The organism is Mycobacterium sp. (assembly GCF_025965855.1).
Lineage (GTDB): Bacteria > Actinomycetota > Actinomycetes > Mycobacteriales > Mycobacteriaceae > Mycobacterium.
Genome location: NZ_JAOPWB010000112.1, coordinates 1 through 56,262, shown reverse-complemented (window position 1 = coordinate 56,262; position 56,262 = coordinate 1). Strand labels below are relative to the sequence as shown.

Here is a 56,262-nt window from a genome sequence, read left to right as displayed (position 1 = left end):
ACAAACGAGTCTTCGAAAGAGACGCCCCGGTCGTCGATTTCGGCCAACGGGACCAGCAGTTTGGTGACGGTCGGGTCGGCAGGAATCACGAATCCCACTTAACCCGCTCCCCGCTAATCGCTCGCACGCTCAGGCGGGGGTCTCCGCCAGTTCACGGCCGATCCGGCGCAGCTGCCCGGTGGCGCCGTGCAGTGCGAACTCGATTTCCTTGGCGGCCAGGAAGTAACGGTGCACCGGGTGATCGGTGTCGACGCCGACGCCCCCGTGCACGTGCACGATGGTGTGCGCCACCCGGTGCCCGGCATCGGCGGCCCAGAACGCCGCGCTGGCCACGTCGATCTCGGCGGGGACGTCCTCGGACACGCGCCAGGCCGCCTGGGTCAGCGTCAGCCGCAACCCCTTGACGTCGATGTAACCGTCGGCCAGCCGCTGTCCCACCGCCTGGAAGCTGCCGATCGGGCGGTCGAACTGCTCACGGGTGCGCGCGTATTCGGCCGTCATGTGCAATCCCCGCTCGAGGACCCCGAGCTGGAATGCGCTGCGCCCCAATGTGCTCAGCGTCTCGAGCCAAACCGCCACAACACCGTCGCCCACAATTCGCCCGCCGTCCACCTGCGTCCCATCCAGCCTCAGGTGCCCCACGCTGCCCAGGCCGGTGGTCTTCAGCGCCGTCACCGTGACCCCCGGATCGTCGGCGGTCACCAGGAAAACGGCTGCGCCGGAATCGGTTTCGGCCGGAACCAGGAAGGCGTCGGCGACGGGTCCGAAGCCGACCTGCGTGCGCGTCCCGGTCAGCCGGTGGCCCGCACCGGCGCTAACGGCCTGCACCGGCCCCTCACCCATCTCGCCGTCGAGCGCGACGGTGAGGATCTTCTCGCCCCGCACCGCCGGCACGCCCCAGCCCTCCTGCAGTTCCTCGGAGCCGAACCGGGCCAGCCCCCCGGCGCCCAGCACCACCGACTCCAGGTAGGGCACCGCGGCCAGCTGGTGGCCCAGCGCCACCAGAACGGCCACCTGCTCGAGCACGCCGAAGCCGTCGCCGCCCAATGACGACGGCGAAGCGCTGGTCAGGATGTCGGCCTCGACGAGCTTGCCCCACAGCGAGCGGTCGAATCGTTGCTCGAGCCCGTCCAGCTCGCGTTGGTGCTGCGGCGTGCACACCGCGTCCACGATGGTGTCGACCAAACCGCCGAGGTCGTGTGCGGCTTCTGTTGTCGTGAAGTCCATGAATTCTCGTCCTTATATATAGAAGCTCAGCGGTTGGCTCGGGGCAGTCCCAGCGCGACCATCCCGATGATGTCGCGCTGCACCTCGTTGGTGCCGCCGCCGAAGGTCAGGATCAGGCAGGCCCGGTGCATCCGCTCGACCCGGCCGCGCAGCAACGCGCCCGGCGAATCCTGCCGCACCGTCGCCGCGGTACCCAGCACCTCCATCAGCAGCCGGTAGGCCTCGGTGGCCAGCTCGGTGCCGAACACCTTGGCCGCCGACGCATCCGCCGGCCCCAGGGAGTCCCCCTTCGCCGACGCCAGCTCCCAGTTGATGAGTTTGAGAACCTCGGCCTTGGCGTGCACCCGGGCCAGGTTCAGCTGCACCCACTCCGAGTCGATCAGCCGGGCCCCGCCGGAGTCCTTGGTGTTCTGCGCCCACTCGCGAACCTCGCGCAGGGCCAGGAAGATCGGTTGCGGCGACACCAGGGCGACCCGCTCGTGGTTGAGCTGGTTGGTCACCAGCTTCCAGCCGCCGTTCTCCTCACCGATCAGGTTGGTCACGGGGACTCGCACGTCGGAGTAATAGGTGGCGCTGGTGTCCACGCCGGCCATGGTGTGCACCGGCGTCCAGGAGAAGCCCTCGGCCGTCGTCGGCACCGCGATCATCGAAATGCCGCGGTGCTTCTTGGCCTCCGGGTTGGTGCGCACCGCCAGCCACACCCAATCCGCATACGCGATCAGGCTGGTCCACATCTTCTGTCCATTGATCACGTAGTCGTCGCCGTCGCGCACGGCAGTGGTGCGCAGGGCAGCCAGGTCGGTGCCGGCGCCCGGCTCGGAGTAGCCGATGGAAAAGTGCAGCTCGCCGGCAGCGATCTTGGGCAGGAAGAATTTCTTCTGCTCGTCGGTGCCGAACGCCATCATGGTCGGCGCCACGCTGTTGATCGTCAGGAACGGTACCGGCACGCCGGCGATCGCGGCCTCGTCGGTGAAGATCAGAGAGTCCATCGGGGAGCGGTCCTGGCCGCCGTACTCCTTGGGCCAGTTCAGGGTCAGCCACCCGTCCTTGCCCATCTGCGCAACGGTGTCGCGATACGCAGTGCCGCTCCCGACCTCCCCCTGCGTCGAGGTGAGCGCCTCGCGACGTTCCGGGGTCATAAGCGTGGTGAAGTACGACCGCAGCTCGCGACGCAGCTCCTCCTGTTCAGGGGTGTAACTGATGCGCATTCCAAGCCGTCCTTGTCGTTAGGCGTCGGTTTCGATCAAATGCCACGTCACGCGCCGCAGCTCAACCAACGGCTACCCGTTCGTCTCCCCGGTTGTAACACGTTCTAGTCTGGGAATCCAGCGACCGTTTCGCCTGGCGCAGCGGGGCCCTATGGTGGACCTACCAACCGATGGGGCGTGTGCCCAGGTTTAAGGCCAGGTTCAAGGAGGGTGCCGTGCGGGTGATCGTGGATCGTGACCGGTGTGAAGGGAACGCAGTGTGCTTGGGAATCGCGCCCGACCTGTTCGACCTGGACGATGAGGACTACGCCGTCGTGAAGATCGATCCGATTCCGTCCGACCGGGAACAGCTGGCCGAGCAGGCGATCGCCGAGTGCCCGCGCGCCGCGCTGCTGCGTCAAGACTAACCACAGACTAGAGGTATTCATAAATTGACTAGCAGCACAAACGCGACCGATCTATCCGGGAAGGTCGCGGTGGTGACCGGTGCGGCCGCGGGACTGGGACGGGCCGAGGCCCTCGGCCTGGCCCGGCTCGGGGCCACCGTCGTCGTCAACGACATCGCCGCCGCGCTGGACGCCTCCGACGTCATCGACGGGATCAACTCGGCGGGCGCCAAGGCTGTCGCGGTGGCCGGCGACATTAGCCAACGCGCGACCGCCGACGAACTGGTTGCCACCGCCGACGGGCTGGGCGGCCTGGACATCGTCGTGAACAACGCCGGGATCACCCGCGACCGGATGCTGTTCAACATGTCCGACGAGGAATGGGACCTCGTCATTGCCGTGCATTTGCGCGGCCACTTCCTGCTGACCCGCAACGCGGCCACCTACTGGCGCGCCAAGGCCAAGGACGCGGGTGGGCAGGTTTTCGGCCGGATCGTCAACACCGCGTCGGAGGCCGGCCTGGTGGGGCCGGTGGGCCAGGCCAACTACGGCGCTGCCAAAGCGGGCATCATCTCGCTCACGCTCACGGCCGCTCGGGCGCTGGGCCGCTACGGGGTGTGCGCGAACGCGATCTGTCCGCGGGCCCGCACCGCGATGACGGCCGACGTCTTCGGCGAGGCCCCGGAGATCGAGCAGGGCGGCATCGACCCCCTCTCGCCCGAGCACGTGGTGAATCTGGTCAAGTTCTTGTCATCGCCGGCTGCCGCGGAAGTCAACGGGCAGGTGTTCATTGTTTACGGACCGCAGGTGACGCTGGTCTCCGCACCTACGGCGGAGCACAGATTCAACGCCGACGGGCCGGCGTGGGAGCCCGGCCGGCTCAGTAGCGCACTCCAGGAATACTTTGCTGGACGCGATCCGGAGCGGAACTTTTCCGCGGTCAACCTGATGGAGCAATGACCGTGTAAGGGCACTTTACGGGGGGGAATTGGCAAGTAGAACATGTGTCAGATTGAGTCAGCAGTATTACCTCTGACCTGGACTAATTAACGGTTCGGATGCGGAAATGCTGTTCATTGACAGCGTGCACTTCTTCTGGGTTAATATGATCCGGTTTACACCGAGCCGCATGCGACCGAAGACAACGTAAAGGCGATACACAGGCTTCGCCGCGAGCAGCAGAGGGGGGTGGCCAAGTTGATACAACAACTTACGGTTCCCGCCCGCGCTGTGGGCGGGTTCTTCGAGATGATGATCGAGACCGGCCGTGCCACTTTCCGCCGGCCGTTCCAACTCGGTGAGTTTCTCGAACAGACGTGGATGATCGCGCGCGTTTCGCTGGTTCCGACGCTGCTGGTGTCCATCCCGTTCACCGTCCTGGTCGCGTTCACCCTCAACATCCTGTTGCGCGAAATCGGCGCGGCCGACTTGTCAGGCGCCGGGACGGCATTCGGCACCATCACCCAGCTGGGCCCGGTGGTGACGGTGCTGGTCGTCGCCGGCGCCGGCGCCACGGCGATCTGCGCAGATCTGGGCGCACGCACCATCCGCGAAGAAATCGACGCGATGCGGGTGCTGGGCATCGACCCGATCCAAAGGCTCGTGGTGCCACGGGTTTTGGCGTCCACCGTGGTCGCACTGCTGCTCAACGGCCTGGTGTGCGCCATCGGCCTATCCGGTGGTTACGCGTTTTCCGTCTTCCTCCAGGGAGTCAACCCCGGTGCCTTCATCAACGGGTTGACCGTGCTCACCGGGCTGCGCGAGCTGGTTCTGGCCGAAGTCAAAGCGCTGCTGTTCGGCGTGATGGCCGGGCTGGTCGGGTGCTATCGCGGCCTGACCGTCAAGGGCGGCCCCAAGGGCGTCGGCAACGCGGTGAACGAAACCGTCGTCTATGCATTCATTTGCCTGTTCGTCATCAACGTGGTGATGACCGCCGTCGGCGTGAAGATTACGGCCAAGTGATGAGGCGAGTGAGCATCCGATGAGCTACGACCTCACCTACCGGATCCGCAATATCCTGTCGAGGCTGCAGGGGCCGGTTGACGACTTCGGCGAGCAAGCGCTGTTCTTCGGGCAAACCATTCGCTGGGTTCCCAACGCGATCACCCGGTACAGGAAAGAGACGATCCGCAACATTGCCGAAATGACGCTGGGCGCGGGGGCGCTCGTCATGATCGGCGGCACGGTCGGCGTGGCGGCCTTCCTGACGCTGGCCTCCGGCGGGGTCATCGCCGTGCAGGGCTACGCGTCGCTGGGCAACATCGGGATCGAGGCGCTGACCGGGTTCCTGTCGGCGTTCCTCAACGTCCGCGTCGTCGCGCCGGTGATCGCCGGTATCGCGCTGGCGGCCACGATCGGCGCCGGCGCCACCGCCCAACTGGGCGCCATGCGGGTGTCCGAGGAGATCGACGCTGTCGAATCCATGGCGGTGCACTCGGTGTCCTATCTGGTGTCCACCCGGCTGGTCGCCGGCCTGATCGCGATCATTCCGCTGTATTCGCTGTCGGTGCTCGCCGCGTTCTTCGCCGCGCGGTTCACCACGGTGTATATCAACGGGCAGTCAAAGGGCCTGTACGACCACTACTTCAACACCTTCCTCATACCCTCGGACCTGTTGTGGTCGTTTCTGCAGGCCATTGTGATGGCCATCGGGGTCATGCTGGTCCATACCTATTACGGCTACAACGCCAGCGGCGGCCCGGTCGGGGTCGGTATCGCGGTGGGCCAGGCCGTGCGGACCTCGCTGATCGTCGTGGTCGTCATTACTTTGTTCATCTCGCTGGCCGTGTACGGCGCGTCCGGCAACTTCAACCTCTCCGGGTAAAGGAGGCCCCAAAGCGACATGGCGGACGGCGGATCACGCACATCTGTTCGGCTGGCAGCGGCGCTGCTGGCCAGCTTGATCGTAGCCTTCGCCGCCGTGACTTACCTGTCGTACACAGCGGCTTTCGCCTCGACCGACACCGTCACCGTAGCGGCGCCGCGGGCGGGGCTGGTGATGGACAAGGGCGCCAAGGTCAAGTACCGCGGCATCCAGATCGGCAAGGTCACCCGCATCGACTACTCCGAGGACCAGGCGCGGCTCACGCTGGCCATCAAAAGCGACCAGATGCACTTCGTCCCCTCCAACGCGACGGTGCGCATCGCGGGCAACACAATTTTCGGCGCCAAGTCGGTGGAATTCCTTCCGCCCCAGGCGCCTTCGCCGACGTCGATGCGCCCGGATGCGCATGTGGAGGCCTCGGCGGTGGCGCTCGAGGTCAATACTTTGTTCCAGTCGCTCATCGACCTGCTGCACAAGATCGACCCGGTCGAATTGAACGGGACGCTGAGTGCCCTCTCCGAAGGCCTGCGTGGCCACGGCGACGACTTCGGCTCGCTGTTGGCGGGACTCAATACGCTGGCGCGCCAGGCGAACCCGAAGCTGCCCGCGCTGCAGGAGGACTTCCGCAAGACCGGGATCGTCACCAACACCTACGCCGACGCCGCCCCAGACCTGAACACCGTCTTCGACAACTTGCCGACGATCAACAGGACGGTCGTCGACCAACAGAAGAACCTCAACGACACGCTGCTGGCGACCATCGGCCTCGCCAACAACGCCTACGACACGTTGGAACCCGCCGAACAGAACTTCATCGACGCCATCAACAGGCTGCGCGCCCCGATCAAGGTGGCCCACGACTACTCGCCTGAATTCGGCTGCTTTTTCGCCGGTGTCGACCGCGGCATCAAAGAGTTCGCCCCGCTGATCGGTGTCCGCAAGGCGGGCCTGTTCACGTCGTCGAGTTTCGTCCTGGGCGCGCCCTCGTACACGTATCCGGAGTCCCTGCCGATCGTCAACGCGTCCGGAGGCCCGAACTGCCGCGGATTGCCCGACATCCCGACCAAGCAGACCGGCGGCTCGTTCTACCGAGCGCCCTTCCTGGTCACCGATAACGCCAACATCCCGTACGAGCCATTCACCGAGCTGCAGTTCGACGCGCCCTCGACGCTGCAGTTCCTCTTCCACGGCGCCTTCGCGGAACGGGACGACTTCTGATGGCGGCCGCGGGGATACCGTCGCACCGGTCGATGCTGATCAAGGTGAGCATCTTCGCGGTGGCCATGCTGCTGGTGAGTGCGGCGCTGGTGGTGGTGTTCGGGGACTTCCGGTTCGGGGCCGAAAGTAGTTACCACGCAACGTTTACCGACGTGTCGAAGTTGAAGGCCGGCCAGAAGGTTCGCATCGCCGGAGTGCCGGTCGGTGCGGTGTCGGGCGTGAAGCTCAACCCGGACAACACGATCGACGTGAAGTTCGGAGTGGATCGGCGCTACACGCTGTACTCGTCCACGCGCGCGGTGATCCGATACGAAAACCTGGTCGGCGACCGCTATTTGGAGATCACGTCGGGTCCGGGGGAGCTGCGTAAGCTGCCGGCGGGCGGCACGATCAACTCCCAGCACACCCAGCCCGCACTGGATCTGGATGCGCTGCTGGGCGGGCTGCGGCCGCTGGTCAAGGGCCTGGACGCCGACAAGGTCAACACCGTCAGCAGCGCGGTCATCCAGTTGTTGCAGGGTCAGGGTGGGGCGTTGTCCAACGTGCTGGCCGACACCAGTGCTTTCTCGTCGGCGCTGGGCCAGCGCGACCAGCTCATCGGTGACGCGATCACCAACCTCAACACGGTGCTGGGCACCGTCGACCAGAAGAGCGCCCAATTCTCGGCCAGCGTCGACCAGCTGCAGCAATTGATCACCGGGCTGGCCCAGAACAAGGACGCGATCGCGGGGGCCATCCCGCCGCTGGCGTCGACCACGACGGACTTGACTGAGCTGCTGAAGAATTCGCGCCGACCGCTGCAGGGCATCCTGGAAAACACCCGGCCGCTGGCCACCGAGCTGGACGACCGCAAGGCCGAGGTGAACAACGACGTCGAGCAACTGGGCGAGGACTACCTGCGGCTGTCGGCGCTCGGCTCCTACGGGTCGTTCTTCAACATCTACTTCTGCTCGGTCACGATCAAGATCAACGGACCGGCCGGCAGCGACATACTGCTGCCGCTTGGTGGCCAGGTAGATCCCAGCAAGGGGAGGTGCGCCTTTGCCAAATAAAGGAGTGGTGCCAAATAGCGGAGAGGCGCCGAATACGCCAAGGCGTGAGCGCGATCCGCTGCGTACCGGCGTCTTCGGTGTGGTGCTGGTGGTCTGCGTCGTGCTCATCGCGTTCGGGTACGCGGGCCTGCCGTTCTGGCCGCAGGGGAAGATTTACGACGCTTACTTCACCGACGCCGGCGGCATCACCCCCGGCAACGCCGTTTACGTGTCGGGCTACAAGGTCGGCAAGGTGGCGTCCGTCGGCTTGGCCGGGGACAGCGCCAAGGTGACCTTCAACGTCGATCGCCACGTCGTCGTCGGTGACCAGTCGATGGCCTCGATCCGCACCGACACCATCCTGGGTGAGCGCTCCATTGCGGTGACCCCAGCCGGCGGCGGCAGGGCGACCACCATTCCGCTGAGCCGGACTACGACGCCGTACACGCTGGCCGGCGCCCTCGAGGATCTGGGCAACAACGCCAACAACCTGAACAAGCCGCAGTTCGAGCAGGCTCTCAACGTGCTCACCGACACGCTGCACGACGCCACACCCGAATTGCGCGGCGCGTTGGACGGGGTCACATCGCTGTCTCGCACGCTGAACCGTCGTGACGAGGCGCTGCAAAGCCTGCTGGCGCACGCGAAGTCGGTGACGGCGGTGTTGTCGCAGCGCGCCAACCAGGTCAACAAGCTGGTCGACGATGGCAACGAGTTGTTCGCCGCGCTGGACGAGCGGCGCGCTGCGATCGGTCAGTTGATCTCGGGCATCGGCGGTCTCTCGACACAGATCTCCGGCTTCGTGGCCGACAACCGCAAAGAGTTCGGCCCGGCGCTGAGCAAGCTGAACCTGGTGCTGGCCAACCTCAACGAGCGCCGCGACTACATCACCGAGGCGCTCAAGCGGCTGCCCAGCTACGCCACCTCTTTGGGTGAGGTCGTCGGCTCAGGGCCCGGGTTCAATGTGAACGTGTTCAGCGTTTTGCCCGCGCCGATGGTGGCGATGGTGTTCGACTTCTTCTACCAGCCGGGCAAGCTACCGGCCAGCCTCTCCGACTACCTGCGCGGGCTGATCCAGGAACGCTGGGTGATCAGGCCGAAGTCGCCATGATGAAGCGGATCGCCGGCAGCAGGGGGCTGCGTTACGCCACCATCATCGCGCTGGTCGCGATGGTGGCGGGGGGCGTGTTCGTGCTGTCGTCGCAAGGCAATAACCGCACCGTCATCGGCTACTTCACGTCCGCCGTCGGTCTCTATCCCGGCGACCAGGTCCGCATCCTCGGGGTGCCGGTCGGTTCGATCGACACGATCGAGCCGCGTCCGTCCGACGTGAAGATCGTCATGTCGGTGTCCAAGGACGTGAAGATTCCGAAGGATGCCCGGGCCGTCATCATTTCGCCGAACCTGGTGTCGGCGCGGTTCATTCAACTCACCCCGGCGTACACCGGGGGGGCGGCGCTGCCCGACGACGGCACCATCGATCTGACCCGCACCGCGGTCCCGGTGGAATGGGACGAGGTCAAGGAGGCCCTGACCCAGCTGGCCGTTCAGCTGGGCCCGACGGGATCGGTTGGGGGGTCGATGCAGGGCCCGCTGGGCGCCGTGATCAACCAGGCCGCCGACACGCTCGACGGCAAGGGCGAGTCGTTCCACAACGCGCTGCGCGAGCTCTCGCAAGTCGCTGGGCGGCTGGGGGATTCGCGCAGCGACATCTTCGGCACGGTCAAGAACCTGCAAGTGCTGGTCGACGCGCTGTCGGCGAGCAACGAACAGATCGTGCAGTTCGCCGGAAACGTCGCGTCGGTGTCGCAGGTGCTCGCCGACAGCTCGCGGCACCTGGACAACACCCTGGGCACGCTCAACCAGGCGCTCTCGGACATCCGGGGATTCCTGCACGAGAACAACTCGACGATCATCGATACGGTCAACAACCTCAACGACTTCGCCCAGACGTTGAGCGACCAGAGCGACAACATCGAGCAGGTGTTGCATGTGGCCGGCCCCGGCATCGCCAACTTCTACAACATCTACGACCCGGCGCAGGGCACCCTGAACGGTTTGTTGTCGATACCCGAGTTCGCCAACCCCGTTCAGTTCATCTGCGGTGGCTCCTTCGAGACCGCCGCCGGACCGAGAGCGCCCGACTACTACCGGCGCGCCGAGCTCTGTCGTGAGCGGCTGGGCCCGGTGTTGCGCCGGCTCGCCGTGAATTACCCGCCGGTCATGTTCCACCCGCTCAACACGATCACCGCGTACAAAGGCCAGATCATCTACGACACCCCGGAGACCCAGGCCAAGGCGGCCACTCCGATACCGCAGCTGACCTGGATACCGGCTCAGGGTGCGCATATGGCGCCGCCCGCCGAGAACCCGGCGGATCTGCAGGCCCTGCTGGTCCCGACGGCACCGCAGACCGGCACCCCTCCGGGCCCGCCGCCGGCCGGCGCGGGCCCAGCTCCAGCGCCGGGCCCCGGGCCTCCGAACGCGTTCGGTCCGCTGCCCGGCCCCCCGCCCGGTCAGGCGCCTGCCATGGCGCCGGCCGACCAGGGCGGTGGCGGATGAACCGGATCTGGTTGCGGGGCAGCGTGTTAGCGGCGGGCAGCGCGCTGCTGGCCGGTTGCCAATTCAACGGGTTGAACTCCCTGGCGATGCCCGGCACCGCCGGCCACGGCAGTGGCGCTTATTCGATCACCGTCGAGATGCCCGACGTGGCGACGCTGCCGCAGAACTCGCCGGTCATGGTCGACGATGTCACCGTCGGCAGTGTCTCGGGCATTTCAGCCGAGCAGCGGGCCGACGGATCGTTCTATGCCGCGGTGAAGTTGGCGCTTAACAAGAACGTGGTGTTACCGGCCAACGCGACCGCGACGGTGGCCCAGACGTCGCTGCTGGGTTCGATGCACATCGACCTGGCGCGCCCCAAGGACAAGCCGGCGACCGGCAGGCTCAAGGACGGGTCCAGAATCGCCGAGGCCAATACGGGCCGCTACCCCACCACGGAAGAGGTGCTTTCGGCCCTGGGCGTCGTCGTCAACAAGGGCAATCTCGGTGCGCTGGAAGACATCACCGACGAGACCTACCAGGCCGTCGCCGGCCGCCAGGACCAGTTCGTCGACCTGATCCCCAGGCTGGCGGAATTGACGGCGGGACTCAACCGGCAGACCAACGACATCATCGACGCGGTCGACGGGCTGAACCGATTCTCGGCGACCCTGGCGCGCGACAAGGACAACCTGGGCCGGGCGCTGGACACACTGCCCGAGGCGCTTCGCGTGCTCAACAAGAACCGGGGACACATCGTCGACGCGTTCGCCGCGCTCAAAAAGCTGGCGACGGTGACCTCCCACATCCTGGCAAAAACGAAGGTGGACTTCGCGGAAGATCTCAAAGGCCTGTACTCGGTCGTCAAGGCCCTCAACGACAACCGCAAGAACTTCGTCACCTCGCTGCAGATCTTGCTGACGTTTCCCTTCCCTAACTTCGGCATCAAACAGGCGGTGCGTGGTGACTACCTCAACGTGTTCACCACCTTCGACCTCACCCTGCGCCGGCTCGGTGAAACGTTCTTCACCACCTCGTATGCACTTGACCCGAACATGATGCACATGGGCGAGGTCCTCAATCCGCCCGATTTCTTGACCGGTGAACTGGCCAACCTGTCCGGGCAGGCGGCCGATCCGTTCAAGATCCCGCCCGGCGCGGCTTCGGGTTCTGATGGGCAGTAGGGGCTGGCGCAGATGATCGACAAACTGACCAAGGTGCAGCTCGGCATCTTCGCGGTGCTCACCGCCATCACGCTGACCGTGATGGGCATCTTCTACCTGCGGCTGCCGGCCACGTTGGGCATCGGGACGTACGGCGTGCGCGCCGATTTCGTCGCCGGCGGCGGGCTGTACAAGAACGCCAACGTCACCTACCGCGGGGTCGCCGTCGGCCGGGTGGAGTCGGTGGGCCTGAACCCCGGTGGCGTTACCGCCGAAATGCGGCTCAACAGCGGGACTCCCATTCCGTCGAACGTCACCGCCACCGTGAAGAGCGTGTCGGCCGTCGGTGAGCAGTACATCGACCTGGTGCCGCCGGGCAAGCCGGCAGCGACCAAGTTGCACAACGGATCCCGCATCGATGTGCAGAACACCCGGATCGGCCAGGACGTCGCCGAACTGTTGAAGCGGGCCGAGGCGCTGGTCAATAGCCTGGGCGACACCCGGCTGCGCGAACTGCTGCACGAGACGTTCATCTCGGCCAACGGGTCGGGGCCCGAGCTGGCCCGGCTGATCGAATCCGCCCGGTTGCTGGTGGACGAGGCCAACACCAATTATCCGCAGGTCTCGCAGCTGATCGATCAGGCCGGCCCGTTCCTGCAGGCCCAGATTCGCGCCGGCGCCGACATCAAGTCGCTGTCCGACGGGTTGGCGCGGTTCACGTCCGAGGTGCGGCAGGCCGACCCGCAGCTCCGCTCGACGTTGGCCACCGCCCCGGGCGCGATCGACGAGGCCAGCACGGCGTTCTCCGGTATCCGCCCCTCCTTCCCGGCGCTGGCCGCGAGCCTGGCCAACCTGGGCCGGGTCGGCGTCATCTACCACAAGTCGATCGAGCAGCTGCTGGTCGTCTTGCCCGCCCTGTTCGCCGCGATCACCACGGCCGCGGGCGGCGCCCCGCAAGACGAGGGCGCCAAGCTGGACTTCAAGCTCGACCTCAACGACCCGCCGCCGTGCGCCGTCGGCTTCCTGCCCCCGCCGCTGATGCGCACGCCGGCCGACGAGACGCTGCGCGAGCTCCCGAGGGACATGTACTGCAAGGCCGCCCAGAACGATCCCAGCACCGTGCGCGGCGCCCGCAACTACCCGTGCCAGGAGTTCCCCGGTAAACGGGCGCCGACGATCCAGCTGTGCCGTGACCCGAACGGCTACGTGCCGGTCGGCCGCAACCCCTGGCGCGGACCGCCGGTGCCCTACAACACACCGGTGACAAACGGGCTGAACGTGTTGCCGCCCAACAAATTCCCGTACATCCCGCCGGGCGCCGAACCCGATCCGGGCACCCCCATCGTCGGGCCGCCGCCGCCCGGCGTCGTGCCCGGGCCCGGGCCGCTGCCGAACCACCAGCCGGCTTACGATCCGCCGCCCCCCAACGACAGCGGGCCGCCTCCGGGCAACCCGTCGTGGATGCCGCCGGGGGTCCCGCCGGTGCCGCCGATACTTCCGTACCCGAAGTGGCTCCCCCCGCCGGCACCGCCGGAGGGGATCAATCCTCCGCCGGCGGGCCCGGGACCGGAGAAGCCGTGGGGGCCGCCGCCCGGCCCCCAGCCGCAGGCCAGCGGCCCCGCCTACACCACCTATGACCAGCACACCGGAGCCTTTGTTGACCCGGCGGGCGGCAATGGTATTTTCGCGGCCGGCGCCGGCGCATCCAGTGCAGAGAATTGGGTGGACCTGATGCTTGATCCAAGGCCCCTTTGAAGGACCCAGTAGTGACTGATAACCAAACGACGACGCAGCGTGTCCGTCGCCGGGCGTCGCGCGCGGCGGGCCCGGCCAGGAACGAGTCGAGTGGTGCCGCGACGGTTCAGGTTGACGTTCCCGCCGCGGAGAAGCAGCCGGCGACGGCGAAGCCGGCCGCCAAGCGCGTGCAGGAGCTGAAACCGGTCAAGCCGCCGCCGCGGCGGCGGCCGCACCGGACCCTGGTGCTGTGGACCTCGTTCGCCGCCGCGCTGGTGGCGGTCGGCGCGCTGGCCGGCTGCCTGGTCGCGCTGGTCGTCCAGCAGCGGCACGCCGAGGCGACACAGGCGCGTGGCCAGCGCTTCGTCGACACCGCCACGCAGACGGTGGTCAACATGTTCAGCTACAAGCAGGACAACATCGACGAGAGCGTGAACCGGTTCTACAACGGCACCAGCGGCCCGCTGCGCGGAATGCTCGGTGCCAACAACAACATCGACAACCTCAAGGGCCTGTTCCGCTCCACCAACGCGACCTCGGAAGCCGTCGTCAACGGCGCTGCGTTGGAGGGCATCGATTCGGTCACCGACAACGCGTCGGTGCTGGTGTCGGTGCGGGTCACGGTCGCCGACATCGACGGAACGAACAAGCCGTCCATGCCGTATCGGCTGCGCGTGATCGTGCACGAGGACGAGCAGGGCCGGATGACCGGCTACGACCTGAAGTATCCCGACGGGGGTAACTGATGCGGTGGCTGATCGCCGTCGCGGGTTCCCTCCTGGTGGCGGGGTTCGTCGGCCTGTCCGCGGCGGGCGGCTGGTTCTACTGGGAGCGGGTGCAGACGCGCGGCGAGGCGGCGGCACGTGCGGTGTTGCCGGGGCTGGCCGCCAAGGAGATACCGGAGGTCTTCGCCTACGACTACCAGACCGTCGAACGCAGCCTGTCGGCCGCCTACCCGTTGCTGACGCCCAACTATCGCCAGGAGTTCCAGAAGAGCGCCAACACGCAGATCATCCCGGAGGCGAAGAAGCGCGAGGTGGTCGTGCAGGCCAATGTCGTTGGGGTAGGGGTCATGTCGGCCAAGCGCGATTCGGCGTCGGTGATCGTGTACTTGAACCGGACCGTGACCGACAAGTCACGCCAGCCGCTCTACGACGGCAGCCGGTTGCGGGTTGACTTCACGAAAATCGGGAAGCAATGGCTGATCGCCTACATCACTCCGATCTAGCACCGGGGCCCGATTCATACTGGCTCAGAAGCATATCGCAATGTCATTGCATCGCAACGGGTAACGCTGGACCGGGCTGGGCGGAGGCCCGGTGAGCGCCAGCGAGAACGGTTGCTTCTTCATGTCGGATTGCAGCCCGCAGACCGGACCGTGGAGGATGGTGTGGGTGCCGCTCATCGTTTCGTCGCTGAACGCGTAGGTTTCGGTGGTCGGCGCGGTGCCGCCGCCCGGACATGTCACGCCGTCCGCCTTGTCGACCTTGAAGGTCCAAAGCATGCTGGACATCCGAGCCCTGCCGCTGAAGTTCTGCAACTTGTCCGCCGGGCTGATCTTTTCGGGTGTCGAACTCACGATGTTCAGGGCACAGTTCATCGCAAACACGATCGGGTCGGAATAGTCGTTCATGTTTCGGGTTCCGGATGGCTGATCGCACAGCGCTGAGATGGTCCAGCTAACCTCCGATGCACCCGCCTCGTTCAAGGTGTAAGTGCCATCCGCCGGTGGTCCGACCGCGCGCGCCGGATCGCCCGATTCCAACGTGATTCCGAGTGCGACGGCCGAGAGGATGCCGGCGCCGGCGGCCAGGCGGCGACGAAGTTTCACGGTGTCCTCCCTTCGGGCCTACCCTTCACGCTGCATCGAGTATCACAGCGTTTCGGTCGCAGCACCATGGCTACTTAAGGTCTCGCGGATGCGACTCGGCGAGCGCGTCGAGGAACGAGCGTGCCCAGCGGTCGACGTCGTGGACGAGCACCTGCCGGCGCAGCGCACGCATGCGGCGCCGTCCTTCCTCGGGGGACTGGTTGAGCGCCGCTTCGATCACGTCCTTGACGCCATCGGTGTCGTGCGGGTTGACCAGGTACGCCTGCCGGAGTTCGGCTGCGGCGCCGGTGAATTCGGATAGGACGAGCGCGCCACCGAGGTCGCTGCGGCAGGCGACGTATTCCTTGGCCACCAGGTTCATCCCGTCGCGCAGCGGGGTCACCAACATCACGTCACTGGCGACGAAGAACGCGATGAGCTCGTTGCGGGGAACGGGCCGATGGATGTAGTGCACCACCGGATGACCGACCTCGCCGTATTCGCCGTTGATGTGGCCGACCTCGCGTTCGATGTCGTTGCGCAGGATCTGGTAGCTCTCCACGCGTTCGCGACTGGGCGTCGCGAGCTGAACCAGCACGGTGTCGTCTCGTTTCGCGCGGCCCTCGGCCAGCAGCTCGGAAAAGGCCTTTAGGCGAACGTCGATGCCCTTGGTGTAGTCGAGCCGGTCGACGCCGAGCAGGATCTTGCGGGGGTTGCCCAGCTCGGCGCGGATCTCCCGCGCGCGGCGCCTGACGTCGCGGTCGCGGGCCGCATGGTCGAGCGCGGTGGAGTCGATGGAGATGGGAAAGGCGCCCACCCTCACGTTGCGCGATCCGAGCTCCACCTCCCCGAATCGCGACCGCACCCCGACCGATCCCCGCGAGGTGTTGACGCCGATCAACTGCCGGGCCAGGAACAGGAAATTCTGGGCACCGCCGGGCAGATGGAAGCCCACCAGGTCGGCACCGAGCAGGCCCTCGACGATCTCGGTGCGCCAGGGCAGCTGCATGAACAGCTCCACCGGCGGGAACGGGATGTGCAGGAAGAAACCGATGGTCAAGTCGGGCCGCAGTTCGCGCAGCATCTTGGGAACCAACTGCAGCTGGTAGTCCTGCACCCACACGGTTGCGCCGCGGGCCACGGCGCGCGACGTGGCCTCGGCGAAGCGGCGGTTGACGTCGACGTAGCGGTCCCACCACTCGCGGTGATAGATCGGTTTGACGATGACGTCGTGGTACAGCGGCCACAGCGTGGCGTTGGAGAATCCCTCGTAGTACTCGGCGACGTCGTCGGAGGTCAGCCGCACGGGGTGCAGCTGCAGGTCATCCTGGAAGATGGGCTGGTAATCCAGCTCGTCGTCGTCGTCGGCGACCCCCGGCCATCCGACCCACGCACCGCGCCGGCGACGCAGCAGTGGCTCTAGTGCCGTGACCAGGCCGCCGGGGCTGCGTTTCCAGGTCGTGGTGCCGTCGGGAAGTCGCTCGAGGTCGACCGGCAGCCGATTGGCGACCACCACGAAATCGGAATTGCCCAAGGGTTCGGAGTTTGACATCTTCTTCGAAGACTGGCCTCCGCCGGGAGCCATTTATGTGTCGTGTTTTGCCGGTCCGATACCGAGCATGGACAAGAAGACGCGGCACTCGTCGGCGTCGTTCGCATACGCGGCGACGACCCGCCTGGCCTGGCTTGCGGTGCTGTCGGCCAGGGGCTCCACATCGCCGAGTTCGCCAGGATCCGATTTTGTAGGCATAACACAACTGTAGGCGACGCCGATGTCCGCTCGCAGGCGTCTCGCACCGGCGACCGGCACATACGCGCCGAGAGTGAATTACGCGACGGATTCGCGGCGCGTCGCGTCGCGTGATTCACGCTCGGCGCGTGTCCTGGTCAGACGGCATTTCGTCGCGATGTCAACGGCGCGTCGGGTAGCCCACCGATCAGCGTGTTCGGAGGTGGCCGTAGTGTGCAAAGAGTCGGCCCGGGATTTACGGATCGGCGTCAACTTGTAACGAGCCCGATGACAAGGTAGGTGGGCGGAAATGACACTCTCCGACCAAGCCGGCACGCCGGCAACCGATGCCGACGCCGGCGCCCATGAGTTGGTCGCCTATGAAACCCTCGACGAGGGCCGCGTCGCCCGGATCTGGCTCAACCGGCCCGAGGCCCACAACGCGCAGAACCGCGGTCTGCTCGTACAGCTCGACGAGGCGTTCTTGCGCGCCGAGGCCGACGACACCGTTCGCGTGGTGATCCTGGCGGCGCGCGGCAAGAACTTCTCCGCCGGTCACGACCTCGGCTCGGAGCTGGCGCTGGCCGAGCGGCAGCCCGGACCCGCGCAGCTCCCGAGCTTCCGGATAAACGGCGCCACCCGCGATCCGATCATCGAGAAGACCTACCTGCAGGAGTGGCACTACTTCTTTCAAAACACCTGCCGCTGGCGCGATTTGCGCAAGATCACCATCGCCCAGGTGCAGGGCAACGCGATCTCGGCGGGCCTGATGCTGATCTGGGCGTGCGACTTGATCGTCGCCGCCGACAACGCGAAGTTCAGCGACGTGGTCGGCGTGCGGTTGGGGATGCCGGGCGTCGAATACTACGCCCACCCTTGGGAATTCGGGCCGCGCAAGGCCAAAGAGCTGCTGTTGACCGGTGATGCGCTGGACGTCGACGAGGCCTACCGGCTTGGCATGGTGTCCAAGGTTTTTCCCGTCGACGAGCTGGCGGACAAGACCCTGGAGTTCGCGCGGCGCATCGCCGAGCGGCCCACGATGGCGGCGCTGCTCATCAAGGACTCGGTCAACGCCGCCTCCGACGCGATGGGATTCACCGAGGCGCTGCGGCACGCCTTCCACATTCACGAGCTGGGCCATGCGCACTGGGCGGCCCACAACGAAAACAGGTACCCCGTCGGCCTGCCGCCCGACGTCGAGGACTGGCGTAACTCCAAGCCGACCAAGCTCGCCCGCCGCGATACGCCGTAGGGCCCCGTCACCTCCGCCCCGCGCGTCGCCTCGGCCAGAGACGCGTGTGGCAGATGTGACCGCTGGCCTATGCTAGAACCCGTTTCAGTTTCGGCGTGAGGGGCGCGGCGTGCAGCTTTCTTTCGTAAACCGGACGTACCTGGTGACCGGTGGTGGCAGCGGAATCGGCAAGGGAGTCGCCGCCGGGCTGGTCGCGGCCGGCGCCTCGGTCATGATCGTCGGCCGCAACCCCGACCGGCTGGCGGCCGCGGTCCAAGAAATCGAAGTGCTCAAGGCGAACGGCTCGATCCGCTACGAGCCCGCCGACATCACCAACGAGGAGGAGGCCGCCCGCGCTGTGGACGCCGCGACGGCATGGCGCGGCCGCCTCCACGGTGTGGTGCATTCCGCGGGCGGGTCGGAGACAATCGGGCCGATCACCCAGATCGACTCGGAGGCCTGGCGGCGCACCGTCGACCTCAACGTCAACGGCACCATGTACGTGCTCAAGCACGCCGCACGCGAACTGGTGCGCGGTGGCGGCGGTTCGTTCGTGGGGATCTCGTCGATCGCGGCCAGCAACACCCACCGCTGGTTCGGCGCGTACGGGGTCACCAAGTCGGCCGTCGACCACATGATGCAGCTGGCCGCCGACGAGCTCGGCCCGTCATGGGTGCGGGTCAACAGCGTCCGCCCGGGCCTGATTCGCACGGATCTGGTTGTGCCCATTACGGAATCGCCGGAGCTGAGCGCGGACTACCGCTCCTGCACGCCGCTGCCCAGGGTGGGCGAGGTCGAGGACGTCGCCAACCTGGTCATGTTCTTGCTCAGCGACGCGGCCAGCTGGATCACCGGGCAGTGCATCAATGTCGACGGCGGCCACATCTTGCGACGCGGCCCCGACTTCTCCGCGATGCTCGAACCAGCCTTTGGCGCCGAGGGACTACGCGGAGTGGTCTGAGCTCCCCGCGTCGCGAGCGGCCAGCGTGGCGAGCGCCGACCAGTCCAGGTCCCCGCCGCCGGTTGCAACCAGGGTGAGGAAGCGGTCTCGCAGCAGGCTGGCCACCGGCAGAGGCACCTCCAGCTGCTCGCCGGCGGCGAGCACCAGCCGGACGTCCTTGAGGCCGAGACGAGCCGCGAACCCGGCCGGCTCGAATTCCCGGCGCGCGATCAGCCCACCGTAGGTCTGATAGGCCGGCGCGGCGAACAGCGTCGAGGTGAGGATCTCGACGTACTGCTGGCGGTCGACGCCCGCCTTGGCGACCAGCGCGACGGCTTCGCCGATGCTCTCAATGGCCGACGCGAGCAGGAAGTTGCCGCTCAGCTTCACCAGGTTGGCGGTGTGCGGCCGCTCGGACACCACAAACGTCCGCTGCCCGATCGCGTCGAACAGCGAGGACAACGGCTCCAACACTTCCGGGGCGCCCGCCGCGATGACGAACAGCTTTGCGGCGGAGGCCGCTTCGGGCCTGCCGAACACCGGCGCGGCGGCGTACCGTTGACCGGCCTCGGCGTGTGCTGCCGCCAGTCGCTCCGAGAGCGCGACGCTGATGGTGCTCGACGACACGTGCGTGGCGCCCGGTGCCAGCGAAGCGACGACGCCGTCTGGGCCGAACGTGACGGCCTCGACGGCCTGGTCGTCGGACAGCATGGTGAACACCACTTCGGCGCGGCTTGCTTCGGCGACGCTGCTCGCCGCAGTCGCGCCCCGCTGGACGAGGGCTTCCGCCTTGCCGGGGGAGCGGTTGTACACGATGAGGCGGTGGCCCGCGTTCATGAGGTTCGCCGCCATGCCCCGGCCCATGTTGCCCAGCCCGATGAATCCGATGTCCATGCATCTAGCCTGCCTTGTGAGGGCCGCTCCTTACCATAGTGGGGCGGGCCAAACTGACGGGAGAAGCAGTGAAGCGACTCAAGGGCAAGAGGATCCTGGTGACCGGCGCCGCGTCCGGGATCGGTCAGGCCACCGCGCTGCGATTGCTCGACGAGGGCGCTTCCGTGGTGGCCTCCGACGTCGCGGAGGATGGCCTGGCCGCCACCCGGGCCGGCGCGGACGAGGGCGGAATCGCCGACCGCCTCACCACCGTGCCGATGGACGTCGGCAGCGAGGATTCGGTGATCGACGGCGTGGCCCGGGCCGTCGGGACACTCGGCGGCCTCGATTCGCTGGTCAACGCGGCCGGCATTCTGCGCGCCGCGCACACGCACGAGACCAGCCTCGAATTGTGGAACCGGATCGTGGGGGTCAACCTGACCGGAACGTTTCTGGTGGTCCGCGAAGCGCTTCCGGCGCTACTGGGGAATTCGCGCAGCGCGATCGTGAACTTCAGCTCCACGTCGGCCTCGTTCGCCCATCCCTATATGGCCGCCTACGCCGCGAGCAAGGGCGGAATCCAGGCCTTCACCCACTCTTTGGCACTCGAATACGCCAAGGACGGTCTGCGTGCCGCATGCGTGGCGCCGGGGAGCGTCAAGTCCGGAATCACCGATGCGACAGGGGGATACATTCCCAAAGACGCTGACTGGTCGTTGTTCCCCCGGCTCATGCCGATCCTGCCCACGACCGTCGAATCCAGCGGCGCCGGGATGGCCGAGCCCAGTGCCATCGCCGGCGTCATCGCCATGCTGGTGTCCGACGACGGCGCCTGGATCACCGGCACCGAAATCCGCATCGACGGCGGAACGCACGCCTAATTGACTTCGCGCGCCTAGTTGACGCACGGCACGCCGCCGCCGTCGATCGGTTTTCCTTGATCGGGCGTCGGATAGGTCGTGGTGGTGCCGTTGTAGTAATACGTGTTGGATTTGCTGGTCGTCGTGGTGGTCGTGGTGTCGTCCATCCCACTCTCGTCCGGGGACGGCATCGAGAAGTTGGTGTCGACGGTCACCCGGATGTGTCCGGGCTGGATGGTGGTGTTGGGTTGTTTGGCCGCGTCGAGGCCGAGCAGGGTGGCCACGTTGTGTGCGTCGGTTTCCGCGCCGGCGCCGTACTCGATGGTGGTGGCGCTCGGTTCACCCGAATTGCGGTCGCGCACTTGGCCCGCGGTGTAGCCGTGCTTTTTCAGCGCGCGGGACACCTCGGTGGCGAGCCCGCTAATGCTGCCGGCATTGATCACGTCGACGACGGTGGAAGGACTGGGTTTGGCCGCGGTGGTGGCGGGCGTGGTCGTCGGCGGCGGTGCCCCGATGGCCTCGGCCACCTCGGCCTTGATCGCCGCGGGGTCGATGATGTTGACGTCCTGGCCATCGATGTTGTCGTAACGCACCACGGGCAGCGTCCTGAATTCGAGGTTGCCGCCGGAGGCCAGCGAGCCCAGCCGTTGGATCAGGTCCTCGTCCCAACCGGATGACAGCACAACGTCTTTGCGCGCCACCGCCATCAGGCTCTTGAGCTTGTCCAGGTCGGTGAACGTGCCCGAGGCCTGCAGCTCCTGCATGACCGACGAAATGAACGCCTGCTGCCGATGCGTGCGGTCCAGGTCCCCGTTTTCCAGGCCGTGGCGCTGCCGGACGAACGACAGCGCCTGGGACGCATCCAGTCGCTGCCGGCCCGCCGGGAAGTCGGCACCCGAATACGAGTCGTAGACAGGGTGATTCAGGCACACCTCCAAGCCGCCCAGGGTTTGGGCCAGGTCGTAGAAGCCGGCCAAATTGACCTCGGCGAAGTAGTCGATCGGAACGCCGGTCAGGCTGCGCACCGCGCGCAGGGTCGCCGCCCGACCGGCTTCACGGCCCCGCGTCTCGAGTTCTTTCTGGCTGCTGGCGCCCTGGTTGGCGAGCTTGTTCGCGACGTATTGCTTCGTAAGCCCGTATGCCTCTTTGATTTTGATGTGGTTGTATCCGGGGACGCCGTTGAACGCCACCCAGTCGTCGCGGGGGATGGAAAAGGCGGCGACCTTATTGTCGGCCCCGACATGTATGAGTATGAGGGTGTTGGTGTTGTAGCCGCCGTCGTCGGAATCGCCTGCGTGCAAATGCTTCAGGATCGACCAGGGCAAGTCGTTGCCGTCCTGGTCTTTGCGAGAGTCCAGCCCGATGAGCAAGATGTTCATGTTGTCGCCGCTGGATCGCGGGTCTTCCGGCGACAGCGCGTCCGAGACGGTGATGCCGCCCAGCGCGCCGTGGGCCACGTAGTAGCCCGTCCCCGTCATCAGCACGGCCCCCACCGACACCAGCGTCATCAAGCTACGCGTCAGTCCCTTGCGAAGACGCGACGGTTGCGGAGCGGCACGATGGCGACGATGGGCACCGCCAGACCGTTCCATCAAAAACCTCGTCCTATTACCAGCGCACCACCCAGTACCGCAATAGCGGTTTGCGGTGATATCGCTTGCAGCATGCCGTCAAGTATGCGGTAGCTTGCTGTGAACGCTCCAATTCAGCAGGTCGATGTAAGGAGGCTCACCCGCGCGAGCGGCTGGATTTCAACGCCTCGATACGCCCGCTACCAGCGCTTTTGGGCGCAATCGCCGAGCTTTTCCGCCGCGGGGGTCTCGGGACGGTATCAGGATTGATCGCATTTCGTGACCCTCTGGCATCCAACGTCGGAAGTCGATGTTTGGGCGACCGAATGCCATTCAGCAATACGGGTATTCGATGTGCCATCTGCCGTTCACGTAGTCGGCCCGGTATTGACCGCCCAGTTGGGGATTGGCATCGTGGATGACGCCGGAGCCGCCGACGTAAGGCGCGAAGCCGGGGGGATCCCAGGTGATCGACTGGGGGTTGGGCGGCAGCTCCGGCGTGCAATTGATCTGCTTCTTGACGTAGCCGTCTGCGATCTTCTGCTCGGCTGTGGCTTGGTCACCACCATCGGGGGCGGGCTCGATAGGGCAGAAAGCGCTTGTCCCGCACATGCTTTGGCGCGCGTCGACGAGTGTCACGTCGTCGGCGGGTGCGCTCGACATCAGCAGGGCCGTCACGAACAGTCCTGTCGCTGCGGCGCCGGCGTGTCTGGACATGTCGCCTCCTAGCCCGCCTTCACGAGGTCTTCGCCCGAGGTGAAATAGAAGCGGATATTTGAGCCCGTGATGATTTCGGCGAGGTATACGCCGAGCGGTTCGACCTCGTAGTAGTAGTGAACATTGCCCTGCGGGTCCAGCGCCGTCGCGCAGTAAAGGCCCGGCGCACCGCATCTTTGCTTGACCGGTATCGCGAGGACGGCGATCACAAGTGCGACAAGTAGCCCGACCGCAAGCGGGATGTTGTTCACTGCGTGCCTCATCGGCACAGGATGCATCAAAGGAGTGTAAGCGTTTGCTTCGGCGGCCGCGCCCGCCACCGGACCGTCGTGCCGTGCCAGGATGTTCGACATGACTGTGGTTCTGGTGCATGGCAATCCCGAGACCGACGCCATCTGGGGGCCGCTGGTCGAGGCCCTTGGCCGCGAGGATGTGGTGCTGCTGTCGCCACCGGGGTTCGGAGCGCCGCTGCCCGACGATTTTCCGGGCACCTACCTGGCCTACCGCGACTGGCTCGAAGCCGAGTTGGCGCGGATCGACCAACCGATCGACCTCGTCGGGCACGACTGGGGCGGCGGCCACGTGGTCAACGCGGTGATGCACCGACCGGAACTCGTGCGCAGCTGGGTCAGCGACGTCGTCGGGCTATTCGACCCTGACTACGTTTGGCACGACTTCGCGCAGACGTGGCAGACGCCCGGTGACGGCGAAGAGCTGGTTAACACGCTGCTCGGCGGAACGGTCGAGGACCGCGCGGAACGGATGGCCTCCTTGGGCATCCCCGTGGACACCGCGACCTTGATCGCCCCGGAGCAGGGGCCGGAGATGGGCCGGGCCATCCTGTCGTTGTACCGCTCGGCGCGCCAACCCGCCATGGCCGAGGCCGGTCGCGAACTGCAGAACGCCGCGGCCCGGCCGGGGCTTTCGCTGCTGGCCACCGAGGACCCATTCATCGGCGTCGCCGACAACCGGCGCCGGGCCGCCGACCGGGCCGGAGCCCGCACCGAGGTGCTCGACGGGCTGGGCCACTGGTGGATGGTGCAGGATCCGGCGCGGGGCGCGGCGGCTCTGACGCGCTTCTGGGAAACGGTTGGCTAGACCACTTTTCTGGCCGCTTTTCGGCCAGGGGCGCTCGCCGTTCGGCTCCGCATCGTTTTGATACGCGCGTCCGGCGGGTACGCAGCTCTGAGCCGAATGGAGGACCGATCATGATCGACACGGAGCCAGGAACTCCGGGAGAGACGCCGGAGCGGCTGACGCCGGCAGAATCACCCGAACGGCTAACGCCGGCAGAACCGCCGGAGCGGCTCACGCCGACGGATCCGCCGGAGCGTCAGACGCCGCCATCACAGACCTGACCACAGATGGAGATGAGGCATGCGCGCTGAAGAAGGCGACGAAACGGTCAACGATTACGCCGTCGAGGGGGAGCAGACTCTCGGCCGGATCAAGGACCCCCAACGCGCCGGGAGCGCCCTTGGCAGGTTTCTCCTGCGGATAACCAAGTTCGTCGGAGCCAACAAGGCCGCCGCCGGCGGGAGACGTGCCCGCTGACTCAGCAACCCTTCGGCGACGGAAACGCCGGGAGATTTCGAGAGCGCCTTACTATCTCCTGGTGACTACCGCGCCGGAAACATTCTCGACCCGCGGAACCGGCGGTGTTCGCATCGTCGCCGACCGCCTGGGCGACGCTCAGGCGCGTGCCGTGGTGTTCCTGCACGGCGGCGGGCAGACGCGTCGTTCCTGGGCCAAGGCGGCCGCCGCCGTGGCCAACCGTGGCTGGCAGGCCGTCACGATCGACTTGCGCGGTCACGGTGAATCCGATTGGTCGAGCGAGGGCGACTACCGCGTGGTCAGCTTCGCCGCCGATGTCCAGGAGGTATTGCGCACGTTGCCGCCGCAGCCGGTTTTGGTGGGCGCGTCGCTGGGCGGGTTCACCTCGATGCTGCTGGAAGGGGAGCTCGCGCCGGGCACCGCCGGCGCGGTCGTCCTGGTCGACATCGTGCCCGATATGGAGCAATCAGGAGCGACCCGCATACACAGCTTCATGGCCGACCGGGTGGAATCGGGATTCGCGTCACTCGAAGAGGTCGCGGACGCGATCGCCGAATACAACCCGCATCGGCCCCGACCCACCGATCTCGACGGCCTGACCACCAGCCTGCGCCGCCGCGGCGATCGCTGGTATTGGCATTGGGATCCGCAGTTCATCAGCGGCACCGCGCCGTTTCCCCCGTTCGAGGTCACCGACGCCGATCGCATGCACACGGCCGTCGATGCGATATTGCGCAACGGCGTGCCGATGCTTTTGATTCGGGGTCAAGTGAGTGACCTGGTCAGCCAGGAGCGCGCCGACGAGTTCCTCGCGCGCTTCCCACAGGTCGAGTTCACCGACGTGCGCGGCGCGGGACACATGGTCGCCGGCGACCGCAACGACATCTTCGCCGAGGCCGTCCTGAATTTCCTCGCCCGCCACGTCGGCGGATGACCCGCTGGGGCCTAATCGGTTCCGAATTCCCTACTGTCCGAGCAGTCTTCGCTTCTGAGCCTCGTACTCGTCGGCGGTGAGGACGCCGCGATCGCGCAGATTCATGAGTTCCGTGAGCCGGTCCACCGGATTCCTGGCCTGCTCGGCCAACCATTGCTCGCGCATCGCCAAAGTCGCTTGTTGCGCGGCGTTTTGGGCCTCGGCCGACCGATTCAGGACGACCTTGCGGTGATCCGAAGGGTCGTAGAGCACCGGCACGACGGTGTTCAGCCAGGGCCGCTCCCGCTGCCATAGCCAGGCCTCGATTGTCGCGTCGAACTCCGGTCCCCCGTCGGGCTGCACCCTTACCGCCATCGTCCAAAGATCCGGAGTCGCTTGGGTGGGTGGGCTCTGATAAAACGGATCGTCGTTCGTGTAGAAACCGGACATCGCCCGGCGCGTGGACAGCACGGTCGCCATCGCCGCCGTTCCGTGCTGGCGTAGCTTCCGCTCGAGCCGCCGGCCACCAATACCGAACACGCATCCTCCGCTCCGAACGGGATAAGCCTACGGCAGACGACTCGGCGCGAACTCAGTTGCTGCTGTTAACATGCTGCCCTACACGAGAAGAGAGGCGGCGTGACCATGCGTTGGTTGCGGGGGCTGGGGCTGGTAGGTGCGGTGGTCATTGCCGCGACGGCGTTGGCGAACCCGGTACGGGCGCATCCGGGCGTGGAGCCGGGCATCAAGGTCGAGGATGAAAATAGCTCGTGCACAGCCGGTTTCGCTGCCCAAGGTGACGACGGCAGCTATTTCCTGATGACCAGTGGGCACTGCGACGCTCGCGACGGCTCGGCATGGACCTACGGGGATAACGTCCCGCTGGGCAGGATAACAGCCAGCGAGCACGAAGGCGACACGAGGGACGCCGCGATCATCCTTCTTGACCCGAACGTCGGCCCGCCCATGGGCCACGTCGGCGGCACGTATTTGGTCCGGGATGTGTGGAGCGCTACGCAGATTCAGGTCGGCATGCCGTTCTGCAAGATCGGTGCGGTCACGGGTGAGACGTGTGGTGCCGTCAAGGACGTAGCGGGCGACGTCGTCGAAGCCAGCGTGTACAGCCTCAACGGCGACAGCGGCAGTCCCGGCTTCGTGAAGAACCCCGACGGCACCGTCAGCGCCGTCGGCCTCCTGATGTCTTCGCCCGACGGGGACGATTACACGACGTACTTCGCGCTCGTGAATCCACTGCTCGGCAGGTGGGGCCTGCACGTGCTGCCCTGAGGCCGCCGCGCGAGAACCGACGTTTGCAAATGGTAAGAACGGGTATCCGCCGGGCGGCGTTTGGCAGCGTCCATCCATAGGAGCCAGTAAACGAAAAGGTAGCGAACCAGCGACACGAGGGAGAGCATTAGTGAGGCGTGGGATCGTGGTTGGTGTAGCGGGCGTGGCCGTGGCGGTCGCGGCGTGTGCCGGCTGTTCGAGCAACAAGTCCAGTACCGGAGCATCATCGAGCTCGGCGCCGGCGGCGGCTGGCCCCCAAGTCATCGTCGACGGCCAGAACCAGAACGTCACCGGCCAGGTCACATGCAACTCGGCTAACGGCGTCACCACCATCGGCATCGGCGACGCGACGGCCGGAGTCGGTGCGGTGGTAAGCAACGACAATCCGCCAATTGTCCATTCGGTCGGACTGGGCAGCGTCAACGGCGTCGCGCTCGGATTTTCCGACGCCGCCCCCAACCAGGCCAGCAACGCGGGGGCAGCGGTCAACGGCAAGTCCTATGCGATCAAGGGCACCGCGACGGGCACCGATATGAGCAATCCGCAGCAGCCGCAGCAGGTAACCAAGTCATTTGAGCTGGACGTGACCTGCCCGTAGCGCAGGCGATCACACCCAAGAGGGGACGCATTCCATGTCTATGAAACGTATCGTCAGCGCGGCCGCGGTCGCGGCGGGCCTCGGCATCTCCGCGCTGAACCCGGGCTTCGCCAGCTCCGCACCACTGGATCCTCCGCCACCGTGCCCGAACTGCCACGGCGGCGGTGGTGGCGGCGGCGGCGCGACGCAGGCACCGCAGAACCCGCCGCAGACGCATGAGCCGAGCACCCAAGCGCCGGCCACGCAGTCCACCCAGCCGCCGGCGACCCAGAGCACCCAACCGCCGGCTACCCAATCCACCCAGCCGCCGGCGACCCAGAGCACGCAACCGCCGGCGACCCAATCCACCGAGCCGCCGACCACTCAAAGCTCGCACCCGTCGTGGACACGGAGCAGCGAGCCGTCGACGACAGAAACCACCCAGTCCGGCGGACAAACGACGCCGCCGAGCGCACAAACCACGGCACCGGCGAGCGGACAAACCACCCCGTCGTCCAGCCCGGGGGCGCGCCCGGCGCTTACTCCGCCGAGCACGCAGCCTCCCCATCCGGCCTACGTTCCACGCCGAGACCTGGTCACGGCCAGCGCGGAAATCGGCGGCCCCGCGGGTACGGATGTCCAATTCAGCATCGTGGGCCGCGGCGCGCCACCGCCACCGCCGGCGCGAGGATGGGGTTGGAACGACGGTCCGGCTCCGCACCGCGCGCCGCCCAACTGGGAGGGCCCGCCGCCTCCCGGCGGCTGGGACGGCCCGCCGCCTCCCGGCGGGTGGAACCGCCCGTGGTACGGGCCGCCGCGCGACGTTGATTACGGCCGTAGGGATTTCGCGCCGTTCAACTACAACACCTTCACCGTTTTCCCGGTCTTCAACTGGTACTACGGGGGTTGGGGTTACTGGTTCTTCGGCGTATGGGTTCCGCTCTACTGACGCCCTCGCAGAGCCCGCAGGCATAGTTGTGAAGGCCGCCCCGGCTGCGTCGGGGCGGCCTTCAGCTGTTGGCCCGCATCGAGAAGTGAGGTCGGGAAGAGCGCATGAACACGACGGAAAAACGATTCGTCAGGTTCGGCCGCGATGGCGGCGTGGTCACCATCGAGTTGATCAACTCCAAACCGCTGAACATCGTCGGCACCGGCGCCATCGAGGAGCTGACACAGGCATTCGCCACCGTCAGCCAACACGGCGACGTGCGGGTGGTCGTGTTGCGCGGGGCCGGTGAGAAGGCGTTCATCGGGGGCGCCGACATCAACGAGATGGTCACCCTCGACCGGTCCAGCGCGGAAGTGTTCATCCGGCGGCTCGCGGGGCTGTGCGAGGCGATCCGCGACTGCCCCGTTCCCGTCATCGCCCGACTCGCGGGCTGGTGCCTCGGCGGCGGCCTGGAGGTCGCGCTGTCCTGCGATCTGCGGATCGCCGAGTCGGGAGCCAAATTCGGAATGCCGGAAGTGGCGGTCGGCATCCCCTCGGTGATCCATTCGGCGTTGATGCCGGCGCTGATCGGGGCCTCGCACGCGGCCTGGCTCCTGCTCACGGGCGAAACGATCGACGCGCGGACGGCCGCCACCTGGGGCCTGGTGCACGAGGTGGTCGGAGCCGACGCCCTCGACCGCCGCATCGCCGAGTTGACCGCGAAGCTCAGCGGATTCGGCCCGCACGCGGTCCGCCAACAAAAGAGCCTCCTCAACAACTGGTTCGACATGACCGTTCATGGGGCCATCGAGGACAGCATCGAGCAATTCGGTCTGGCGTTCCTGACCGGCGAGCCGCAACAGCACATGCGGGCCTTCCTCGCGCGGAAGAAAGGCAAGGGGTAGCCAGCGAGATAACGCTCGCAACGAAATCCGGCCTCGCCGGCAAGGTGCGCCATCTCGGACGTAGCGGTTCGCGGGCGTAACGCCACGGCGAAATCTGCGCCGTTTTCTCGCCGTGGCGTTACGCTCGCGAACTTATTCGCCTAACCAGATCGCTTCCAACACCTCAGCTTGGGGTCGGCCGCGCGCGAGTAGGCAATTACCGCGCCGAATCATCCGAGTCCCGTACTGAACGTGTGCGGAATTCGAATGTGGAATTCGGAAACCCTATTCCGTCGAAAATTTCCGCTCCGATGCGCTCCAATGCGATGAATTGACCTGCAACACTGCGCCAGTAGGCTTATCTCGAGTTTGGAAGGGTGGGAGATGGCGCGGGGATCGCTGGCGGAAGTGGTATGCAGCTTCGGTACATAAGCAAAGCTGCGCTGATCGCCGCGGCAGGGGGGGACCCCTGGGCGATCAATCAAAAACTGCAAGTCGGTCGCCCTTTCCAGATTTCGGCTTTGGCCACGGCTTTTCACGGCGCGGGGCGCTCCACCGCGGAGGCCGACGCGACATTCGACCAGGCGCGGCGGCGCTTCGAGGCGGCCTGGACCCACGAAAACGGCGAGAACCCGATCAACGACTCCGCCGAAGTGCAGCGCACCGCCCAGGCGCTGGACGCCCAGTCCGAGCAGTTGCCCAAGGTCGGGGCCCATCTCGAAGAGGTCGCCGCGGCCCTGGCCGAGGCCCAAAAAGGCGGCAAGGCAACGATTTCGGGGCTCGAATCGTCGTTGCAGGAGTTCGACGACATGATCGGCCAGGCCGTCGAGATGGAGAAGGATCCCAAACTCACCGCGGACGATCACAAAGCGCTTGATGCCTTCATTCACACGTGCGAAGACGACGCCATACAGGTCACCAAACGAGCCCTGGACCACCTGCATTCGATCCGCGACGGCTACTCCCAGATTCTGCGGAATGGCCAGTCAACCCTGGCCACGGATGGGTTTGACCCGGCCCGGGTTTGGGGTGTCGACGGCCACGAGGCCGAGACACCCGACACCGCCGAACGCGACGTGCACAATGCGCTGGGCGGCGACAAAGCGGCGGCCGCCCGAGTCAATGGGGTGCTGAGTTCGATCTCCCCCGATCAGCTGGCCGGGAAGGTTCCGCTGACGGCCGAGCAGGCCTCGGTGTTGAGCCAGCTACAGGCGCAGCAGCATGGCATGTCCATCGATGCGCTCAAGACCGCCGAGCAGCGCCTGGACGCCGAGAAGGGCATGATCGGCGATTCTTGGCAGCTGATGAGCAACCCGAACCTCGTTTTCCCCAGGACCCCGTTGACGATTGGCGCCAAGCAGGGCTCGGACACGGTGCGAGGGGGCGCCCAGCAGCTGCCGGACAGCGTGCAAGAGACCCTCAACGCGCCGGGTTGGTTGTTCGCCGATCAGACCCACACGGTCGCCGACATCGTCAAGGACGGCAATCCCGCCCTGCAGCGCAACACCGCGATCGACCAGAACCTGCTCCACAAAGCCGCGCAGATCATGACGCAGGACTGGTCGCGCAACACCTTCGACCCGACCGTCGAGGCGGTGTTCTCCGCGGCCGGACGGGACCACCCCGCCGTCAACTGGATCGTCAACCAACAGGGCGTCTGCGACCAGTCGACTCAAGACTTCCTGAAGAACATCACCCACCACGCGTGGTCCGACGGTGGTGACGCGGCCGGGTCGCTGTTCAGCTGGACCAAAGACGCGGCCGGGCCCGAAGCCCAGATCGCCGGGCAGACCGCCCAAACCTACGCGGCCTACCTCGGCCAGAACGCCCACGAACTCCTGGATCTGCCGGGCCACCACACCCTTGGCCAACTCGATCCCAAGCTGACACAGGCTTTCGCGGCCGGGCTGTCGCCCTACGTCTCCAACATCGCCGGGGGCACCAACGACCTCTCGCAGTACTTCCACACGCCGGATGCCAACCCGGACGTGGAATCGAAACTTCCCGACGCGAAGGGCATTTTCTCGGTGATGTCCACCGACAAGGACGCGTCGAACATTTTCAATGGCGCCGCGATGCAGCAGATCATGCAGGACCAGAACCGTTACGCACAGGCCGTCGCCAATCATGTGCCGGGCGCCGTCGCCAACGACGCCGATCTGCAGCAGGCGGCCACCCTGAAGGCGCTGGTCGACGTCGGCGTGAACAACGCCGTGCACGCCGAAGGGCTCAACGGCGAGCAACAGGCGACCGAGGCCTACTCCCGCAAAACGTCGGCGTATGACGCCGTGGTCAAGGGCGGCGGCACGGTGGCGGGTTTGGCGGGCAAGGCGCTGCCACCGCCTTACAACCTGATCGGCACGATCGGTGGTCCGGCGCTGACCATGGGCGGAGATGCGTTGAAGCAAGACATCATTGGCGCACCGCCATCGTCGACTGCACCGCCCGACGTCGTCATCCCGCACATGCAAGACAGCACCGCCTACTCGCAGGTGCTCGACGGGCTGATGGCCAACCACGTCCCGATCGGGCTCGGGCACGAATTCTTCGCACCGGACGTCCCCGGTGACCCCAAGAGCCCGTTGCACATCGCCACCTACGACGAATACAAATGCAACGGCGGGACGTCGGATAGTTACAAATACAACGAAACGCTGAAAGGGGCGGTGCAAGGAATACTTGGCGATGGCACAGTGATTCCGCATATGCAGCACCAGTACGACGACGTGGCGCAAATACCGAACCCGTGAGGAAAAGGTATGAACCTTAAGCGGTTCCGCGGCTTCACCGGCCTGACGTTCGTTGTGGCGCTTTGTGTTTGTGTAGCGGCCTGCGGTCCCCGGACCAATCAGCACCCGGCCGCACCGCCGCCGAAAATCCCATGGACGGGAATGCTTTCCGACATCCGGGCGGTGTGGGGCGCCGAGCCGGGGATCGATTTGCTGACGGCACCGGCCGTGGTGGTCCGCGCCTATCTCGAATCGATCTTCGTCGCGTCCAACGGCGGCGATATCGGCTACGCGTATCCCGGATTCACTCGCGCCGTCGCCCCCAACGCGCCGGAGGGCCGTCCGGACAGTGCCCGCGATCGCTGGCCCGACACCGGGCACCCGCTGCGCGATCGACTGGTCGGCACCGACCGCTATCACATCCTGCACATCGACGCGACGGGCCCTCAGGTGACCGCCGTGGTGTGCTACTGGGCGTACACCAGCGCGCTGGATCTCGGCAACGGAAACTACGGGTGGAAAATGGCGCTACCCGCCACCGATCCTGGGGCCGGGATTGCGGTGCATTGGATCGCGATGACTGCTCCCCGGGACGCCCCGACGCCGCCGCTGCCGTCGCAGAAAGGAACCGCCGCGGCCCCCGTCGACGATGTCTTCGGAACCTGGCGAATCACTGGGCACAACATGGCCGCGGACACGGTTCCGCAGCAAGACAGCGATCCGGCGGGGTGGCCCTCGGAGGTCGCCGATGCCCGATCGTGCGTGGACACGGCACCTGACCCGCTAGAGCGCCGGCTATTTCTCCGCAACGGTGTGCATCCGCGCTCCGACTTCCCGACGCTGCCGCCCTACCCCGGCTGGCCCCCGGCCGGGGCCGAATGAGGACAACGCGCCCGGTGCCGTAGCGCCCGCAATCTTTTCGTCGAAACGGGCCTCATTTCCTCGCGTGACGCTCCATGATGGCTAGGACTCAAAACCGACCGGGGGGTAAGGCGATGTCAGCGGTGCTCGTTGTGCCGGACATGTTGGAGACGGCCGCGGCCGATGTCGCGCGCATCGGTTCGGCCGTGACGGCCGGCAATCTGGCCGCGGCCGTTCCGACGACCGAGCTGGCGGCGGCCGGCGCCGACGAAGTGTCGGCGGCCATCGCGGCGCTGTTCGGCGCGCACGCCCAGGAGTTTCAGGCCGCGGCGGCGCGGGCGACGACGTACTACGAGCAGTTCGTGCGCACCTTGAGCGCGGCGGCGACGTCATATTTGGCCACCGAGGCGACCGTCGCCACGTCGCTGCAGGGGAGCCCACTGCCGGGCGGCGCGGCCAACGCCGCCACGCTTTCCAGTGAGTTGCAGACCTTCCTCAACGCGCCGATCAACACGGTCAGCGGGGCCTGGGCCAACAGCCCGTTCGGCCGCGCGATCGATCAGGCGCTGTTCGGCACCGGCGGCAACCAGCAGTCGATCGTCATCGACTTCGTGCGCCACGGGCAGTCAGTCGGCAACGCGGCCAACCTGATCGACACGGCAGTGCCCGGATTGCCACTCACAGTGCTGGGCCAGCAACAGGCGGTGGCCATCGGCAACGCGCTCCAGACTCAGGGCCCCTTCGCGGGAATCTTCGCGTCGCAGTTGATCAGGACGCAGCAGACCGCCTTTCCGTTGGGCGGGATCGTGCCGGCGTTGCCGGGCCTCAACGAGATCAGCGCCGGCGTTTTCGACGGCGCCGCCCAGATCAGCCCCCAGGGCCTGCTGTATCTGGTCGCCCCGCTCGCGTGGACGCTCGGATTCCCGATCGTGCCGATGCTGGCCCCTGGCGCCAACCCGACCAACGGGATCGTTTTCGACCAGGGCTTCACCAACGCAATGCAGACGATGTATGGCACCGCCATGACCAACCCGGTCGTCTCCGTCGGCAACGGCCAGATCACAGACGTCGCGTACTCGAGCGAATTCGCGATCGAGGTCGGCACCCTGATGAACGTCAACAACCCGAATCCCTTGCTCATGCTCACCCATCCGCTGCCCAACACCGGCACCGTCGTGGTGCAGGGCAGCCCGCAGGGCGGCTGGACGATGACCAGCTGGGACGGCATACCGGTCGGGCCGGCGACCCTGCCGACCAAGTTGTTCGTCGACGTGCGCGACCTGATCACGGCGCCGCAATTCGCGGCCTGGAACAGTTGGGCCGCCCTGGGCACCGGCGATCCCACGACGATCGTGACCGCAGTTCAAAACGGTGTCGACGACGTCGCCGCGGCGACGGTCCACTTTCCGATCGCGGTGACCCGGGACTTGATCCACGCCGTGACCAACACCAGTGTCAGTGGGCTGGAGACCGAACTGACCGGCCTGCTCTAGCGACCGCGAAAGCCAACTAGCGAAGGATTCGGCGGTGTCAGCGGTGGCGTATCCAGACGAGGGTGCCAACGACAGCTGCCAGGACGGCCACGGCCATGACACCGCCGCGTGATAGCAACGCATCTGTCGCCCGAGCGGCGAAGCGCTTCACCGGTGTTGAGTTCTCGACGTTGGGGGCGGAGGGCTCTTTCGCTTCCTGGTTCGTCGACTGCTCGAGAAGGGCGCGACGTGAGCCCGGTTGGCTCGGTTGCGTGCGCGCGGCCGGATGTTGGGGTGGGTTTGCCTGAGCGCCCGAGTCCGGCGCTGCCGCCGCGGGGGGTGATTCGGGCCTCGTCGCCGAAACAATGGCCGAGGACGCAACCGCCGACTCGGTGACCGCGTCGGAGGGGCGGGGCTGGCGCCCATCGCGGCCCCGACCCCGCCGCCGTCGCGGCGCCCAGGCCTCGTCTCCCAACTCGTCGGGAATCAGCCACATCAGCAGCCCGAGGTTGACCACCGCCAGCGCACCGTGCAGCAAGATGTCAGCAGCGTGGAACCCCATTGGCGTCGGCATCCTGCGCGCCGTGGCGACACTACTGAAAAACAACAGCATCGTGTAGGCCACCGCACTCAGCGCGGTAACGGTTACTGCCATGCGGCGGTTGCCGACCGCCGCAATGGCCACCACCCCAAAGGCCAGCAGCATGCTGCTGTGCGCCGGAGCCGATGCCAGGCCGAGAACCGGAGCGCCGGTGGTCCCGGCATGCGGGTGCAGCATCGCCGAGACCAGCCCGGCAATGCCGAAGGCGCTCACCAGCACCCCCTCGGCCAACAAGAACCAGCGCCCGCTGTGGAAACGCCTTGGGTCCGTCCGGACCCTGCGCAACCCCGACGTCAACCCGGGAACGTGGCCCGCTGTAACCGGCATCGCGAAACCTCCAGTCTGAACAATCCCTTGGCATCGGCTACCCGCTACCGCCCGGACTACTCCAGTGGTTCGGCCCGCCATCTACGGAGCTGGCGGCGGCGTTCTGTAACCATTTGTCAGTTGACTGCTGGCTTGATTGCTCGCCCGCTTGGGTACCTATGCAGTGAGATCGGCGCACGCCGAGACTGTGTCGTTCATGGAGGAGGCATCATGTTGCACAGCGTTGTCCTTGCAGCGGCACAACAACCCGAGGCCGCAGGCATCATCCTCAAGGGAATCAAAGGCATCTTCGTCGCGATCGGAAGCATCATCGCTGCCATCGTGTGCGCCGTAATCGCCGGCATGAAGGGTCGCAGCGCCCTTGGCTGGGGCATTCTCGGACTGTTCTTTTCAATCCTCACGCTGATAGTCGTCATCGTTATTCCATCGAAGAAGTCGTGATCATCCACGGACGCATTTAAGGCCGCCCCGGGGTGGTCTCGAGGAAGCGTTGCGACACAGATGCATTCGGCGCGATCAAGTCGAATGTCTGGACGGCACCTACCACCCACCCGAACCTTCACACCCCCTTTTGGGCAGTACCAAACGGCCGACTATGCGTCGTTAGCGATCGCGGTCGAGCGCGAGTACCAGCTTGCCGGTGTTCTTGCCGCCGAAGAGCTCGAGGAGAACTTCCGGGAAGTCGCCGACGTCGCCGCCCACAACGTGCTCGCGTGAGCGTAGCTCGCCGCTGTGCAGCCACTTCGCCAGCTGGCCAACGCCTTCGGCGTAGCGATCGGCGTAGTCGAAGATCACGAAGCCAGTCATCGACGCGCGCGTGACAAGCAGCTGCATGTAGTTGGCCGGTCCGCGCGCAGCGGCGGTCGCGTTGTACTGCGAAAGGGCGCCGCACAGCACGATGCGACCGCCACGGGCAAGCCCAGCCAGCGCCGCCTCGAGTGCCTCGCCGCCAACATTGTCGAAGAACACGTCGACCCCGTCGGGAGCGTGCGCTCTCAGCTGCGCCCGCAAATCGCCGGCCTTGTGATCAACAGCGGCGTCGAACCCGAGCTCCTCGACCAGCCAGCGACACTTCTCCTGGCCGCCGGCGATGCCGATCGCCCGGCAACCCTTGATCCGCGCTATCTGCCCGGCAACGCTGCCCACCGACCCGGCCGCGCCCGAGATCACGACGGTGTGACCGGGCTCGGGTCGGCCGACGTCGAGCAGCCCGAAGTAGGCGGTCAGGCCGCCGATGCCCAGGACACCCAGATGTACCGGGGCGGGCGCGAGGGTCGTGTCCACCGGGGTCACGCCGCGCCCGTCTGACAGCGCGTAGCGCTGGACCCCGAAGACGCCGTACACGTCCTCGCCCACCGCGAAGCCCGGGTGACGCGACTCGATCACGCGTCCGATGCCGCCGGCCCGCATGACCTCGCCGATCTCGACGGCCGGCACGTAGGAACGACCGGCGTTCATCCAGGTGCGCATCGCCGGATCAATGGACAGGTAGTCCACCTGCACGAGGAGCTCTCCGTCGGCCGGACTCGGCACCGGCCCCTCGGTGAAACTCCAGTCAGCGGGCTTGGGCAGGCCAACGGGCCGCGCTGCCAGACGGCATTGGCTGTTCACAAGCGTCACGATGCAATCTCCTGTTCGGGTTGTCGCTCAGTAGGAAACGTCCGGGGGAATGTCGCGTTAAACCTCGCGATGTTCGGTTCGGGCGGCCGCAACCGCACGCAGGGCCACCCGCCCGCCGGGGTCCTGGGCTGTCGAGGGCACGATCGCCACGCTGTCCGCGCCGGCCCGGTGGTAGGCCTGCAGGCGCGCGGCCACCCGATCAGCGGAACCCAGGGCACACACCTGGTCGAGCAGTTCGACGGGAATCGCCGCCGCCACCTCGAGGCGGTGGGCGCCCGCGCGGGCCCGCTGGACGAGGTCGAGAAAGCCGAGCTCGCTGAACATTTCGCCGTATCCAGGAGGGGCGAGATAGACGGCCAGCTGGGCAGCCAGCTGGCCGTGCGCCGCGTCGCCGGGATTGACTGCGACCGGAACCCAGACCGTCAGGCGCGGTGGGATGCGGCCGGCCGCGGCGGCCTCGGCGTCGATGAAGGCCCGCATGTCGGCGACCCTGGCGGGCGGAACGAGGTTGAGCACGACCTCATCTGCGTGCCGTGCCGCTACTCGTGTCATTGCCACCCCGAACGCGCCTACCGCGATTCTTGTGTCCGGCAGTGGGTTTCGCAGCCGGAAACCGTGACTGCGAACATGCCGGTCGTCGTAGTCGACCCGTGTCCCGGCCAGAATCGACCTCAGACACTCAATGGTTTCGCGCATTCGTGACGCGTGGTGCGCCCACTGGCGGTTGTGCCAACCGGCCACGATCGCCGGGCTGGAGGCGCCCAGCGCGATGTCGACGTCGCTGCCGGTGAGCGAGGCGACCGAGGATGCGCCGAGCGCCAGCGTTACCGGGCTGCGGACACCGAGGGCCAGCGGTCCGACCTTCAGATGCAAACCTGGCGCGCGGTGCCCGACCGCGGTGGCCAAAGCGAAGGCGTCGTAAGTGGCCATTTCGCCGATCCACAATGCGTCGCACTGCGCTTCACGGGCAGTCAGCGCGATGTCCAGCGCCTCCTCATCGGGCCGATCAAGCCAGAACGGCAGGGCGGCTTCGATACTTCCCCTCACAGCGTCGACACGTCGGCGGCCTGGTCGAGCAGGACACGGCCGGGTAGCTCGCGCGACGCCTCGTTGACCTGGAAATGGGCGGTGGCGGTGTACGCGTCGCGGAACCGTCGCTGCAGTGGCGCGCCGTCGTAAATCGCGCTACCGCCGGCCAGATCGAACATGTCACGGACCACGTCGGCCGAGCTCCGTACCGCGTGGGTTGCCGCCAGACGCATTCTGTTGCGCACTCCCACGGAAACTGGCTCGCTGTCCTGGCTGGCCTGCCACCCAGCCTCGATCGACTCGTAATACAGTGCCCGCGCGGCGCTGAGCGCCGACTCCGCCCTCGCCACCGCCGCTTGGGTCGCAGGGCGCTCAGCCAGCGAGCGGGACGACCCAAGCCCCTTCTTGATGCAGGCGAGCTCGATCAGGTCGTCGATCGCCGCGCGCGCATTGCCCAGCGCGGCCGCGGCAATCGACAACGCGAAGAACCCGAACACCGGGAAGCGATAGAGCGGCCGGTCCAGGATCGGTCCGTCGAACAGCGAGAACACGCGATCGGCGGGCACGAAGGCCTTATCGGCCACCGTGTCGTGGCTCCCGGTGCCGCGCAGGCCCAGCGTGTGCCATGTGTCGAGTACCTCGAGGTCCTCTTTGTGCAGCGCGACGACAGAGGGCACCCGCTGATCGTCAACCACGCAGCCGGCGAACATCACGTCCGCGTGGGAAATCCCGCTACAGAACGGCCAGCGGCCGGACACCACGACGCCACCATCCACTGAGCGCCCTGTGCCGCGCGGCGCCCAGACTCCCGCGGCGACGCCGTGCCCGTCACCAAAGAGTGCATCGCGGCTAGGGGTCGGCAAATAGGCGATCAGCAGGCTGCTGGTGATCGCGATCGACACGCACCAGCCAGCCGACGCGTCGCCGCGCGCCACCGCCTCCGCACACCGCAGCGCCACCCCGGGCGGCAACTCCAGCCCCCCGACCTCCACCGGCGCACCGGCGCGCAGGAGCCCAGAGTCCCGCAGGAGGACCACCAACTCGTCGGGGAGCCGGCGGTCGTTGTCGATCGCGCCCGACATCGTCCTCGCCGCGACAGCGATGTGCCGGGCGAGCGTCTCGATCTCGTTCGCACCACTAAACGGTGCGGTCGTCAGGTCCGTCTGATTCATGGAGGCCTCGGAATCCCAAAGTGGCAGGTGGTTCAGTCACGTTACCACTACCGGTTCAGTAACTGAACCAGTAAGCTAATTGAACTGTGGTTGCTCCCTCTGATCTGTCCCACCGCTTCGAAGCGGAGTCCGTCGGCCGAGCCCTTGAGCTGGTCGGCGAGCGATGGACGCTGCTCATCCTGCGCGAATCATTCTTCGGGGTGCGGCGCTTCGGTCAGCTCGCCCGCAACCTCAACATCCCGCGACCCACGCTGTCGTCCCGACTCCGGATGCTTGTCGAGGTTGGCCTGCTCCAGCGGGTCCCCTACTCCCGGGATCCTGAGCGCCACGAGTACCGGCTCACCGACGCCGGGCGCGACCTCTTCGGAGCAATCGTGGCCCTTATGCGCTGGGGCGACGAGCATTTGCCGCACCCGAACGGCCCACCGGTCGTCCTGCGTCACGACGCCTGCGGCGAGATCGCCGACCCCCGCCTCACCTGTGCGCATTGCGGCGAGGAGATCACTGCACGCAACGTCGCCCCCGAGGCCGGTCCCGGCTTCCACACCGAACTGGGCGCCGACGAACTCGCCTAATCTGCAACGCAAAGGAATTCCGGTTTGCCATCTTGTCGCCCCTGTGGGGCGGCGCTATCACCCAGACACGGTGTCCGACTGGGGGGCTGCGGCGTGTGCGAAGGCAGGCGTGAAGCGCATTCGGCTGCACGACGCACGGCACACCTGGGGCACGCTCATGCACCCGGAGCACAACGTGCCGGTGGCGATCATCTCGGCGTGGCTCGGGAGCCTGACCTACGATTTCGTTCTGCCTCGCCGGTCCGGGAATCGAAAGCGGTTCGCCGAGCGTCGAGTCGTTGTCGGGATTCAGGCATTTCAGCGCAACTAGTCGACGTTCGGCGCCAAAGTCGCGGCAAGAACCGCTGCGGACGGGCTTTTTCGTGCCCACAGGGGCCGAAGTCCCGATTTCCGCCGCCCGGCGTGACCGCAAGGAACCCAGTTGAGGTTGGAGCCCCCTGTCAGGATTGAACTGACGACCGCTCGCTTACAAGGCGAGTGCTCTACCACTGAGCTAAGGAGGCCGGGTAAGTCAAGCTGCCAGCCTAACCGGTCACTCGTTGCTTTCGATGATGCGTGTTGAGCGCACCGAGCGCGACGACGGACGCCGGCGGCCGGGCAGCGGAATCCGGTCGGCGATGTTGCTCAACGGGTTGACCACCATGGTGAGCGCGACGACGGCGTCTTGCAGGGTGGCGATGGCCGGCTCCAGCGCTTGCATCCCCGGCGTCAGCCGGGCCAGGGTGTCGGCGACGTCGGCGAGCTGGTCCAGCGGACCGTGCTTGGCGGTCAGCTTGTCGACCATTCCGCCCTCGGAGAGCAGCCGATCGGCCAGCCCATCCTCGGACAGCACCCGATCGATCAGCCCGTCTTCGGACAGCAGCTGATCGGCCAGCCCGCCGGGTTGCAGCGCGCGCTGCAACCCGCCGCCCTCGGCGGTCAGCCGGTCGAGCAAACCGCCCTCCGAGGTCAGCATGTCGACCACCCCGTCGGGGCGCAGCAATCGATCCAGCGGCCCGTCGGTTGCCACGGCGCGACCCAGCGGAGCGTCGTCGTCCAGCAGCCGGGCCAACCGGTTGGCGCGAGTGATCGCGTCGTCAATGCCGAACATGGCGGCCATGGCGTTGGTCCCGGACTCGCCACCGGCGTCGCCCAGCGCGCGCTTCGCCACCCCCACCGCCGTGGCGGCGACGTTCAAGCTCGCGTCGGCGGCGGCAAGCCCGGCGCGCGCTGGAGCGGTCGCAAGCGACACGATGCCTTTGGCGAGGTTCATGCCTTGAGTCTATTCGCGATAGCCCTGGTGAAGGCGCATCGTTCCAGGCTCATGCGATGATTCTTTGCAGACTGTTAGCAGACGACTGGCATCGAGCTTTCAGGAATCACACAATAATCGGAAAGGCAACGTTCACACAAAGGACGGAAGTACCTCATGACAGCGGCTACCTCGAACGAATCCACACCGGAGGCTCGCGTCCTCGTGGTCGACGACGAGGACAACATCGTCGAACTGCTCTCCGTCAGCCTCAAGTTCCAGGGGTTTGAGGTGTACACCGCCACCAACGGGGCCCAGGCCTTGGACCGCGCCCGCGACGCCCGCCCCGACGCGGTGATCCTCGACGTGATGATGCCGGGCATGGACGGCTTTGGGGTGCTGCGCCGGCTGCGCGCCGACGGCATCGACGCCCCGGCGTTGTTCCTGACCGCGCGCGACTCCCTGCAGGACAAGATCGCCGGCCTGACGCTGGGCGGCGACGACTACGTCACCAAACCGTTCAGCCTCGAGGAGGTCGTCGCCCGTCTGCGGGTCATCCTGCGACGCGCCGGCAAGGGCGGCGCCGAGCCGCGCAATGCCCGTCTGACGTTCGCGGACATCGAACTCGACGAGGAGACCCATGAGGTGTGGAAGGCCGGCGAACCGGTGTCACTTTCGCCGACCGAGTTCACCCTGCTGCGCTACTTCGTGATCAACGCGGGCACCGTGCTGAGCAAGCCGAAGATCCTCGACCACGTCTGGCGCTACGACTTCGGCGGCGACGTCAACGTCGTCGAGTCCTATGTGTCGTATCTGCGTCGCAAGATCGACACGGGTGAGAAGCGGCTACTGCACACCCTGCGTGGCGTGGGCTATGTTCTGCGGGAGCCGCGCTGAGCACGAAGCCTACGAGGATGGCCAGCAAGGTTCGTCGCGGATTGCCACTGCGGGTGGGCCTGGTGGCCGCCACCCTGCTCTTGGTGGCCTGCGGTCTCGCGGTCTCGGGCCTCGCCGTCACCTCGATCCTGCGGCACAGTCTGATCAGCCGGATCGACCAGACGCTGCTCGACGCCTCCCGCGGCTGGGCGCAGGCCCCGCGGCGGCAGTCACCGCCCCCCTACGAAGGGCCCGATCCCGGCCGGCCGCCGTCGAAGTTCTACGTGCGCGGCATCGGCACCGACGGCAGCCCGTTCACCGCCATCAACGACCACAACGCCGAACCGGCCCTACCGCCCGACAACGACGTCGGCCCCAATCCGACGACGCTGCCCTCGGTCAACGGCTCTGACATTCAATGGCGAGCGGTATCGGTGCGCGGCCCGCACGGCCTGACGACGGTCGCGGTCGACCTGTCCGACGTGCAGCACACGCTGAGCTCCCTGGTCTGGTTGCAGATCGGCATCGGGGTCGCGGTGCTGGCCGTCGTCGGGATCGCCAGCTTCGCGGTGGTGCACCGCAGCCTGCGGCCACTGACAGAGGTCGAACACACCGCCGCGGACATCGCCGCGGGCCAGCTGGATCGCCGCGTCCCGGAACGCGATGCCCGAACCGAGGTGGGCCGACTTTCGTTGGCGCTCAACGGAATGCTCACCCAGATCCAACAAGCCCTGGCCTCCTCGGAGTCTTCGGCCGAGAAGGCCCGCGGTTCCGAGGAACGCATGCGACGGTTCATCACCGACGCCAGCCACGAACTGCGCACGCCGCTGACCACCATCCGCGGCTTCGCGGAACTGTATCGCCAGGGCGCCGCGCGCGACGTGTCCATGCTGTTGTCGCGGATCGAAAGCGAAGCCAGCCGGATGGGCCTGTTGGTGGACGACTTGCTGCTGCTGGCCCGGCTGGACGTGCAGCGACCGCTGGAACACCACCGGGTGGACCTGCTGGCGCTGGCCAGCGATGCCGTGCACGATGCGCAGGCGATCGATCCCAAGCGCGCCATCACCATGGAGGTCCTCGACGGGCCCGGCACCCCGGAGGTGCTCGGCGACGAACCGCGGATCCGGCAGGTGCTCAGCAACCTCGTCGCCAATGCCCTGCAGCACACCCCGCCAAGCGCCGACGTCACTATCCGGGTCGGCACCGCGGGTGACGACGCGGTGCTCGAGGTGGGCGACAAGGGGCCCGGCATGAATCAGCAGGACGCGTCGCGTGTGTTCGAGCGGTTCTACCGCACCGACTCCTCCCGGGCGCGGGCCAGCGGCGGCACGGGTCTTGGGCTATCCATCGTCGACTCGTTGGTGCGCGCGCACGGCGGCGACGTCACCGTGACGACCTCACCCGGCGAGGGGTCCTGCTTCCGCGTCACGCTGCCCCGCGTCAGCGAAGTTCCCGCGCCGGAGCCGGTTCACGCCAGTTGAGCCAGCGCCGCCGTGATTTTGGCTTGGGCCGCATCGAGGGATTCCGCTGACGGGTTGCGGTCCACGTTGGCAAAACCGAAGTCGCTCAGGCTGCGGGTGGGGAAGACGTGGACGTGCAGATGGGGCACCTCCAGCCCGGCGATGATCATCCCGGCACGCTCGACTCCGAACGCCTTGCACACGGCCTTGCCGATCAGCTGGCTCACCGCCATGACGCGGGCGAACACCTCACCGTCGACGTCTTGCCACTGATCGATCTCGGCGCGGGGCACCACCAGCGTGTGGCCCTGTGTCATCGGCTCGATCGTCAGGAACGCGACGATGTCGTCGTCCTCGTAGACGAAGCGGCCGGGAAGTTCGCGGTTGATGATCTTGGTGAAGATCGACGCCATGGCCCCCAGCATATGTTTGGCGATCCACCGATGAGTTTGGCGGGTGTTGACGGTCCATCCTGCAACGACCAACGACGCAGCATGCTTAGGAGATCCCGCCATGTCACAGGTGCGCGTGCACAACTTTTCGGTTTCCCTCGACGGTTTCGGTACGGGCATTGGACAAAGCGTGGACGCGCCGTTCGGGCATGCCGGCGGCCGATTGCACGAGTGGTTCTTCGCTACCCGCACCTTCCGCGCAATGCACGGCGAATCGGGTGGGACGACGGGCATCGACGACGCCCTGGCCCGCATGTGGGCCCATGGCATCGGCGCCGAAATTATGGGACGTCGCAAGTTCGGGCCGCAGCTCGGCCCATGGAACAGCCAAGAGGGCGGCGAAGAATGGAAAGGCTGGTGGGGCGCCGACCCGCCGTTTCATACCCCGGTCTTCGTGCTCACCCACCATCCCCGGCCCACCATCGAGATGGAAGGTGGCACCACATTCCACTTCATCGATGCCAGCCCCGCGGAATCCCTCGAGATCGCCCGAAAAGCCGCCGGAAACCTCGACATTCGCCTCGGCGGGGGACCGTCGACCATCCGCCAATTCCTCGCCGAGGACCTCGTTGACCAGATGCACATCGCGGTTGTGCCCATCCTCTTGGGACGTGGGGAGCCGTTGTGGCAGGGACTAGAGGGCATCGAGCAGCGGTTCGCGGTGGAGTCGGTGACCAGCCCCAGCGGCGTCACACATCTGAGCCTTGCGCGCCGTTAGGCATTTGCCGCCGCGTTGCCACGCCGGCTGAGCGGCTCACTCCTCCTTGCCGAACTTCATCATGTCGAGGTTCCAGTAGCCGCGCATGTTCGTGATCAGGCCCGCGTCGTTGACCTTGTAGGTGAACACCCCGCGCACCGTGCTGGTGAACCCGCCCTCAAACTTGCTGTGCAGCACCAGGATATGCGCGATCTCGTCGGGCGAACTCGACGGGAACGTCTCCTCGCAGGTGATGGTCAGCCGGTTGGCCGCGATGTTGTTGTCGTAGAAGGCCGCGACGGCCTCCTTGCCCCGCACCCCGGTGCCGTCCGGGTTGGTGACGGACTTGCCGATCGGGTCCTCGACGACAACTTCGTCGGCCATCAGCGCCAGCCAGCCTTCCCGGTCGTGGGCCTGCACGCACCGCCACGAGGATTGCGACGCCGTCAGTGCCGGGGAGGCCTGAGATGCCTGGGATGCCTGAGACTCTGAGGTGTCGGTCATTTGCTTTCTCCTGTCGTTAGATCGCGCACGCGGCACGTGCGCCTTCCTCGGTGGCTTTGCGGATGAGGCCGAGGCCGCTGCAGTCGCCGGCCGCGTGCACGTCGGCGCCGGGCATGGCGGCGACCAGGGCATCGAGCAAGGCGGTGTCGGGCTGGACGGTGCCGGCGATGACGACGCTGTCGGCGGCCAGCGCCCGGGTGGCGCCACCGGCGGGCGCAAACACCACGGCCTGCGTCGTGATCCGTTCGACGGCCACGCGGACGTGCACGGTGACGCCGAGCCGGTCGAGACGATCCATGTGCTCGGTCTTGCGCTTGTTGCCCACCTCGGGGGCAATGTCCTTGCCCTCCTCGAGGATCGACACGAGGCGGCCCCGGCTCGCCAGGAACTCGGCGAGTTCCAGGGCGACCAGGTCGCCGCCGATGATGGCGACCCTTCGGCCTAACGGCATCCACGCCCGGGTGGCGAGCCGAACCGCGGCGGGGCGCACCAGCGCCTGCCGCCAGCCGGCCAGCAGTTTGGCGCCCAGCCGCTGCCAGGCCGGGGTACCGGGTTCGGCGTGGCCGGCGAGCAACTCGCGCAACCCGGGCCCGCTGAGCACGTGCGGCAGGCCCGCGCCGGGAATGGCGGGCACCGCGACGCGGCCGCCGGTGGCCACCACCACCGCGTCGGGCGCTTGCGAGACCACCTCGTCGGCCGAAATACGATGGCCCAGGCGGACTGTCGTCGTGCTCGCCTTGATCTCGTCGCGCAGGTATTGCAGGAAGGGCTGGTTCTCCGGGTGCAGGACCGACGCCCAGCGCAAGGCCCCGCCGAGTTGGCCGCCGCGCTCGAAAAGCGTGACACGGTGACCGCGTTCGGCGGCAACGCGGGCGGCCTCCAGCCCGGCCGGTCCGCCGCCGATCACCACCACGCGCTTGGCGCGTGCGGCGCGGGGCCCGGCCAGTTCGCGCTCCTTGCCGGTACGGGGATTGACGGCGCAGTCGACGGAAAAGCGTTGTTCCATTGCGTCGATGCAGTTTTCACAGGAAATGCACTTTCGAACCCGATGCGCCTGGCCTGACTGCAGCTTGCTTGGCAGGTCGGGGTCGGCCAGCAACGGACGTCCCATCGCGATGAAATCTGCGCGCCCCTCGGCCAGGGTCCGTTCGGCCCGGACCGGGTCGTGGATACGGCCCACGGCGATCACCGGCACGTCGACCACCTGCTTGACCGCGGCCGCGGCACCGACGTTGACCTCGTCGCCGTCGTCGGCGCCGTTCACCATCCCGGTGACGAGCCGATCGATCACCCCTCCGCTGACGTGGAACGCGCTCACGCCGGCGGCCACGAGTTCGGTGGCCAGCCGCGCGGTTTCGTAGATCGGCCGGCCTCCGGCGACCCGTTCGTAGCCGGAGATGCGCAGCGTGATCGGCAGGGCGTCGCCGACCTCGGAGCGAATCGCGGCGAGCGCCTCCAGCACCACCCGCGCCCGACCGCGCGCCGAGTCGCCCCGGTAGTCGTCGGTGCGCCGATTGCGTTGTGGGGCAAGGAAAGAGCCGAGCAGCATGTAGCCGTGGGCGGCGTGTAATTCGATGCCGTCGTAACCGGCCTCGGCGGCGCGGCGCACCGCGGCCTTGAACAGATCGAACACCTCGCAGAGCTGCCGCTTGCTGATCTCGGCCGACGGTCTACCGGTGAGGTAGGAGGGAATCACCGACGGACCCAACGAAGTGACACCGAAGATCTCCGGTCCCAGGCCGTCGGGCCCGGCGTGCACGATCTGGGGCTGGATCTTGGCGCCGTGTTCGTGCACCGCCTCGACCAGCGCCCGGTGCGCGTCGACCGCGTCGTCGGTGGCCAGGTGCAGGCCGCCGGGCGTCTCGGGATGCTGGCGGTCGACCCCGGTGGCGCCCAACGTGATCAGGCCGACCCCACCCCTGGCGCGAGCGGCGAAGTAGTCGCGGGTGCGCTGTGACGGCAGCCCATCCGGGGTGCCGTACATCGTCTCCATCGGAGACATGACCACGCGGTTGCGCACCGCCATGGCGCCGATTCGTCCCGGCGCCAACAGGTGTGGGAAGCCGGTGGTCACCGGCGAATCAACGGCGGGCTTACCGGTCGGCGTCCGTGTAGCGGATGACGCCGCGAATGTTCTTGCCGGCCAACATGTCCTGGTACCCGTCGTTGATCTGCTCGAGCCGGTACTGGCGGGTGATCATGTCGTCGAGGTTGAGCTTGCCGGCCTTGTACATCGACAGCAGTTGCGGGATGTCGTACTGCGGGTTGCCGCCGCCGAAGATGGTGCCCTGCAGGTTCTTCTGCATCAGGGTCAGCATCGCCAGGTTCAGCGTCACGTTCGTGTCCAGCAGGCTGCCGATCGCGGTCAGCACGCAGGTGCCACCCTTTTGGGTGATGTTCAGGTAGGCGTCGACGTCGGCGCCGTGCAGCTCGCCGACCGTCACGATCACCTTGTGGGCCATCAGGCCGTAGGTGACCTCGGCCATGCCCATCAGCGCGGCGTTGATGTCGGGGTAGACGTGCGTGGCGCCGAACTTCAGGGCCTGATCGCGCTTCCACTCCACCGGGTCGATCGCGAAGATGTAGCGCGCGCCCGCGTTGACGGCACCCTGCAGCGCCGCCATGCCCACGCCGCCGACACCGACGATGGCGACGTCCTGACCCGGCCGTATGTCGGCGGTGCGGACCGCCGAACCGTAGCCGGTGGTGACGCCGCAGCCGACCAGGGCGGCCACCTCGAACGGCACCGACGGGTCGATCTTCACCACCGAGCTGCGGTGCACCACCATGTACGGCGAGAACGTCCCCAGCAACGTCATGGGGAAGACGTTCTGGCCACGCGCCTGGATGCGGAACGTGCCGTCGGACACCGCGGCTCCGCCGAGCAGCCCGGCGCCCAGGTCACACAGGTTGCGCAGACCGGCCTGACAGGTCGGACAGGTCCCGCAGGACGGGATGAACGACAGCACCACGTGGTCGCCCGGGGCGATGTCTTCCACGCCGGGCCCGACCTCGGTGACGATGCCCGCACCCTCGTGGCCGCCCAGCACCGGGAAACCCGCCATCGGGATGCCGCCGGTGACCAGGTGATGGTCGGAGTGGCACATGCCCGCCGCTTCCATCTGGATCTTGACCTCATGGGCCTGCGGGTCGCCGATCTCGATGTCCTCGATGGACCACGGCTGGTTGAACTCCCAGATCAGAGCGCCTTTTGTCTTCACCTTGGACCTGACCCCATTTCGCCTTTGAATTGAGACTGCCCGACCCGTCTTGCCTGGCAGCGGTGGTGACGAGTGCCACAGGGCACCCCTGTCGGTCAGCATAGCGCGTGCGACGAAACAAGTGCTTGGTTGGTCCCGGCTCACCAGATCGGCACGGGTGCCCGGCCGAGCGGGTAGTAGCCCGGAACCTTTTCACCGGCGATGCTGCGTTCGATCCGCCTCTGCATCCCGGCGCTGAGGTCGCCGGACTCGATGAGGGTCGCGAACATCTTCGCGACGTGACCGAAGTCGAAGAAGTCACGCTGCCACTCGATGAGCTGGTCGCTGTTGAGGCGGAACCAGCTGCCGCCGATGCCGTAGATCTCGTCCTGGGTGCCGTCGGTCTTGTTGACGATCTGCTTCCAGAAGCCGACGATCTCGCCCTGCTTCTCGTCGATGAGCACCTTCTGGTACTCGTAGACCCAGTTCTCCAGGCCCTCCATCTCCAGGCCGAGCGCGATGTCGCGGATCTCGTCGACGCCCACGCACATCACGTCTTCTTTGGGACCGATGTTCCAGCCGTAGGTGGCGTCCTTGGCGTAGAAGTCCGCCAGCGGCGACCAGTCACCGGCTTTTTCGCAGTCCTTATTGGCCTGCAGCCAGCGGTCGACCCATGCCTCGAGTCCTTCGCGTGAGTGTGACGGCTGTGAATTCATGGGTTAGCCTCCGTTGTCTTCTTTGATGGACAGTGCTTGGGTCGGGCAGGCCAGCACGGCCTGCTCGATCTCCCTGCGGGCTTCGTCGGGCGGCTCGGCATCAAGGATCTCGACCTTGCCGCGCTTGGGCACCCGGAAATAGTCCGGCGCTTCCAGCTCGCACATCGCATGGCCCTGGCACAAGTCCAGGTCGGCCTCGACTCGGTAACCCATATGAACCCCTATTTCCTGAGGCGGTAGCGCACTTTGGCGGGCCTGGCCAGCTGCACCACCATCTTCGAGTGATCGTTGCGGTAGCTATCCGGGGCTTGGGCCATCTCAAACTCGTACTGGCGCAACAACACCGAGAAGATCGCCTTGATCTGCATGGTGGCGAACGCCGCGCCCACGCAGCGGTGCCGGCCGGCGCCGAACGGGATCCACGTCCAGCGGTTGAGCAGATCTTCCTGGCGTGGCTCGTCGTAGCGCTCCGGCACGAAGTCGTCCGGATTGGGGAAGTCTTCCGGGATGCGGTTGGAGATCGCCGGCGAGGCGGCCACGAAATCACCCTCGTGAATGGGAAAGCCTTCGACCTCGAACTCGCCCTTGGCCACCCGCATCAGGATGATCAGCGGCGGATGGAGCCGCAGCGTCTCCTTCAGCACGTTCTCCAGCCGCGGAATCTGACGCAGCGCATGGAAACTCACCGACTGGCCGTCGGCGTAGAGCTCGTCGAGCTCCTTGATCACCTCGGTGTAGACGTCAGGGTGGCGCAGCAATTCGATCAGCGTCCACGCGGAGGTGCCCGAACTGGTGTGGTGCCCGGCGAACATCAACGAGATGAACATGCCGGTGATCTCGTCGGCCGAGAACCGCGCGTTGCCCTCCTCGTCCTTGATCGACACCAGGACGTCGAGCATGTCGCGATCGCTCTTGTCCGCCGGCGGGTTGGCGATCCGCTGGTTCATGATCTCCTGCACCAGCGCCACCAAGCCTTTTCGGGCCTCGTCGCGCTTGCGGAAGCTCTCGATCGGCAGATTCGGGTCGACATAGCACAACGGGTCCGTGCCGCGCTCGAGCTCGTGGTAGAAGTTCGCGAACCTCGAGTCGAGCTGGTTGCGGAACTTCGTACCGATGAGGCACGACGTCGAGGTGTAGATGGTCAACTCGGCGAAGAAGTCCAGCAGGTCGATCTCGCCTTCGTCGCCCCAGTTTTCGACCATCCGGTGCACTTCGCGCTCGATGGTGGTGGCGTGACCCTTCATGTGCTCGCCCCGCAGCGCCGAGTTGTGCAGCATCTCCTTGCGCCGCTCCGGGCTGGCGTCGAAGACGACACCCTTGCCGAAGATCGGCGTCATGAACGGGTAGGCCTCGGCCTGGTCGAGATCCTCGTCCGCGGAACGGAAGAAGAATTCGTTGGCGCTCCCGCCGGACAACAGGATGATGTGCTTGTCCGCCAGCTGGAACCAACCCACGTCCCCACACTCGTCGCGGGTGCGCTGCATCAGCCCGATCGGGTCGGTGCGGAACTCCTCGAGATGGCCGTGCTCTTTTTCGCCGCCGGAAACCCGCGGCACGATAGCGGTTGTCATGACGGCATCCCATCTTCGCCGAGCGCGAGCTTCTGGCGATTCTTGTTCTCGGTCAACGGGGCTTCGGGCTGAAGTTCCATGTTCGCGATGAAGCCACCGCGCGGTGTCTCGGCGACGAACGTGATGGCTCGTGCCAGGTCCGCCGCGCGCAGAAAGTAGTCGTGGCGCGCCTGGCCCCATTTGGCCCAGTCCTCCAGCGCGGGACCGATCTTGTCGGCCGGCAGGCTCCAGCCCATCGACGTCTTCGTCGGTCCGGGGTGCACGATCGAGGCCCGCACGCCGGTGCCTTCGAACTCCATCTGGAAGTTGGTGACCATCGCGACGAGCGCGGCCTTGGCCGCACCGTAGGCGCCCATGTGCGGCCGCTGGCGCAGGGCCACGTCGGAGCCGACGAAGATCAGGTCGCCGCGCTGCCGCTCGAGCATTCCCGGCAGCACCGCGCCGGCCAGCCGGTTAGCACCGACGAGGTGGATCTGCAGCTGCGACTCGAACTCGTCGGTGGTGATCTCGGCGAGCTTGCCGAAATAGGTGTCGCCCGCGCCGGTCACCAGCACCTCAATCTCGCCTAGCGCGTCGACCGACTGCGCGACAAAGGATTTCACCGAGTTCGGGTCGGTGACGTCCAGGTGGAATCCGACCGCCTCGCCGCCCTCCGCGTTGATCTTGCCGACGATGTCGTCGAGCTTCTCGACCCGGCGGGCGCCCAAGGCGACCGGGAAGCCGTGCGCCGCCAGCTCGATGGCCGTTGCCTCCCCGATGCCGGAGGAGGCGCCCGCGACGATCGCCGGTCGACGTTCGGGCAGCGGGTCAAAGCGAGGCATCAGCGGGTCTCCACAGTGATTGGTAGATGGGCGAATCCGCGGACATTGCTGGAGTGGACGCGGACGGCGTTGGCCTCGTCGACCTCGTACCCGCGGATTCGCTTGAACAACTCGGTGAGCGCCACCCGGGCTTCCATCCGGGCCAGGTGGGCACCCAAACAGAAGTGCGCGCCGCTACCGAAACTCATGAGCTTGGAACCGATATCGCGCCCGATGACGTAATCGTCGGGGTTGTCGAACACCCGCTCATCGCGATGGGCCGAACCGGGCAGCAGCAGGAGCACGTCCCCCTCAGGGATCGTGGTGTCATACAGGGTGAGCTCGCCGGACACGGTGCGGGCCAGGATCTGGCTGGACGTGTCGTAGCGCAGCGTCTCCTCGACCCACAGCGGCACCAGTTCGGCGTCGTCGTAGACCGGTGCCAGCTGACCCGGGTTCTTGTGGCCCCAGAACGCGGCATTTGCAAGGAGTTTGGTGGTGGTCTCGTTTCCTGCGATCACCATGAGGAACATGAAGCCGAGCACTTCCTCGTCGGTGAGCCGGTCGCCGTCGATCTCGGCCTCCAGCAGCGCGGTGGTCAGATCGTCGGTGGGCGCCTTGCGCCGCTCGGCCACCATTTGCTGGTAATAGACGATCAGGTTGATGGACGCCTCGACGGCCTCCGGCGGCACGTCGGCGACTCCCTCCTCGCGGTGCATCACGCCGTCGGCCCAGGCCCGGACCTGCACGCGGTCCGCCTCGGGCACGCCCATGAGCTCGGAGATCACGTCCATGGGCAGCTTGCCCGCGAACTGGTCGACGAAATCCACGGTGGCGCCGGACGCTGAAGACCTAGCCTGTTCGAGCATGCTGTCGAGGTGCTTGACCGCGATCTCGGTGACCCGCGGTTCGAGCTCGCGAATGCGGCGCGGCGTGAAGCCCTTCGACACCAGGGTGCGCAGCCGCTGGTGGGCCGGGTCGTCCATCGCCTGGAAGCTCATCGTCTTGCTGGCGTGCGGGCCGCGCGACGCCGGATCCAGCGAGACGCCGTACTTGTTGGAAAGCGTTGTGCTATTGCGAAATCCCTGCAGCACATCCTGATGCCGCGACAGCGCCCAAAACCTGAGCTGCTCGTTGCGATACAGCGGAGCGTCGTCGCGCAGCCGCCTGTAATACGGATACGGATCCTCGTGGAAGTCGTAGTCGTACGGATCGAGGACCAGTTCGTGGTCTCCAACGTGCACGGTCATTCGGTTCTTGTCTCCTGGGTTGTCTCCCCGGCGCCGGGCAAGATCAGGCTCACCACGTAGGCCAGCCGGTCGGCGATCTGGTGATAGGTGAACTGCCCACTGGCGGCCTGCACCAATGCGCCGAAGAACGCCATCTCGAGCGCGGACACAGTGCTGGGGTCGGCGCCGGGCCCGATCGCGGTGGCGATGCGGCGGTGAATCTCCGCGCCGATCCGGTCGCGCGCGGCGCCCACCGCGGGATCGGCGCCCCCGCCGAGCAGCGCGATCGTGCATGCCGCGCCGACCTCGGGTTCGTCGGCGACGACCAGCGCCAGGTGGCGCAGCACCCTGTCCACCCGGACCGGCATCGGGTCGTTGACGTCGGTGAAGAACGGGACCTGTTGGACCAGGTCCAGGTACACCTCGGCGATCAAATGGTTTTTCGACGAGAAGTAGGTGTAGGCGGTGGCCGGGGCGACTTTGGCGCGGGCGGCGACCCCACGCACCGTCAGGTCCGCATACGACTTCTCGCGCAGGGTTTCGATGCCGGCGGCGAGCACCTTACGGAAGGTCACTTCCTGGCGGCGATTGCGTGGCGCCTGGCCGGGCGGGCGCTCGGCCTGGGATGTGACCGTAACCAGGGCATCGCTGGACACATGTCCAAGCTATCGGATGGATGGGATACGAAGCAAGCCCGCCCGGTCAATATGCGTCTTAATAAGCCGTTTTCCGGCTCTTGAGGGGCGTTGCGAAAGATAGGCTCTTGCACCGCCTACAACCTGACGGCTATCGTGCGATGGGACGATATCGGACAACTGTCCACTGAATGGCCTTGCGGATTTAACCTCCGGATTTGCACGCCAGAGACAGGAGCGGGAAATGGCCTTGTTGGCCGACGGTGTCAGCGGACTGTTTATCGACGGCAAGATATCGACCGGCAGCGCCGGCACCTTCCCGACGGTCAACCCGGCCACCGAGGAAGTGCTGGGAGTCGCTGCCGACGCCGGCGCCGGCGATATGGAACGCGCCATCGACGCCTCGCGGCGTGCATTCGACGAGACCGATTGGTCGCGCAACACGGAGCTACGGGTGCGGTGCGTGCGTCAGCTGCGCCAGGCGATGCAGGCACACCTCGAAGAGCTGCGCGACCTGACGATTGCCGAAGTCGGCGCGCCGCGGATGATCACCCGGATCGCTCAGCTCGAAGTGCCGGTCAACGACCTGGCGTTCGCGGCGGATACCGCCGAATCGTACGAGTACAGCCAGGATCTCGGCGAGGCGTCGCCGATGGGTATCCCCACCCGGCGCATCATCGCCCGTGAGGCCGTCGGTGTCGTCGGCGCCATCACCCCGTGGAACTTTCCCCACCAGATCAACCTCGCCAAGATCGGGCCCGCGCTGGCCGCCGGAAACGCCGTCGTCTTGAAGCCCGCCCCCGACACCCCCTGGTGCGCCGCCGTGCTGGGGGAACTCATCGCCGAGCACACCGACTTCCCGCCCGGGGTAATCAACATCGTCACCTCCAGCGACCACGGCGTGGGCGCGTTGTTGGCGAAAGACCCTCGCGTGGACATGGTTTCGTTCACCGGGTCGACCGCCACCGGTCGCAGCGTGATGGCCGACGGCGCCGCGACCATCAAGAAGGTCTTCCTCGAGCTGGGTGGCAAGTCGGCGTTCATCGTGCTCGACGACGCCGACTTGGGCGGCGCGGTGGGCGTGGCCGGGTTCTCGGTCTGCATGCACGCGGGGCAAGGATGCGCAATCACCACCCGGCTGGTGGTGCCGCGAGCGCGGTATGACGAGGCCGTCTCCATCGCGGCCGCAACGGTGGGCGGTATCAAGGCCGGCGACCCCACCGACCCCGGAACCATTTGCGGTCCAGTGATTTCGGCGCGCCAGCGTGATCGGATACAGGGCTATCTCGACTCGGCGATCGCCGAGGGCGGGACGTTTGCGTGCGGAGGAGGCCCGCCGGCCGACCGCGAAGTCGGTTTCTTCATCGAGCCCACCGTGATCGCGGGGCTGGGCAACGACGCGCGCTGCGCGCGCGAGGAGATCTTCGGCCCGGTCTTGACGGTGATTCCGCACGACGGCGACCACGACGCTGTGCGCATCGCCAACGACTCGCCATATGGGTTGTCGGGTAGCGTGTTTGGCGCTGACCCGGAGCGCGCCGCGAAGGTGGCCGCGCGGCTGCGGGTGGGCACCGTCAATGTCAACGGCGGCGTGTGGTACTCGGCCGATGCACCCTTCGGGGGGTACAAGCAGTCCGGCAACGGACGTGAGATGGGCCTGGCCGGTTTCGAGGAGTACTTGGAAACCAAGACCATTGCGACAGCGGTTAACTAGAGGAGCTTGAGAGCATGCGGTTTGAAAACAAGGTTGCCATCGTCACCGGTGCCGGTGGCGGAATCGGTCAGGCCTACGCCGAGGCGCTGGCGCGGGAGGGCGCGGCGGTTGTCGTGGCCGATATCAATGCGGAGGCGGCCGAAGGGGTGGCCAAGCAGGTCGTCGCCGACGGCGGCACCGCGATCAGCATCCCGGTCGACGTTTCGGACCCGGCATCGGCCAAGGCGATGGCCGACCGCACGCTGGCCGAGTTCGGCGGCATCGACTACCTCGTCAACAACGCCGCGATATTTGGGGGCATGAAGCTGGATTTCCTGCTCACCATCGACCCCGAGTACTACAAGAGGTTCATGAGCGTGAATCTCGATGGCGCGCTGTGGTGTACCCGCGCGGTGTACAAGAAGATGAGCAAGCGCGGCGGAGGTGCGATCGTCAACCAGTCCTCGACCGCGGCGTGGCTGTACGCGAACTACTACGGTCTGGCCAAGGTCGGCATCAACGGCCTGACCCAACAGCTCTCCCGGGAGCTAGGCGGCCGAAATATCCGGATCAACGCGATAGCTCCCGGCCCCATCGATACCGAGGCGAACCGCACCACCACACCCAAGGAGATGATTGACGACATCGTCAAGGGGCTTCCGTTGTCGCGCATGGGAACTCCCGACGACGTAGTCGGCATGTGCCTGTTCCTGCTGTCGGACGAGGCGGCGTGGATCACCGGGCAGATCTTCAATGTCGACGGCGGACAGATAATACGGTCATGACAGATCTGAAGCTGGGGTACATCGGGCTTGGCAACATGGGCGCGCCGATGGCTACGAAGATGACCGAATGGCCCGGCGGGGTGACGGTTTACGACATTCGGGCGGAGGCGATGACGCCGCTGGCCGAGAAGGGCGCCGGCCTGGCCGACAGCGTCGCCGACGTTGCCGCCGCTGACATCATCCACGTCACCGTCTTGGACGATGCGCAGGTGCGAGAGGTCGTCGGTGAACTGGCGGCGCATGCCAAGCCCGGCACGGTCATCGCGATCCACTCGACCATCAGTGACACCACGGCTGCGGGACTGGCAAGCGACCTCAAGCGGCAGGGCATCCATGTCGTCGACGCACCGGTCAGTGGTGGCGCGGCCGCTGCCGCCAAGGGCGAGCTCGCCACCATGGTGGGAGCCGAACGCGAGGTTTACGAGCGGATCAAGCCGGCTTTCAAACATTGGGCGGCGCTGGTCATCCATGCCGGCGAGCCGGGCGCGGGGACGCGTATGAAGCTGGCCCGCAACATGTTGACGTTCACCTCCTACGCCGCGGCGTGTGAGGCCATGAAACTGGCCGAGGCGTCCGGGCTGGATCTGCAGGCGCTGGGCCGGGTGGTGCGCCACACCGACGCCCTCACCGGCGGACCGGGGGCAATCATGGTCCGCGACGACATGAAAAACCTTGTGCCGGAACACTTCTTATATCAGCCGTTCATGCACACCCGGGGTCTCGGAGAGAAAGACCTGAGCCTGGCACTGGCGCTGGGTCAGGCGGTATCGGTCGAGCTACCGCTGGCCCAGCTGGCATTGGAACGGCTGGCGGCCGGCCTG

60 protein-coding genes and 1 tRNA gene (1 of these 61 only partly in view) are annotated in these 56,262 nt (G+C 66.5%); 34 read left to right on the top strand and 27 right to left on the bottom strand.

Annotation, left to right across the window (positions count from 1 at the left end; translation table 11 throughout):
* The 3 genes in view from fadD17 to JWP83_RS08425 are tightly spaced (at most 40 nt apart) and all read right to left on the bottom strand, a layout consistent with a single transcriptional unit that may run on beyond the window.
* Positions 1–89: the 5' portion of a long-chain-fatty-acid--CoA ligase FadD17 gene (gene fadD17, locus JWP83_RS08435; RefSeq protein WP_297728575.1), read on the bottom strand. 1,420 nt of this gene lie to the left of the window's left edge; the window shows 89 of its 1,509 coding nt (coding positions 1–89); its start codon is at positions 87–89; the stop codon falls past the left edge of the window.
* Between the two features lie 40 nt (positions 90–129).
* Positions 130–1,227, bottom strand: coding sequence for an acyl-CoA dehydrogenase family protein (locus JWP83_RS08430; protein WP_297728511.1), 1,098 nt, complete (start codon positions 1,225–1,227; stop codon positions 130–132).
* A 26-nt stretch (positions 1,228–1,253) separates the two neighbouring features.
* Positions 1,254–2,435, bottom strand: a complete 1,182-nt coding sequence (locus JWP83_RS08425) for an acyl-CoA dehydrogenase (protein WP_297728509.1) — start codon at positions 2,433–2,435, stop codon at positions 1,254–1,256.
* Positions 2,436–2,650: 215 nt separating this feature from the next.
* On the opposite strand from JWP83_RS08425, the gene JWP83_RS08420 reads away from it, so the two are divergent.
* From JWP83_RS08420 to JWP83_RS08365, 12 genes are all read left to right on the top strand, one after another.
* A complete protein-coding gene (locus tag JWP83_RS08420; protein WP_297728506.1) occupies positions 2,651–2,842 on the top strand; it encodes a ferredoxin in 192 nt (63 codons plus the stop codon).
* Positions 2,843–2,866: 24 nt separating this feature from the next.
* Entirely contained in the window at positions 2,867–3,781 is a 915-nt protein-coding gene (locus tag JWP83_RS08415) for a 3-oxoacyl-ACP reductase (RefSeq protein WP_297728504.1), read from the top strand.
* Between the two features lie 237 nt (positions 3,782–4,018).
* A complete protein-coding gene (locus JWP83_RS08410; protein WP_297728572.1) occupies positions 4,019–4,783 on the top strand; it encodes an ABC transporter permease in 765 nt (254 codons plus the stop codon).
* A gap of 19 nt (positions 4,784–4,802) precedes the next feature.
* Positions 4,803–5,645: an ABC transporter permease gene (locus JWP83_RS08405; RefSeq protein ID WP_297728501.1), complete on the top strand. Its 843-nt coding sequence runs from the start codon at positions 4,803–4,805 to the stop codon at positions 5,643–5,645.
* Positions 5,646–5,663: 18 nt separating this feature from the next.
* Positions 5,664–6,863, top strand: a complete 1,200-nt coding sequence (locus JWP83_RS08400; RefSeq protein ID WP_297728498.1) for an MCE family protein — start codon at positions 5,664–5,666, stop codon at positions 6,861–6,863.
* Complete coding sequence (locus JWP83_RS08395) at positions 6,863–7,915, top strand: MCE family protein (RefSeq protein ID WP_297728495.1); 1,053 nt, start codon at positions 6,863–6,865, stop codon at positions 7,913–7,915. The genes JWP83_RS08400 and JWP83_RS08395 overlap by 1 nt, the downstream gene beginning before the upstream one ends.
* A gap of 7 nt (positions 7,916–7,922) precedes the next feature.
* Positions 7,923–9,005, top strand: coding sequence for a virulence factor Mce family protein (locus JWP83_RS08390; RefSeq protein WP_297728491.1), 1,083 nt, complete (start codon positions 7,923–7,925; stop codon positions 9,003–9,005).
* Positions 9,002–10,456 (top strand): virulence factor Mce family protein, encoded by a 1,455-nt coding sequence (locus tag JWP83_RS08385; RefSeq protein ID WP_297728489.1) that lies wholly within the window; start codon positions 9,002–9,004, stop codon positions 10,454–10,456. The genes JWP83_RS08390 and JWP83_RS08385 overlap by 4 nt, the downstream gene beginning before the upstream one ends.
* Complete coding sequence (locus tag JWP83_RS08380; protein WP_297728486.1) at positions 10,453–11,619, top strand: virulence factor Mce family protein; 1,167 nt, start codon at positions 10,453–10,455, stop codon at positions 11,617–11,619. Before JWP83_RS08385 ends, JWP83_RS08380 begins: the two co-directional genes overlap by 4 nt.
* 12 nt (positions 11,620–11,631) lie before the next feature.
* On the top strand, positions 11,632–13,353 hold the full coding sequence (locus tag JWP83_RS08375) for a virulence factor Mce family protein (RefSeq protein ID WP_297728483.1): 1,722 nt from the start codon (positions 11,632–11,634) through the stop codon (positions 13,351–13,353).
* 11 nt (positions 13,354–13,364) lie between these two features.
* Positions 13,365–14,078, top strand: coding sequence for a mammalian cell entry protein (locus tag JWP83_RS08370; protein ID WP_297728480.1), 714 nt, complete (start codon positions 13,365–13,367; stop codon positions 14,076–14,078).
* Entirely contained in the window at positions 14,078–14,560 is a 483-nt protein-coding gene (locus tag JWP83_RS08365) for a mammalian cell entry protein (protein ID WP_297728478.1), read from the top strand. Before JWP83_RS08370 ends, JWP83_RS08365 begins: the two co-directional genes overlap by 1 nt.
* A 24-nt stretch (positions 14,561–14,584) precedes the next feature.
* Here the strand turns inward: JWP83_RS08365 and JWP83_RS08360 are convergent, their stop codons facing one another.
* The 3 genes from JWP83_RS08360 to JWP83_RS08350 all read right to left on the bottom strand — a co-directional run bounded on the left by JWP83_RS08360 (position 14,585) and on the right by JWP83_RS08350 (position 16,892).
* Complete coding sequence (locus JWP83_RS08360; protein WP_297728476.1) at positions 14,585–15,163, bottom strand: hypothetical protein; 579 nt, start codon at positions 15,161–15,163, stop codon at positions 14,585–14,587.
* A 70-nt stretch (positions 15,164–15,233) separates the two neighbouring features.
* Positions 15,234–16,727 carry a trehalose-6-phosphate synthase gene (locus JWP83_RS08355; protein ID WP_297728473.1) on the bottom strand — a complete coding sequence of 498 codons (1,494 nt, stop codon included), beginning with the start codon at positions 16,725–16,727 and terminating at the stop codon, positions 15,234–15,236.
* A complete protein-coding gene (locus tag JWP83_RS08350) occupies positions 16,728–16,892 on the bottom strand; it encodes a hypothetical protein (protein WP_142281923.1) in 165 nt (54 codons plus the stop codon).
* Between the two features lie 289 nt (positions 16,893–17,181).
* Between JWP83_RS08350 and JWP83_RS08345 the strand changes: the two genes are divergently transcribed.
* Together JWP83_RS08345 and JWP83_RS08340 are read left to right on the top strand one after the other, a co-directional pair.
* Positions 17,182–18,123 carry an enoyl-CoA hydratase gene (locus JWP83_RS08345; RefSeq protein ID WP_297728464.1) on the top strand — a complete coding sequence of 314 codons (942 nt, stop codon included), beginning with the start codon at positions 17,182–17,184 and terminating at the stop codon, positions 18,121–18,123.
* A 109-nt stretch (positions 18,124–18,232) separates the two neighbouring features.
* Entirely contained in the window at positions 18,233–19,063 is an 831-nt protein-coding gene (locus JWP83_RS08340; protein WP_297728461.1) for an SDR family oxidoreductase, read from the top strand.
* On the opposite strand, the gene JWP83_RS08335 is transcribed toward JWP83_RS08340, so the two are convergent.
* Positions 19,046–19,936 carry an NAD(P)-dependent oxidoreductase gene (locus tag JWP83_RS08335; RefSeq protein ID WP_297728457.1) on the bottom strand — a complete coding sequence of 297 codons (891 nt, stop codon included), beginning with the start codon at positions 19,934–19,936 and terminating at the stop codon, positions 19,046–19,048. The two genes, JWP83_RS08340 and JWP83_RS08335, sit on opposite strands and share 18 nt — an antisense overlap.
* 68 nt (positions 19,937–20,004) lie before the next feature.
* Between JWP83_RS08335 and JWP83_RS08330 the strand changes: the two genes are divergently transcribed.
* A complete protein-coding gene (locus JWP83_RS08330) occupies positions 20,005–20,796 on the top strand; it encodes an SDR family NAD(P)-dependent oxidoreductase (RefSeq protein WP_297728454.1) in 792 nt (263 codons plus the stop codon).
* A 14-nt stretch (positions 20,797–20,810) separates the two neighbouring features.
* On the opposite strand, the gene JWP83_RS08325 is transcribed toward JWP83_RS08330, so the two are convergent.
* The 3 genes from JWP83_RS08325 to JWP83_RS08315 form a co-directional block, all read right to left on the bottom strand.
* Positions 20,811–22,367, bottom strand: a complete 1,557-nt coding sequence (locus JWP83_RS08325) for an LCP family protein (protein ID WP_297728451.1) — start codon at positions 22,365–22,367, stop codon at positions 20,811–20,813.
* A 312-nt stretch (positions 22,368–22,679) separates the two neighbouring features.
* Entirely contained in the window at positions 22,680–23,063 is a 384-nt protein-coding gene (locus JWP83_RS08320) for an integrase (RefSeq protein WP_297728448.1), read from the bottom strand.
* Between the two features lie 8 nt (positions 23,064–23,071).
* Entirely contained in the window at positions 23,072–23,314 is a 243-nt protein-coding gene (locus JWP83_RS08315) for a hypothetical protein (RefSeq protein WP_297728569.1), read from the bottom strand.
* 100 nt (positions 23,315–23,414) lie between these two features.
* On the opposite strand from JWP83_RS08315, the gene JWP83_RS08310 reads away from it, so the two are divergent.
* The 3 genes from JWP83_RS08310 to JWP83_RS08300 all read left to right on the top strand — a co-directional run bounded on the left by JWP83_RS08310 (position 23,415) and on the right by JWP83_RS08300 (position 25,551).
* Positions 23,415–24,161, top strand: a complete 747-nt coding sequence (locus JWP83_RS08310) for an alpha/beta hydrolase (RefSeq protein ID WP_297728445.1) — start codon at positions 23,415–23,417, stop codon at positions 24,159–24,161.
* A gap of 279 nt (positions 24,162–24,440) precedes the next feature.
* On the top strand, positions 24,441–24,617 hold the full coding sequence (locus JWP83_RS08305) for a hypothetical protein (protein ID WP_297728441.1): 177 nt from the start codon (positions 24,441–24,443) through the stop codon (positions 24,615–24,617).
* A gap of 61 nt (positions 24,618–24,678) precedes the next feature.
* A complete protein-coding gene (locus JWP83_RS08300) occupies positions 24,679–25,551 on the top strand; it encodes an alpha/beta hydrolase (protein ID WP_297728410.1) in 873 nt (290 codons plus the stop codon).
* Positions 25,552–25,581: 30 nt separating this feature from the next.
* Here the strand turns inward: JWP83_RS08300 and JWP83_RS08295 are convergent, their stop codons facing one another.
* Positions 25,582–26,070, bottom strand: coding sequence for an SHOCT domain-containing protein (locus JWP83_RS08295; protein WP_297728407.1), 489 nt, complete (start codon positions 26,068–26,070; stop codon positions 25,582–25,584).
* A gap of 99 nt (positions 26,071–26,169) precedes the next feature.
* Here JWP83_RS08295 and JWP83_RS08290 point away from each other — a divergent pair, with 99 nt between their 5' ends.
* The 7 genes from JWP83_RS08290 to JWP83_RS08260 all read left to right on the top strand — a co-directional run bounded on the left by JWP83_RS08290 (position 26,170) and on the right by JWP83_RS08260 (position 34,289).
* The gene (locus JWP83_RS08290; RefSeq protein ID WP_297728403.1) at positions 26,170–26,817 is read left to right on the top strand and encodes a S1 family peptidase; all 648 of its coding nucleotides are present in this window, start codon (positions 26,170–26,172) and stop codon (positions 26,815–26,817) included.
* Between the two features lie 130 nt (positions 26,818–26,947).
* A complete protein-coding gene (locus JWP83_RS08285) occupies positions 26,948–27,415 on the top strand; it encodes a lipoprotein LpqH (protein WP_297728402.1) in 468 nt (155 codons plus the stop codon).
* A 40-nt stretch (positions 27,416–27,455) separates the two neighbouring features.
* The gene (locus JWP83_RS08280; protein ID WP_297728398.1) at positions 27,456–28,343 is read left to right on the top strand and encodes an MAP_0585 family protein; all 888 of its coding nucleotides are present in this window, start codon (positions 27,456–27,458) and stop codon (positions 28,341–28,343) included.
* Between the two features lie 104 nt (positions 28,344–28,447).
* On the top strand, positions 28,448–29,227 hold the full coding sequence (locus tag JWP83_RS08275) for an enoyl-CoA hydratase (protein ID WP_297728395.1): 780 nt from the start codon (positions 28,448–28,450) through the stop codon (positions 29,225–29,227).
* Between the two features lie 500 nt (positions 29,228–29,727).
* The gene (locus JWP83_RS08270) at positions 29,728–31,956 is read left to right on the top strand and encodes a hypothetical protein (RefSeq protein WP_297728392.1); all 2,229 of its coding nucleotides are present in this window, start codon (positions 29,728–29,730) and stop codon (positions 31,954–31,956) included.
* A 9-nt stretch (positions 31,957–31,965) separates the two neighbouring features.
* Positions 31,966–32,817, top strand: a complete 852-nt coding sequence (locus tag JWP83_RS08265) for a hypothetical protein (RefSeq protein WP_297728389.1) — start codon at positions 31,966–31,968, stop codon at positions 32,815–32,817.
* A 113-nt stretch (positions 32,818–32,930) separates the two neighbouring features.
* Positions 32,931–34,289, top strand: coding sequence for a PE domain-containing protein (locus tag JWP83_RS08260; RefSeq protein ID WP_297728385.1), 1,359 nt, complete (start codon positions 32,931–32,933; stop codon positions 34,287–34,289).
* 37 nt (positions 34,290–34,326) lie between these two features.
* Here JWP83_RS08260 and JWP83_RS08255 read toward each other — a convergent pair whose 3' ends face one another.
* Positions 34,327–35,196 carry a DUF4383 domain-containing protein gene (locus JWP83_RS08255; protein ID WP_297728382.1) on the bottom strand — a complete coding sequence of 290 codons (870 nt, stop codon included), beginning with the start codon at positions 35,194–35,196 and terminating at the stop codon, positions 34,327–34,329.
* A gap of 210 nt (positions 35,197–35,406) precedes the next feature.
* Between JWP83_RS08255 and JWP83_RS08250 the strand changes: the two genes are divergently transcribed.
* Positions 35,407–35,637 carry a deoxyribodipyrimidine photolyase gene (locus JWP83_RS08250; protein WP_297728379.1) on the top strand — a complete coding sequence of 77 codons (231 nt, stop codon included), beginning with the start codon at positions 35,407–35,409 and terminating at the stop codon, positions 35,635–35,637.
* A 162-nt stretch (positions 35,638–35,799) separates the two neighbouring features.
* Here the strand turns inward: JWP83_RS08250 and JWP83_RS08245 are convergent, their stop codons facing one another.
* The 3 genes from JWP83_RS08245 to JWP83_RS08235 are packed head-to-tail and all read right to left on the bottom strand — an operon-like array spanning position 35,800 to position 39,017.
* Positions 35,800–36,816, bottom strand: a complete 1,017-nt coding sequence (locus tag JWP83_RS08245) for an NADP-dependent oxidoreductase (protein WP_297728376.1) — start codon at positions 36,814–36,816, stop codon at positions 35,800–35,802.
* Positions 36,817–36,873: 57 nt separating this feature from the next.
* Positions 36,874–37,863: an LLM class F420-dependent oxidoreductase gene (locus tag JWP83_RS08240; protein WP_297728372.1), complete on the bottom strand. Its 990-nt coding sequence runs from the start codon at positions 37,861–37,863 to the stop codon at positions 36,874–36,876.
* Positions 37,860–39,017 (bottom strand): acyl-CoA dehydrogenase family protein, encoded by a 1,158-nt coding sequence (locus JWP83_RS08235; protein ID WP_297728369.1) that lies wholly within the window; start codon positions 39,015–39,017, stop codon positions 37,860–37,862. Before JWP83_RS08235 ends, JWP83_RS08240 begins: the two co-directional genes overlap by 4 nt.
* Before the next feature lie 86 nt (positions 39,018–39,103).
* On the opposite strand from JWP83_RS08235, the gene JWP83_RS08230 reads away from it, so the two are divergent.
* A complete protein-coding gene (locus JWP83_RS08230) occupies positions 39,104–39,592 on the top strand; it encodes a helix-turn-helix domain-containing protein (protein WP_297728366.1) in 489 nt (162 codons plus the stop codon).
* Between the two features lie 109 nt (positions 39,593–39,701).
* Positions 39,702–39,902, top strand: a complete 201-nt coding sequence (locus JWP83_RS08225; protein ID WP_297728363.1) for a hypothetical protein — start codon at positions 39,702–39,704, stop codon at positions 39,900–39,902.
* A gap of 118 nt (positions 39,903–40,020) precedes the next feature.
* Here JWP83_RS08225 and JWP83_RS08220 read toward each other — a convergent pair.
* Both JWP83_RS08220 and JWP83_RS08215 read right to left on the bottom strand, forming a co-directional pair.
* Positions 40,021–40,095: transfer RNA gene (locus tag JWP83_RS08220), tRNA-Thr, on the bottom strand.
* Positions 40,096–40,124: 29 nt separating this feature from the next.
* Positions 40,125–40,844 carry a hypothetical protein gene (locus JWP83_RS08215; protein WP_297728360.1) on the bottom strand — a complete coding sequence of 240 codons (720 nt, stop codon included), beginning with the start codon at positions 40,842–40,844 and terminating at the stop codon, positions 40,125–40,127.
* A gap of 156 nt (positions 40,845–41,000) precedes the next feature.
* On the opposite strand from JWP83_RS08215, the gene phoP reads away from it, so the two are divergent.
* Together phoP and JWP83_RS08205 are read left to right on the top strand one after the other, a co-directional pair.
* Positions 41,001–41,720 (top strand): two-component system response regulator PhoP, encoded by a 720-nt coding sequence (gene phoP, locus JWP83_RS08210; protein WP_297728357.1) that lies wholly within the window; start codon positions 41,001–41,003, stop codon positions 41,718–41,720.
* Positions 41,721–41,737: 17 nt separating this feature from the next.
* Positions 41,738–43,180 (top strand): HAMP domain-containing sensor histidine kinase, encoded by a 1,443-nt coding sequence (locus JWP83_RS08205; protein WP_297728354.1) that lies wholly within the window; start codon positions 41,738–41,740, stop codon positions 43,178–43,180.
* Here the strand turns inward: JWP83_RS08205 and JWP83_RS08200 are convergent.
* The gene (locus tag JWP83_RS08200) at positions 43,168–43,572 is read right to left on the bottom strand and encodes an HIT family protein (protein ID WP_297728352.1); all 405 of its coding nucleotides are present in this window, start codon (positions 43,570–43,572) and stop codon (positions 43,168–43,170) included. The genes JWP83_RS08205 and JWP83_RS08200 overlap by 13 nt on opposite strands.
* A 100-nt stretch (positions 43,573–43,672) precedes the next feature.
* On the opposite strand from JWP83_RS08200, the gene JWP83_RS08195 reads away from it, so the two are divergent.
* On the top strand, positions 43,673–44,329 hold the full coding sequence (locus JWP83_RS08195; protein WP_297728347.1) for a dihydrofolate reductase family protein: 657 nt from the start codon (positions 43,673–43,675) through the stop codon (positions 44,327–44,329).
* A 36-nt stretch (positions 44,330–44,365) separates the two neighbouring features.
* Here JWP83_RS08195 and JWP83_RS08190 read toward each other — a convergent pair whose 3' ends face one another.
* From JWP83_RS08190 to JWP83_RS08150, 9 genes are all read right to left on the bottom strand, one after another.
* Complete coding sequence (locus JWP83_RS08190; protein ID WP_297728344.1) at positions 44,366–44,812, bottom strand: ketosteroid isomerase family protein; 447 nt, start codon at positions 44,810–44,812, stop codon at positions 44,366–44,368.
* A 16-nt stretch (positions 44,813–44,828) separates the two neighbouring features.
* Entirely contained in the window at positions 44,829–46,886 is a 2,058-nt protein-coding gene (locus JWP83_RS08185) for an FAD-dependent oxidoreductase (protein WP_297728341.1), read from the bottom strand.
* Positions 46,887–46,905: 19 nt separating this feature from the next.
* On the bottom strand, positions 46,906–48,033 hold the full coding sequence (locus JWP83_RS08180) for an NDMA-dependent alcohol dehydrogenase (protein ID WP_297728338.1): 1,128 nt from the start codon (positions 48,031–48,033) through the stop codon (positions 46,906–46,908).
* 140 nt (positions 48,034–48,173) lie between these two features.
* A complete protein-coding gene (locus JWP83_RS08175) occupies positions 48,174–48,728 on the bottom strand; it encodes a nuclear transport factor 2 family protein (protein ID WP_297728335.1) in 555 nt (184 codons plus the stop codon).
* A 3-nt stretch (positions 48,729–48,731) separates the two neighbouring features.
* Entirely contained in the window at positions 48,732–48,941 is a 210-nt protein-coding gene (locus JWP83_RS08170; RefSeq protein WP_297728332.1) for a ferredoxin, read from the bottom strand.
* An 8-nt stretch (positions 48,942–48,949) separates the two neighbouring features.
* Positions 48,950–50,299 (bottom strand): cytochrome P450, encoded by a 1,350-nt coding sequence (locus JWP83_RS08165; RefSeq protein WP_297728329.1) that lies wholly within the window; start codon positions 50,297–50,299, stop codon positions 48,950–48,952.
* Complete coding sequence (locus JWP83_RS08160; protein WP_297728326.1) at positions 50,296–51,120, bottom strand: SDR family oxidoreductase; 825 nt, start codon at positions 51,118–51,120, stop codon at positions 50,296–50,298. The genes JWP83_RS08165 and JWP83_RS08160 overlap by 4 nt, the downstream gene beginning before the upstream one ends.
* Entirely contained in the window at positions 51,120–52,349 is a 1,230-nt protein-coding gene (locus JWP83_RS08155) for a cytochrome P450 (protein WP_297728323.1), read from the bottom strand. The genes JWP83_RS08160 and JWP83_RS08155 overlap by 1 nt, the downstream gene beginning before the upstream one ends.
* On the bottom strand, positions 52,346–52,984 hold the full coding sequence (locus JWP83_RS08150) for a TetR/AcrR family transcriptional regulator (RefSeq protein ID WP_297728320.1): 639 nt from the start codon (positions 52,982–52,984) through the stop codon (positions 52,346–52,348). Before JWP83_RS08150 ends, JWP83_RS08155 begins: the two co-directional genes overlap by 4 nt.
* Positions 52,985–53,207: 223 nt before the next feature.
* Between JWP83_RS08150 and JWP83_RS08145 the strand changes: the two genes are divergently transcribed.
* The 3 genes from JWP83_RS08145 to JWP83_RS08135 form a co-directional block, all read left to right on the top strand.
* On the top strand, positions 53,208–54,677 hold the full coding sequence (locus JWP83_RS08145) for an aldehyde dehydrogenase (protein WP_297728317.1): 1,470 nt from the start codon (positions 53,208–53,210) through the stop codon (positions 54,675–54,677).
* 14 nt (positions 54,678–54,691) lie between these two features.
* On the top strand, positions 54,692–55,441 hold the full coding sequence (locus JWP83_RS08140) for an SDR family oxidoreductase (protein ID WP_297728315.1): 750 nt from the start codon (positions 54,692–54,694) through the stop codon (positions 55,439–55,441).
* The coding region (locus JWP83_RS08135) for an NAD(P)-dependent oxidoreductase (protein WP_297728312.1) at positions 55,438–56,262 on the top strand (825 nt) is incomplete at its 3' end. The genes JWP83_RS08140 and JWP83_RS08135, both read left to right, overlap by 4 nt.

Excerpts from the sequence above, each read along its gene's own strand:
- JWP83_RS08190 (WP_297728344.1), bottom strand. The coding sequence starts at position 44,812 with ATGACCGACACCTCAGAGTCTCAGGCATCCCAGGCATCTCAGGCCTCC.
- JWP83_RS08260 (WP_297728385.1), top strand. The coding sequence starts at position 32,931 with ATGTCAGCGGTGCTCGTTGTGCCGGACATGTTGGAGACGGCCGCGGCC.
- JWP83_RS08345 (WP_297728464.1), top strand. The coding sequence starts at position 17,182 with ATGACACTCTCCGACCAAGCCGGCACGCCGGCAACCGATGCCGACGCC.
- JWP83_RS08430 (WP_297728511.1), bottom strand. The coding sequence starts at position 1,227 with ATGGACTTCACGACAACAGAAGCCGCACACGACCTCGGCGGTTTGGTC.
- JWP83_RS08395 (WP_297728495.1), top strand. The coding sequence starts at position 6,863 with ATGGCGGCCGCGGGGATACCGTCGCACCGGTCGATGCTGATCAAGGTG.
- JWP83_RS08280 (WP_297728398.1), top strand. The coding sequence starts at position 27,456 with ATGAAACGTATCGTCAGCGCGGCCGCGGTCGCGGCGGGCCTCGGCATC.
- JWP83_RS08195 (WP_297728347.1), top strand. The coding sequence starts at position 43,673 with ATGTCACAGGTGCGCGTGCACAACTTTTCGGTTTCCCTCGACGGTTTC.
- JWP83_RS08165 (WP_297728329.1), bottom strand. The coding sequence starts at position 50,299 with ATGACAACCGCTATCGTGCCGCGGGTTTCCGGCGGCGAAAAAGAGCAC.
- JWP83_RS08380 (WP_297728486.1), top strand. The coding sequence starts at position 10,453 with ATGAACCGGATCTGGTTGCGGGGCAGCGTGTTAGCGGCGGGCAGCGCG.
- JWP83_RS08215 (WP_297728360.1), bottom strand. The coding sequence starts at position 40,844 with ATGAACCTCGCCAAAGGCATCGTGTCGCTTGCGACCGCTCCAGCGCGC.
- JWP83_RS08355 (WP_297728473.1), bottom strand. The coding sequence starts at position 16,727 with ATGGCTCCCGGCGGAGGCCAGTCTTCGAAGAAGATGTCAAACTCCGAA.
- JWP83_RS08310 (WP_297728445.1), top strand. The coding sequence starts at position 23,415 with ATGACTGTGGTTCTGGTGCATGGCAATCCCGAGACCGACGCCATCTGG.
- JWP83_RS08255 (WP_297728382.1), bottom strand. The coding sequence starts at position 35,196 with ATGCCGGTTACAGCGGGCCACGTTCCCGGGTTGACGTCGGGGTTGCGC.
- JWP83_RS08425 (WP_297728509.1), bottom strand. The coding sequence starts at position 2,435 with ATGCGCATCAGTTACACCCCTGAACAGGAGGAGCTGCGTCGCGAGCTG.
- JWP83_RS08405 (WP_297728501.1), top strand. The coding sequence starts at position 4,803 with ATGAGCTACGACCTCACCTACCGGATCCGCAATATCCTGTCGAGGCTG.
- JWP83_RS08325 (WP_297728451.1), bottom strand. The coding sequence starts at position 22,367 with ATGGAACGGTCTGGCGGTGCCCATCGTCGCCATCGTGCCGCTCCGCAA.
- JWP83_RS08335 (WP_297728457.1), bottom strand. The coding sequence starts at position 19,936 with ATGGACATCGGATTCATCGGGCTGGGCAACATGGGCCGGGGCATGGCG.
- JWP83_RS08170 (WP_297728332.1), bottom strand. The coding sequence starts at position 48,941 with ATGGGTTACCGAGTCGAGGCCGACCTGGACTTGTGCCAGGGCCATGCG.
- JWP83_RS08400 (WP_297728498.1), top strand. The coding sequence starts at position 5,664 with ATGGCGGACGGCGGATCACGCACATCTGTTCGGCTGGCAGCGGCGCTG.
- JWP83_RS08320 (WP_297728448.1), bottom strand. The coding sequence starts at position 23,063 with ATGTCCAGACACGCCGGCGCCGCAGCGACAGGACTGTTCGTGACGGCC.
- phoP (WP_297728357.1), top strand. The coding sequence starts at position 41,001 with ATGACAGCGGCTACCTCGAACGAATCCACACCGGAGGCTCGCGTCCTC.
- JWP83_RS08160 (WP_297728326.1), bottom strand. The coding sequence starts at position 51,120 with ATGCCTCGCTTTGACCCGCTGCCCGAACGTCGACCGGCGATCGTCGCG.
- JWP83_RS08200 (WP_297728352.1), bottom strand. The coding sequence starts at position 43,572 with ATGGCGTCGATCTTCACCAAGATCATCAACCGCGAACTTCCCGGCCGC.
- JWP83_RS08250 (WP_297728379.1), top strand. The coding sequence starts at position 35,407 with ATGTTGCACAGCGTTGTCCTTGCAGCGGCACAACAACCCGAGGCCGCA.
- JWP83_RS08365 (WP_297728478.1), top strand. The coding sequence starts at position 14,078 with ATGCGGTGGCTGATCGCCGTCGCGGGTTCCCTCCTGGTGGCGGGGTTC.
- JWP83_RS08375 (WP_297728483.1), top strand. The coding sequence starts at position 11,632 with ATGATCGACAAACTGACCAAGGTGCAGCTCGGCATCTTCGCGGTGCTC.
- JWP83_RS08145 (WP_297728317.1), top strand. The coding sequence starts at position 53,208 with ATGGCCTTGTTGGCCGACGGTGTCAGCGGACTGTTTATCGACGGCAAG.
- JWP83_RS08140 (WP_297728315.1), top strand. The coding sequence starts at position 54,692 with ATGCGGTTTGAAAACAAGGTTGCCATCGTCACCGGTGCCGGTGGCGGA.
- JWP83_RS08275 (WP_297728395.1), top strand. The coding sequence starts at position 28,448 with ATGAACACGACGGAAAAACGATTCGTCAGGTTCGGCCGCGATGGCGGC.
- JWP83_RS08235 (WP_297728369.1), bottom strand. The coding sequence starts at position 39,017 with ATGAATCAGACGGACCTGACGACCGCACCGTTTAGTGGTGCGAACGAG.
- JWP83_RS08175 (WP_297728335.1), bottom strand. The coding sequence starts at position 48,728 with ATGAATTCACAGCCGTCACACTCACGCGAAGGACTCGAGGCATGGGTC.
- JWP83_RS08385 (WP_297728489.1), top strand. The coding sequence starts at position 9,002 with ATGATGAAGCGGATCGCCGGCAGCAGGGGGCTGCGTTACGCCACCATC.
- JWP83_RS08205 (WP_297728354.1), top strand. The coding sequence starts at position 41,738 with ATGGCCAGCAAGGTTCGTCGCGGATTGCCACTGCGGGTGGGCCTGGTG.
- JWP83_RS08305 (WP_297728441.1), top strand. The coding sequence starts at position 24,441 with ATGCGCGCTGAAGAAGGCGACGAAACGGTCAACGATTACGCCGTCGAG.
- JWP83_RS08265 (WP_297728389.1), top strand. The coding sequence starts at position 31,966 with ATGAACCTTAAGCGGTTCCGCGGCTTCACCGGCCTGACGTTCGTTGTG.
- JWP83_RS08350 (WP_142281923.1), bottom strand. The coding sequence starts at position 16,892 with ATGCCTACAAAATCGGATCCTGGCGAACTCGGCGATGTGGAGCCCCTG.
- JWP83_RS08155 (WP_297728323.1), bottom strand. The coding sequence starts at position 52,349 with ATGACCGTGCACGTTGGAGACCACGAACTGGTCCTCGATCCGTACGAC.